Genomic DNA, 56807 nt, shown 5'->3' with positions numbered 1-56807 from the left:
GCAAAGCCCATCATGATGCGCCCCACGTCCCGGCGCCGCTGGCGCTTGGAGCCCATGATCAGCAGGATACCCGCCAGAGCGATCAGGGGAGAGAAGTTCTCCGGCTTCAGCAGGTTCACAAAGACGTTCTCACTCTCGATGCCGGTGAGAGACAGAATCCACGCCGTCAGGGTGGTGCCGATGTTGGAGCCCATGATGATGCCGATGGTCTGTCTCAACTCCATGACGCCGGAGTTCACCAGGCCCACCAGCATCACCGTCATGGCGGAGGAGGACTGGATGGCGATGGTGATGCCCGCGCCCAGCAGCAAGCTCTTGAAGGGGCTGGAGGTCATGCGCTTGAGCATCCGCTCCAGCTTGCCGCCGGCCATCTTTTCCAGGCTCTTGGACATGACGGTCATGCCGTACAAGAAGAACGCCAGGCCGCCGCAGAGGGTAAAGACGGAGAAAATGTCCATAACTGCGCTTTCCTTTCCCAGTATTCCAGACCGTCTGGCACGGCCGGTCCGATTCTGTCATGTATACTGCGCTCCAACATTATATATGCAAAGCGGCACGCTGGAAAGAGGATTTCTAAGATTTTGTAAAATTTGCGTAAAAATATGGTAAAACGCAAAAAGCAGTACGGATTTCTTGTGCAAAACCACTTCCGCCAAGAGGAAACCGCCGCCCACTGAAAGATGGGCGGCGGTCTGCTGCTATTCCGGTGTCCCAGCGGAAGGTGTCTCCCGCGTCCAGAAGTCCCGCACCGCCTCCGCAGCCCGGCGGCCGGCGAAGAAGCCGTCCTGCCACAGGGCCAGGATCTTCTGCCGGTCCCGCTCCGTGCGGGAGAAGCCCCGGGTGTTCGCCGGCGCGATCACCAACACCCGGCCCTCCTGCTCCAGAGCAAACAGCTCCTCCCGGCATTGGTTATAGCGCTCCGCCCGGGTCCGCAGTCCTTCCAGAAAGACGGGGTATTTGCGGTACACCCGCCGGAACAGGGGCATCAGCTGCTCCGGCTCCTTCCGATAGCTCCGCTCCCGGGTCAGGACAACCACCACCCGGTCGCAGCCCACCGCCAGCGCCCGCTTCCAGGGAATGGCGTCGGAGCAGCCCCCGTCCAGATAGGGGGCGCCGTCATCCAGCCGGATGGGCTGGAACAGCACGGGCATGGCGCATGTGGCCTGGAGCAGGAGGAAGCTGGCGTCCCGCCGGGGGACCTCCCGGTACTCGGCCCGGCCGGTCTGCAGGTTGGTGACCACCGCCTCCACCTGACCGGGATACGCCTCGAAGGTGTCGTAATCAAAGGGCACCAGCTCGTTGGGGATGGTGTCGTAGGCGAACTTCAGCCCGAAGTAGCTGCGATTCCGGGGATCAAAGAAATTCCCCCAGCCCATGTACCGCCGGTCATTGGCGTAGTGCATCAGCAGCTGGAGATTCCGCCGCTTCTGCCGGGAGAGGTAGCTGACGCCGTAGGCAATCCCGGCCGAGACGCCGATGGTGTAGTCCGGCATGGGCAGTTTCTCGTTCAAAAAAGCGTCGCACACGCCGGAGGAGAAGATCGTCCGCAGCGCGCCGCCCTCCAGCACCAGACCTGTTTTCATGGAGCAGTCCTTCCTTTCTGTGTATTCATGATCTTCCAGCAGTTTTTCATCCGGGGCCGTCGCGCCGCCCCGGTTTTCCGTGCGGCCACGCCGTCCGCTTCCGGGCGGAGACCAGCAGCATCATGGGGCGGCGGAGCTCGTCCCGCATTCCCGGCTGGCCCAGCATCCGCGCCGGCGGCTGAGGCTCCACCACCCGCAGCAGCTGGAATCCGCCGGTAAGCAGGCCGTCCAGATAGGTGGTGAGGGTGCGGTGGTACTTGGTCACATCCTCCCCCAGAAAGCGGGCGGTGCGCCGTCCCTCCTCGAAATACCGGTCCACAGGGAAGTGGAGGGGGGTGCCGTCCGGGCCGTAGTACCACTCCTGGGGACCGGCAGCAGTGAAAATGGGGTGCTCCACAGAGAAGACAAAGTCGCCGCCGGGTGACAGGCACTGCCGCACCCGCTCCAAAAAGTCTGTAAAGGAAGGCAGATAGTGGATGGCCAGGGAACTGAGGACCACGTCAAAGCTCTCCGGCGGGAATGGGGTCTCCGCCATATCCCCCCGGATATAGGTCACCTGCGGAGCCGTGGTCTTTTCCCGGGCCACGGCCAGCATTTTCTCCGACAGGTCCACGCCGGTGACAGCCGCCGCGCCGTGTTCCGCCGCATAGATGCAGTGCCAGCCGTAGCCGCAGCCCAGATCCAGCACCCGCTTCCCGGCGAAGTCCGGCAGCAGGGGCTCCAAGGACTCCCACTCCCCGGCGCCCGCCAGTCCCAGGCGGGAGCGGTCCATCTGGCTGTATTTTTCAAAAAACCGCTCTCTGTCGTAAGGACTCTTCTTCATCCTGCGCACTCCTGTGAAGGTGATATGGTACAGCATAGCACAGTTCGGGAAAAAAGGGAATCACCGCTCCGCTTATAAAGATTTTGTAAATTTCTGCTTTTTCGTCACTGTGGGCGGCCTATTTATGTTATTATAATCATATCTATATAAATTGTATGAATTTTGGAGAGGTGATGAGATTGCCGTGGAAGAGACGAGAGCAATGGCAGGAACGATTGGGGCGGAATAAAACCATCCTCTGGGAAAAGCTCCGGGAAGCCTTGGCCTCCGTGGTCCCCATTACGGTGATCGTGCTGATCCTCAGCTTTACTGTTGCGCCCATCCCCACCGAGACGCTGCTGGCCTTTCTGATCGGCGCGGTGATGGTGATTCTGGGCATCGGCCTGTTTTCCCTGGGCGCTGACACCGCCATGACCCCCATCGGAGAACGGGTGGGCGCCGCCATGACCCGCTCCAGAAAGCTCTGGGTTGTGGCGGCTGTCGGCTTTCTGATCGGCGTCATCGTCACCGTGTCGGAGCCGGATCTCCAGGTGCTGGCCCAGCAGGTGCCCGGTGTGCCCAACGCCACGCTGGTGGGCGCTGTGGCCGTGGGCGTGGGCGTTTTTCTGGTGATCGCCATGCTGCGCATCCTGTTCCGCATTCCCCTGAACCGGATGCTGATCGTGTTCTACATCCTCGTGTTTGCGCTGGCCCTCTTTGTACCGGAGGACTTCCTGGCCATCGCCTTCGACTCCGGCGGCGTCACCACGGGTCCCATGACCGTGCCCTTTATCATGGCCCTGGGCGTGGGCGTGGCCTCCATCCGCAGCGACGAGAATGCCGCCCAGGACAGCTTCGGCTTGGTGGCTCTCTGTTCTGTCGGCCCCATCCTGGCGGTGATGGTGCTGGCCCTGATCTACCCGGGCGCGGGCGTCTACACCCCGGTGGAAATCCCCTCCGTGACAGACAGCCGGGCTCTGTGGCACCTGTTTCAGGTGGAACTTCCGGCGTATCTCAGCGAAGTGGCGGTGTGTCTGGCCCCCATCGCACTGTTCTTCGCCGTTTTTCAGGCGGTTTCCCTGAAATTAAAGAAGAAAAAAGTATTGAAAATTGTCATCGGCATCCTGTATACTTATGTGGGTTTGGTCCTGTTTCTTACGGGCGCCAACGTGGGCTTCATGCCGGCGGCCAGCTACCTCAGCCGCCAGATCGCCGGCCTGTCCTTCAACTGGATCCTGATTCCCATCGGAATGCTGATGGGCTGGTTCATCGTCCAGGCGGAGCCTGCGGTCCATGTTCTGAACAAGCAGGTGGAGGAGATCACCTCCGGCGCCATTCCCGGCAAGGCCATGAGCACCAGCCTCTCCATCGGCGTGGCGGTTTCCATCGGTCTGGCCATGATGCGGGTGATGACCGGGATTTCCATTTTCTGGCTGGTGGTGCCGGGGTATCTGGCCGCCATTGTCATGTCCTTTTTCGTCCCCAAGATCTTTACTGCCATTGCCTTTGACTCCGGCGGCGTGGCCTCCGGGCCTATGACGGCCACCTTCCTGCTGCCCTTTGCTCAGGGCGCCTGCGAGGCCTTGGGCGGCAATGTGGTGACGGACGCCTTCGGCGTGGTGGCTATGGTGGCTATGACGCCGCTGCTGACCATCCAGATGCTGGGCCTTTTGTATCAGCTCAAGATGAAGAGAGCCGCTCAGGAGACGCCTCCCGCCCCGGTGGACGAGGAGATCATCGAGCTGTGAGCAGTCCGTCCGACATCGTAAAGAGAGGAGAGACCGCCATGCAGGGCGTCGATTTGTTCATCACCATCACTGACCGCAGCCGGGCAGAGCAGTTCGCCGCCTGGTTCCGGACCCACGGGATCTCGCTGGTGCTGACAGCTCTGGGTCAGGGCACCGCCACCACGGAGGTGCTGGACTTTCTGGGCCTGGAGGCCACGGAGAAGGCCGTGCTGTTCTGCGTGTCCCCCCGGTCCCCCCGGCTGGTGCGCCAGGCGGCCCGTGACCTGTGGCTGGATGTGCCCGGCCAGGGCGTTTTGATGACTGTGCCGGTGAACAGCATCGGCGGATCCACCGCCAAGGAATATCTGCTGCATGAACAGGAGGGAGAAACTGCTATGGAACGGGAGATTGCCCACGATCTGATCGTGGTCATTGCCAACCAGGGGTCCACCGACCTGGTGATGGACGCCGCCCGGGAGGCAGGCGCCACCGGCGGCACGGTGATCCACGCCAAGGGCACCGGCACAGACCTGGTGCGGAAGTTTTTCGGCGTGTCCATCGCGTCGGAGCAGGAGATGGTCTTCATCCTGGCCCGGAGCGAGGCGAAGAAGCCCATTATGAAGGCCATCATGGCCAAGGCGGGCATCCAGAGCGCCGCTCAGTCCCTGGTGTTCTCCCTGCCGGTGGGTGACATCGCCGGCCTGCGGGAGCTGGAGCAGCCCGAAACCTGACTTGAATTCCGGAGCGGTCCGCGCCTGACGCGGACCGCTTTTTTTTGCCATTTCCATTTTTTCCGGCAAAAGGCCCTGGATTTTTTTCGTTTTTTCGGAAATTCCTGCTATTTTGTGTTGGTTTTTGAATTTTTTGCAAAACCTTGGGTATCTCGACAGATTCAGACAGAATTTCGCCCGGCCTTTGTGTATGATAAGGGCAGTCCCCAGATCTTGTGGCGGTTTAGAAAGGATGAATACCAAATGCAGAAGGTCTCCAAGGAATATCTGTTGCTCTTCAACGCCATCACCGATGCGGAGGAATCCCTGCGCCGGCTCCAGGCCCGGCTGATCGATGCGCAGCAGAAGGCGGAGGAACTTTTCATCACAGACGATGAAGCCGATCCGCTCTCCCGAAACATATAAGGCCCCCGCCGGACGGGGCCGCCGCTTTACCAGCGTCCGGCAGTGTCTCAGCGGGGTCACCGGTTTCGGCCGGCAGACCCCGCTTTTTGTTGCTTTTGCCCGTGCATAGGCAGTGTCCATGTGGTATGATAAAATATAATCTCCTTCCGCCTTCCGGCGGATGCAGAGCAGTACAGACCGAGAGAAGGAGGCGCGGCCATGCTGTATATCGGCTGCCATCTGTCCTCCTCCAAGGGCTTTGCGGCCATGGGCCGCCAGGCGCTGGAGCTGGGGGCCAACACCTTTCAATTTTTCACCCGCAATCCCAGGGGCAGCCGGGCCAAGGACCTGGACCCGGCGGACGCTGCAGCCCTGCGGGACCTGCTGGCCCGGCACGGCTTTGGCCCCATTGTCGCCCACGCTCCCTATACTTTGAACCTCTGCGGCGCGGAGGAGAAGAACCGGATATTCGCCCGGGAGACCATGGCGGACGACCTGGCTAGGCTGGAGCATGTGCCAGGACAGTATTACAACTTCCATCCCGGCAGCCATGTGGGGCAGGGAAGCGAGACCGGCATCGCTCTCATTGCCGACGGACTCAACGCCATCCTGCGGCCCGATCAGGCCACCACCGTTCTGCTGGAGACCATGGCAGGCAAGGGCAGCGAAGTAGGCGGCCGTTTTGAGGAGCTGCGGGCCATTCTGGACCGGGTGGAGCTCTCCGGCAAGGTGGGCGTCTGCCTGGACACCTGCCACGTGTCCGACGGAGGATACGACATCGTCCACGACCTGGACGGCGTGCTGACAGAATTTGACAGCATCATCGGCCTCCGGCGGCTGAAGGCGATTCATTTGAACGACAGCAAGAATCCCCCCGGCAGCCGCAAGGACCGCCACGCCTGTCTGGGGGAGGGGACCATCGGTCTGGAGGCGCTGGGGCGGATCGTCCGCCACCCGGCGCTGAAGGATCTTCCCTTCTGTCTGGAGACCCCCAACGACCTGCCCGGCTATGCCCGGGAGATCGCCCTGATGCGGGAGATGGCGGAGGCGTGACGGGATTGGAGGATGCTGCCATGGAGTATCGTGTGGACGACCGGAGCCTTTCCGGAGAGACCTTCCTCGACTTTGTCCAGCAGGTCTGGCCGGGAGCGTACAATCTGGAGCAGACCCGCGCCGCGCTGTCAAAAACGATGAACTTCACTGCCTGGGACGGCGGCCAGCTGGCGGGCTGCCTGCGAGTCCTCACAGACGGCTGCTTTTTCGGCACCATCACGGAGCTGCTGGTGTTGCCGGCATATCAGCGGCAGGGCATCGGAAGCCGGCTGCTGCGGCTGGCTGCGGCCCATACCCCCACGCTGCTGTATTTCGGCGCCCAGCCGGGGGCGGAAGCGTTTTATGAGAAAAACGGCTGCCAGCGGAGCCTGCCGTCTTATCTGATCGAGCCCAAGAAAGACGGCGCTTCATAAAAAAGCAGAAGTCCCGGCCCTAAAAAGGGCCGGGACTTTTTTGCATACAGCCACTCACTCCGCCATTCCCAGGCGACGGCGCAGGTCCGTCCGCACCGCGTCCAGATCCGGGTCGCACAGCAGCGGCACGGCCTCCGCCAACTCCGCCGGGGGCAGGTCCCACCACCGCCATGCCAGGAGCAACTGGACCAGATCCTCTGGGAACCGCTGCTTCAGCACGCGGACCGGATTGCCGCCCGCCACGGTATAGGCGGGCACATCCTTCGCCACTACGGAGCGGGCCGCAATGATGGCGCCGTCGCCGATGTGGACCCCCGGCAGGATCACGCTCTCCCGGCCGATCCACACGTCGTTGCCCACCATGATGTCCCCCTTTCGGGGCAACTGGCCCAGGTGAGGCGGCGCTTGGTCAGCCCATGCCCCGCCGAACACCTGGAAGGGGTAGGTGCTGACGCTGCTGGTCCGGTGGTTGGCCGGGCCCATGATGAACTGGGTCCCGGCGGCGATGGAGCAGAACTTGCCGATAATGAGCCGGTCCCCGAACTCCGGATAGTTGAACAGGACGTTGTTCTGTTCAAACCCCGCAGGGTCCACCGGATCGTCGTAGTAGGTGTAATCCCCGATCTGGATGTTCGGGGCCGTCACCACATTTTTGATATAGCAGGATGTGCCGTATTCGTTTGGAAAAACCGCGTCGGGGTCCGGAAGCCCCATGCCGCGGATGGTCTGATTCACGATGTCTCCTCCTGTTTCCTTTTTACTGCATCAACCACTTCCTCTCCCGGCGGACTTCCACAGCCACCGCACGCTTCTTTCTGATCTCCCTCATGGCAGTCTCCTCTTTTCGCAGAACCTCTCTCCGGCCGGAAGACCGGTTGTTTCGCGGCCATTGTACCACGGCCGGGCCCGACTGACAAGAAAAACGGCGGCGGGTCCCCGGATGGGGACCCACCGGGAAGGGCGGATGCGGATGGCGTCTCAATCATACCGCAGCGCATCGATGGGGTTCAGCACCGCGGCCTTTTTGGCGGGGAGGTATCCGAAGGCGATGCCGATGCCCGCGGAGACACCGAAGGCCACCAGGATCGCCGCAATGCTGGGGCTGACGGTGATGGGGGTGTCCGGTATGACATTGGCGATGACCACCGTGGCCGCCGCGGATAGGCCGAAGCCCAGGGCGATCCCCAGTACGCCGCCCAGAGAGGAGGTGGTAGCCGCCTCGATGACGAACTGGCGCATGATGGCGCCCTCCCGGGCCCCAAGCGCCTTGCGGATGCCGATCTCTCTGGTCCGCTCCGTAACCGACACCAGCATGATGTTCATGATGCCGATGCCGCCCACCACCAGAGAGATGGCAGCGATGCCCGCCAGAATGTAGATCACCATGTTCACCATGGAGTTCATCTCCTCCACCATCTCCGCCATGCTGCCCACGGTATAGGCATCGTCGTCCTCAAAAATCTCATAGAGGGCGTTCTCCAGGGTGGTTTTGGCCTGGGAGATCTGGTCCGTGTCCTGGACAGTGATGGTGTAACTGGAGATGGTGCCGGTGAAGCTGAGGCGGGCGGCGGTGGAGTAGGGGAGGAACACGCAGTCGTCCGTGCCGCCCTCTTCCAGCTCTGTGCCCTCCATTCCCATAACACCTACGATGGTAAACGAGTTGCCATTGATCCGCAGCGTCTGACCCACGGCATTCCCGCCGTAATAGACCTGATTCAGATACTGCCCGACGATGCAGACCTTTTTCCGGCCGGTCATGTCCGTGTACTGGAGCCCCCGGCCCTGGGCGACCTCATACCCCTTCATGGAGAAGTAATCCTCGCTGACGCCGGTGACGGAGGTGGCGGAAAGAGTGCTGCTGCCGATCTTCACCGAGCCGCTCATGGTGACCGTGGGGGAGATCTGCTTGAACACATCGCTGTTGTCCGCCACCAGCTGGTACATCTCGCCCTCCGACACGCTGCGGGAGGAGCCGCGGCCCATCACCATCACTGTCAGAGAGTCGGTGCCCATGTCGGCAAAGCTGTCCTCAATATAGCCCTGCATCCCGTTGCCCAGGCCCACGATGACGATGACCGCGCACACGCCGATGATGATGCCCAGCATAGTGAGGAAGGTCCGCATCTTGCTGCTGAGAATATTCTGCACCGCCATCTGGAAGGTCTCGATCAGGCTCATCCCGCCATCCCCCTTCCGGCAAGATTGGGCGTCACTACCGCCTCAGGCGCACCGGCATCGCCGTCGTAGATCACGTGGCCGTCCTCCAGCCGGATGATCCGCTGGGCCTGGACAGCGATGGAGTTGTCGTGGGTGATGAGCACCACCGTGTTGCCCGCGGCATGGAGCTGCTGCAGCATGGTCAGCACCTCCCGCCCGGTGTGGGAGTCCAGGGCGCCGGTGGGCTCGTCGGCCAGGATCACCGCCGGGTCCCCTGCCAGAGCCCGGGCAATGGACGCCCGCTGCTGCTGGCCGCCGGAGAGCTGGCTGGGCTTATTGCGCAGCTTGTCGCCAAGACCCACCATCTCCAGCGCGATCCGGGATCGCTCGTGCCGCTCCGGCTTGGGGATGCCGGCGTACATCAGCGGCACCTCCACGTTCTCCTGGAGCGTCAGCTTGGGCAGCAGGTTGTACTGCTGGAAGATGAAGCCCAGCATCTTGTTCCGGATGGCGGCCAGCTGGTCCTTATCCATCTGACCCACATCCCTGCCGTCCAGCAGGTACGTGCCGGAGGTGGGCACGTCCAGGCAGCCGATGATGTTCATACAGGTGGACTTGCCGGAGCCGGACTGGCCCACGATGGCCACGAACTCCCCCTTCCGGATCTGGAAGGAGATGTGGTCCGCCGCCTTCACAGTGGTGTCGCCCATCTGGTAATACTTGCAGACCTCCCGAAATTCGATCAAAGTGCCCATCAGAAGCCTCCCGGCCCGCCGCTGGGCATTCCGCCGCCGGAGGGCATCCCGCTGGGCATGTCGCCCATCGGTATGGAGGACATGGCCCCGCTCGGCATGACGAACGTCATATCGCCGGAGCTGGCGGAGCCAGCCGCCTGGAGATAGGCCACTGTGTCCCCCTCCTGGAGGCCGGAGAGGACCTCAATGTAGCTGTTGTCGCTGACGCCGGTTTCCACCGGCACGTAGACGTAGCCCTCCGGGGCCTCCTGGTCCAGGGCATTCACAGCACTGGGAGAATTCGCGGTGACCAGCACCATGTCCCCGCGGCTCACGGCGGCGCTTGGGATGGCCAGCACGTCATCCGCCGAGGAGATCACGATCTCCGCGTCCACATTCATCCCAGGCAGCAGGCCGTCGGTCTCGTCGATGCGGACGGTGACGGGGTACGTGGTGATGCCGCCGGAGGTGGTGCCCGCCACGGACACCTCCGTCACCACGCCGGTGTAGGTCTTCCCCTCCACGGCATCGGCGGTGATCCGGACCTCCTGGCCCACCTCCACAGAGCTGATGTCCAACTCGTCGATGGACATGGTCATCTCCAGATAACTCAGGTCATAGATGACGCAGAGGGTGCTGCCGGAGCCGCCCTCAATGTTGTCCCCCGCCTTGGCGTTCTTGGTGACCACGGTGCCGGAGATGGGCGCGGTGACGGAGTAGTCCTCCAGATTGTCCCGGGCATTTTCCAGGCTGGTGGAGGCGTTGCTGACACTGATGCGGGCGCTTTCAATCTGGTTGTCCACGCTGTCACCGGTGATGGTGCAGATCCGGTCGCCGCTGGAGATGGTATCGCCCACCAGCCAGTTGAAACCTGCAACTTTGCCGGACGCCTCTGCCGTGATGACGCTGCTGGCCCCCACCTTGATGGACGCCTGGCCGTAGCTGGAGTAGCTGCCGATGACGGCGCTGGCGGTGTAGTCGGATGTCACAAGGCCCGGGTTGGCGAGCCGTACCCGGACGGTAGTCAGGGGTACGCCGGTGGAGACCGCCGCGGAGGAACTGGACACCGCGGCAACCGTTCCGGTGAGGGTCCCGGCAAAGCCGTCGATAAAGACCGTGGCGGTCTGGCCGATGTAGAAGTCGCCGCTGTCCGCGTAGGTGAAGTAGAAGTCGATGTAGATGTTCTCATCCGCCACGATCTTCAGAAGCTGTGTGCCTGCGCTGACGCTGTCCCCCTCGTTCACATACACCTCGCTGACGGTGCCGCTCAGGTCCGCCTGGGGATACTTGGCCTTCACCGCCTGCTCATAGGAGGTCTGGGCCTGGGAGTAGCTGTTCTGCGCCTGGGTCTGGCTGCTGGCCGCGTTGGAGGAATCAATGGTATAGAGCAGCTGGCCCTCCTCCACCTGGTCGCCCTTTTCAAAGGTATCGCTGAGGATCTCGCCGGAGACCAGCGTATTGACGGTGTAGGAGTCCGCTGGCTCCAGCGTGCCGCTGGAGGAGAGGGAATTGGTGATAGAGCGGCGCTCCACCGCCGCCTCCTGATACGTCGTCGCAGCGGAGGCCGTCTGTCCGCGGCCCCTCCAGATCACCACGCCGCCTGCAATGGCCACCACCAGAAGCAGCGCCAGCGCCTTTCGTTTCCGCCCCTTCCACAGCTTTTTCCAGCTGCTGCGGAGACGGCCCCCTTTGGGAGAGGAATCTGCTACGACGGGCTCCCGCTCCCCCACGGAGATTCCTTCCGTCTCCCGCTCCAGTCCTTTTTCGCTCATACCGTGCCAATCCTTTCCGTACCTCCCCCTCCGGGAAGGGTTCTGGTCCAAAGGTATCATGGAAAGCTAAAATCAACCTGAAAAAGCACTTTAAAAAATTTTGTTTTTATCATTTTTTTAGTATATTCAGCTCGTTTTAAACCTTAAAAATACCTGAAATCATTTTGTTCAGTCTGGTGATTCCAAATAGATCCCGCCATCGGAACCGCCGTTTTTCTGCGCAAAAACAACAGGAGGACAGCGGATAAAACCGCTGTCCCCCTGTTGTCTGCAAACTGGTCAATCTGCCTTTTCCGTACAGTAGATGCTCTTCAGGTCGAACATGTGATTCATGGGGCCGGAACCGCGTCCCAAGTCCAGCATGGCCCCCAGAGCGCCGGAGATGTAAGCCTTGGCCCGCTCCACCGCCGTGTCCAGGTCAAAGCCCTTCGCCAGATTGGAGGCGATGGCGCTGGACAGGGTGCAGCCGGTGCCGTGGGTGTTGGGGTTGTTGATCCGCTTTCCGTGGAACCACTTGCCGCTGCCGCAGCGCCACAGCAGGTCATCGGCGTCGTTGATCTGGTGGCCGCCCTTGCACAGCACGGCGCAGCCGTACTGCTCGCTGATGGCCCGGGCCGCCGCCTCCATGTCTGCGGCGCTGCGGATCGTCATGCCGGAGAGGATCTCCGCCTCAGGGATGTTGGGGGTCAGTACCGTGGCCAGGGGCAGCAGGAGCTCCTTCAGGGCGGAGACCGCGTCCTCCGTGATGAGCCGGTCCCCGGAGGTGGCCACCATCACCGGGTCCACCACCAGATTTTTGGCCCCATACTCCTTCAGCTTGGCCGCGATCACCCGGATCAGCGGAATGCTGGAGACCATGCCGGTCTTCACCGCGTCGGGGAAGATATCTGTGAACACGCAGTCCAGCTCCTCCGCCAGAAAGTCCGGCGTACACTCCACAATGCTCTTGACGCCGGTAGTGTCCTGGGCCACCAGAGCCGTCACCGCACAGGTGGCGAACACGCCGTTGGCGGTCATGGTCTTGATATCTGCCTGGATACCGGCGCCTCCGCTGGGATCGGTCCCAGCGATCGTCAATGCTGTCTTCATATCGATGCTTCCTTTCCTGATGCTTCTTTGCATTGAAGTTTTATCAAGCGGCGGAAGGTGGTGCCCCCGATCCGCCGCTGGAAGCGGCCCGCTGGCCGCGGTTCCCCGTCCCTTACGGGACCCAGTCGCCCAGGTCCCGCACGTACCAATCCGCCAGGGCTTTCAGCGCGGCCTGATCCTCTTCGGCAGAGGCGTCCCAGACGCCGCAGACCCGGAAGCCTGCCTCGTGGGCGGTCCTGGCAGCGTGAAGGGCATCCTCAAACACCACCGTCTCCGCCGGAGCGGTCCCCAGACGGCGGGCGGCCTCCAGATAGATGTCCGGCCGGGTCTTGCCGCCGTACTGAACACAGCTGACGGCGAAGCGGAAGTGCGGCCACAGTCCCAGCCGTTCCATGGCGGAGCGGGCCTGGAACGCCTCGCTGGCGGTGGCGATGCAGCAGGAGATGCCGGAATCCGCCAGCCGGGCCAGCAGCCGGTCCGCCCCGGGCTTCAAGGGCACCCGGGACCGGTACTCCTCCGTCACCAGATCGTTGAGGGTGTCCATCAGCTCCTCCGGCGTGGTGGAGAGGGAGAAGCGGCTTCGCAGGTACTCCGCCGCCTCCCGGCGGCCCATCTCCTTCAGGTCCCGGGCCAGATCCTCCGGCGGGTCACCGCCGTACCGGCGCATCAGATCCACCGGGGCCTTCTGCCAGATGTACATGGAGTCCGTCAGGGTCCCGTCCAGGTCAAAGATGGCGCCCCGGATGTTCATCGGGCGATCTCCTCCGAGAGCCGCAGCAGCTCCTCCGCCGCCGCCTTCACGTCGGCTTGGGCGAACAGGGCGGAGACCACCGCCACGCCGTCCAGGCCGCAGTTCTTCAACTCCAGAATATTGTCATGGCTGATGCCGCCGATGGCCACCACCGGGATGTCCACCGCCGCCGTGATGGCCCGGATGGTCTCCCGGGAGATGGGCTTGGCGTCCGTCTTGGTGCCGGTGACGAAAGCCGCGCCCACGCCCAGGTAGTCCGCCCCCGCCGCCTGGGCGGCCAGGGCCTCTTCCACGGAGTGGGCGGAAACGCCGATCAGCTTGTCCGGCCCCAGCAGCTCCCTAGTCCGGCCCGCCTCCAGATCCTCCTGGCCCACATGAACGCCGTCCGCCCCGGTCTGGGCGGCGATCTCCACATTGTCGTTGATGATGCTGACAGCGCCCTTTTCCCGGCACAGGGCCACGAACCGCTCCGCCTCCGCCAGGAAATCCGCCTGTCCCATGTGCTTTTCCCGCAGCTGGACGATGCCCGCCCCGCCGTCGACGGCTGCCGCCACCTGACGGAGCAGGCCCTCCGCGTCATGAGTCCAGGCCCGGTCCGTCACGGCATATAGCCGCAGCCGCTTGGGGTCGATCTTCATATCACTCCATCCTCTCTGTCAAAAAAACCGCGGACATACCAAGAACGGTCGTCCGCGGCTGTGCGCCTCATGATTTCCCTACGTTGGCATGATCCACATCAGGTAAAGGGTCAAGACCTGGCTGGCCTCCTCTCAGCCCGCGCCAGCGGGCTCCCCATTTTCTCGCCTCTTATCATACGCCTTTTTCCCGGGAAATGCAAGCAAAACCGCCTGCTGGGCTCCGGCTCTAGATAGTGGAATGATAGCGCACAACCCCGGCGAATTCACCTGCTGCCTTGCGCAAAACTTTTTTCTATTCTATAATGGTAAAAATGAGACATAGGCAATATAAAAGCAGCAGATTTATATTTGGGAGGCAGATAATACTGATGGCTATGAATAAAGAAAAAGCGTCGGGTATTATTGTTCTTGTTATAATATGTTGTGTTTTTATGGCACTCATTGAAACAATCATTGAACCGGCATATATTGTCAAATCCGCGCTTAAAGTCGCGGTATTTTTATTATTGCCATTGGTATATGCAAAAATAACCCATACAAAATTACTGGATGAATTCTTTAAAATCGACAAGAGGGGCATGATGAAATTATTTGTGCTGGGCTCTTTTATCTATGCGGTGATTCTGGGTGCGTATACTTTGACAAAAAACTTCTTCGACTATGCGTCGTTGGTTCAGTCGCTTTCAGCGGATCAAAAAGTCAACAGCGGCAGCTTTATTGGGGTGGCTCTCTATATTTCCTTTTGCAATTCCTTTCTGGAGGAATTTTTCTTTCGTTTCGTTGCATTTATCAGATTATCCAAATACACAGCCCGAAAAATAGCATATATATTCAGTTCAGGCATGTTTGCAGTTTATCATATTGCAATGATTGGAATGTCATTTCCGCCGTTGATGTTGCTTTTGGCTTTAATAGGATTGGCGATTGGCGGGCTGCTTTTTGACTATGTAGATAGCAAAAATGAAAATATCTATCATTCATGGGTTATCCATATGTTTGCGGATTTTGCAATCATGACGATATGGTATCTTTATATTTAAATCTGCACTTATTGGAATTCCCCGGCAAATCGTTTATCGATTTGCCGGGGATGCCTCTACCGACACAAACCTGGAACAGGGAGTCCATTTTTTCCGCCGGAGGCAGAATGCCGTTTCCTTTCCGCTGAAAATGTGGTATATAATGAGGGGTGAAAATCTGGGAGGGAACATACAATGACGCTTTCAACCGCACTGTTTATCTTTGCCGCGCAGCTGCTGGCCTATCTGGTCAAAGGGCTGATCGGCTTCGGCAACCCCCTGATCTCCGCGCCGATTTTGTCCATGGGCCTGGACAATGTGGTCATCACCCCGGGTACGCTGCTGCTGGACTGCCCGGTGAACGCCTGGATCACCTGGAAAAACCGGCACAGCTTCCAGTGGCGGAAGATCCTGCCGTTGCTGGCGGCCAACTTCTGCGGCGTGATCCCCGGCACGCTGCTGCTGCGCTTTTCCATGCCCTGGGTCATCAAAACCGTGCTGGGCGTCGTCGTGGTGCTTTTAGGGCTGGAGATGGCCACCCGCTCCCTGCGGCCGGTGAAGCCGGACCGGAAGGACCGGCCCTGGCTGCGGCTGGCGGTGTCCGCGTTCTCCGGCGTGTGCGCGGGCCTCTTCGGCATCAACATGTTCATCGTGGCCTACCTCCAGCGAACAGCCAGAGATTACAGCGAGTTCAAGGGGAGCATGTGCTTTCTCTTCTTTGGGGAGAATGCGGTGCGGGTAGTGACTTATCTAGTCACCGACCTGTTCACCGGCCCGGTGCTGCTGTTCGCCCTGGCGTCTGTTCCCGCGGCGGTGCTGGCCATGGGCCTGGCGGCGTGGCTGGGGCCCCGGCTGGAAGAGGAAAAGCTCCAAAAGGGCGCCATCGTCCTCTTCCTCCTGGGCGGCGTCAGCATCATCGTGAAGTCCGTGGTATTCCATACATAAGCTCAGGAAAAAGAGACGCCCCTGCGGGCGTCTCTTCATATCTGCATTTGTCAGTCCGCAATGTACTCCCGCACCCGGTAGGTGGCGCCGATCTCCTCCTCGCAGATCTTCCGGCAGTTCTCGATCTCCTCTTTCGGGATGGTGTCCACCACGGTCATCATCACGGTGGGCACATACTTGAGGACCTCTCTCGTGAAGTCCTTCATGGCCTGGTAGGCGTTTTCCTGCTGGGGGTGGCACAGGGCGTTGTACTTCTCCGCCGTGTCGGTGTTCAGGGAGACAGACACCATATCGAACCGGCCCGCGAACTCCGGGGCGATGTCCCGGCCGTTGATGAGGGAACCGGTGCCGTTGGTGTCCATCCGGGTGAAGATCTTGGTGCCGTGGGCCTTCATCTGGTCGATGACCCAGCAGATGTCGTCGAACCGGTAGGTAGGCTCACCGAAGCCCACGAACACCAGCTGCTTGTATTGGGAGAGGTCGTGGCTCTCGATGGAGGAAAGGATCTCCTCCTTCGTGGGCTCCCGCTTTAGCCACAGGTTATGGGTGTAGATGCTGCCGCCGGAACCCTGGTTGTGCCGCAGGCAGAACGCGCAGTTGAAGTTGCACCGGTTGGTGGGGTTCACATACAGGTTGTCCCCGTATTCATAGGTGATGGTAAAGCCCTTTTCCATAAATATCGCTCCTTGCGTAATCAGGATAAGCTGTTCAGATGAAAGTCCGACAGCGTGAAGATGCCGTTTTCATAGGAGATGGCAGCGGTAATCTCCGCCGCATACCAGTCATAGGGGATTTCCCTCCCCTCCAACATCGCAGAACCCGTAAAGAAAAGATCGCTGCCGTTCCCATCCGTACCGGATTGCACGGAAAAATTGGCCCATCTTCCGGTAGAGGTGTCCTCGATCATGGCCGGATTGAGGTCCGGAAACTGTGTCTGGATCTCGTCTGTGAGGTCCACCAGATCCGCGCCCAAGACGGTGTAGGTCCGGTCCCCGTCCGACACCACCGACAGCAGGCCGGAGAGGTCCTCCTGCCACAGTGACTCCGGAAAGCAGTAGTCCGTCAAGGTGCCGTCCCCGTCTTTTTTGACCACGTGAAGCTCCTCAATAGAAGTCCCGGTGCCGCTGTCCACATGATTGATGACAACGACCTCCTCCTGCCCGTCGGAGTCCACATCCCAGCACCAAAGCTGCGGCTCCACAATCAACGGGCCGCCGAAGGACCAGGAAAACTCCGCCAGACTGTCACCCCAGCGCAGCAGGGCTGAGCTGTCAAGCCACTTTGTCACGCCGTAGAGGGAGAGCTCCCGCTCCGGCAGTTCTGCCAAAAGGCCCACCGGGTCATGGTTCCAGCGGCTTTCACCGATCCAGTCCTTCAGCCCGATCACCTCCGTGGGCAAATCATAGGGTTCCTCCGGCGCCTGCCCCGCCGTTACCACGGCGGGGGCGGAGAGGGGTTCCGCCGGGGCGGTTGCCGGCGGGGATTCGGCAGGCGCGGTTGAAATAGGCTCCGGCGGGGATTCAGCAGCCGCTTCATTGGTTTCCGCCAGAGCGGAATCCGGCCAGGAGTCCGTTGGCGTCACTGTCTCTGACGGCGCGCCGCAGCCCGCCAGCAACAGGCAGGCCAGGACCATCAGAAACGCTTTTTTCATACCTTCCCCTCCAGCCCAAACAGCCGCAGGCCATTGTTCCAGGTGTGCGCCGCCATCTCCTCCGGGGAGATGCCCTTCCACTCCGCCAGTTTTTCCACAATGTAGGGGAGATTCCGGCTGTCGTTCCGCCTGCCCCGGTTGGGCACCGGGCTCATGTAGGGCGCGTCCGTCTCCACCACGATCCGGTCCAGGGGCGTGACGGCCACGACCTCCGGCGCCCGGCGAGCGTTTTTGTAGGTCACCGGACCGTCAAAGCCCAGATACCAGCCCCGCTTCAGCAGCTCCTCCGCCATTTCGGGACTGCCGGAGAAGCAGTGGAATACGCCCCGCACCCCGGGGAACTCCTTTACGATCTCCAGGCTGTCTCCGTGGGCCTCCCGGTCGTGGACGATCACCGGCAGCTCCAGCTCCAGCGCCAGCTCCAGCTGGCGGCGGAACACCATCTGCTGGAATTCCTTTGGCGGATTCTCCGCCCAGTAGTAGTCCAAGCCGATCTCTCCGATGGCGACCACTTTTTTCTCCCGGCACAGGTCCCGGATGGCGGAAAAATCCGCGGCCGTGCAGCCGGCGCAGTCCTCCGGATGGATGCCTGCGGCGGCGAACAGCCAGGGGCGGCTCTCCGCCAGGGCCAGGGCGGAGCGGGAGCTCTCCACGTCCACCCCGGGGATCACCACAGCCCCCACTCCGGCGTCCGGCAGGGCGTCCAGCAGCCCCTTCCGGTTCTGGTCAAAGGCGTCGTCGTTGTAGTGGGCGTGGGTGTCGAACAGCGGCATGGCAGTCACCTCTTCAGCGGAATTCTGATCCTACGGACGATTATAACACGCCCTGCGGAAAAGAAAAGGGCCAGAATCGGGAAAAGCCCCCTGGCCAGAAAACAAAAAAGGACATCCGAACGGATGTCCTTTTGGCCCGATATGATCAGCCGATCTTGTTGAGCTTCAGGGTCATGGCGCTCTTGCGATGAGCGGCCGTATTCTTGTGCAGAATGCCCTTGGCAACAGCCTGATCGACTTTCTTCACTGCAACCTTGTACGCGCCATCGGCCTCGGTGCGATTGCCTTCTGCGGCAGCAGCCTCGAACTTCTTGATGGCGGTCTTCAGTTCGGACTTCGCGGCCTTGTTGCGGGCGTTGCGCACTTCGGCGATCAGAACGCGCTTCTTGGCAGACTTGATATTCGGCAAACCAAACACCTCCTTAGGCAGAAAATTTGACTGTGGGAACCAGTTCCCACCATGCAGAATGATATTTTAACAGGGAACGGCGCAAAAAGCAAGCCTTTTTTTATATTTTTCGGGCTAAAATTGTATATCGTGCCGCCTACCGCAAAACCTAGTGAGCAGACCACTAGATTTTGTGTTTGGGAGGCGGTTCGCATTGTTCATAAAACGTACCGACCTGGCCCTGGAGGCCCGGGAGCTCTGGCAGGAGTCCGCGGAGCGGACCACCCGCCTCATGGGGGTGAAGGCGACCAAGAGCAAGCTGGAGGGATACCCAGTCACCCGGGTGGACATCCTGGACCACCGGGGCGAGGAGGCCCTGGGCAAGCCCCAGGGCAGCTATTTCACCATTGACCTCACCACCTTCTGGCAGCGGAAGGCGGACTTTTTCGAGCGGGCGGTCCGGGCCGTGGGCACGGAGCTGAAGGCCCTGCTGCCGGTGGAGGGCTCCGCCCTGGTGGTGGGCCTGGGCAACGCAGCCATGACGCCGGACGCCGTTGGCCCCCTGGCATTGGACAGCGTGCTGATCACCCGGCACCTGCTCTCCGCCATGCCGAAGCAGTTTGCCGGGTTCCGGCCGGTGTCGGCCTTCCGCACCGGCGTGCTGGGCACCACCGGCGTGGAGTCCGCGGAGGCGGTGCGGGGCCTGGTGGCGGAAGTCCAGCCCGCCATGGTCCTGGCCATCGACGCCCTGGCCTCCCGCCGGTGCGGGCGGGTGTGCGCCACGGTGCAGCTCAGCGACACGGGGATCATCCCCGGCTCCGGCGTGGGCAACCACCGGGCGGCGCTGAACCGGGAGACGCTGGGGGTGCCGGTGTTCGCCATCGGCGTGCCCACGGTGGTGGACTCCGCCACCCTGGCGGCGGACATTCTGGAGGAGTCCGGCGTGGAAAAGGTGGATGAGGAACGGCTGCGCGGGGAGCATGATGCCTTCATGGTCACTACCCGGGACATCGACCAGCAGGTGCGGGATCTGAGCAAGGTGGTGGGCTACGGCATCAACTGGGCCCTCCAGGATCTGGAGATCGAGGAGATGAACGCCCTGTTGAGCTGAAACAGGACCGGACCCAGCAGGTCCGGTCCTGTTTTCCGATGCAAAGCATCACAAACCTTTGAAATGTGCCGTTTCCCCGCACTCTTCAGGGCAGCCGGAAATGATGCAAAAAGACTTCATGTGCAGGATTTGCCGATGTTCGTGGCGCATCGAACGCGCGTGAAGTTTATACATCCAGATCCAGTACCACCGGGCAGTGGTCGCTGCCCAGCACCTCGCTCCAAATATCGGCGTTCCGGATTTTGTCCTTCAGCCGCTCCGACACGATGAAGTAGTCGATCCGCCACCCGGCGTTGTTCTTCCGGGCATTGAAGCGGTAGCTCCACCAGGAGTAGGCCCCGGTCTTGTCCGGGTACAGATACCGGAACGTGTCCACAAAGCCGCTGGAGAGGAGCTTCGTCATCTTCTCCCGCTCCTCGTCGGTAAAGCCGGGGTTGCGGCGGTTGGGACCGGGATTTTTGATATCGATCTCCTGGTGGGCCACGTTCAGGTCCCCGCAGTACACCACAGGCTTTTTGGCGTCCAGATCCAGCAGGTAGTCCCGGATGTCGTCCTCCCAGGCCATGCGGTAGTCCAGCCGGGCCAACTGATCCTTGGAGTTTGGAGTGTAGCAGCACACCAGGTAGAAGTCCGGGTACTCCGCCGTGATGACCCGCCCCTCGTGGCGGTGCTCATCGATACCGAAGTCATAGGTCACGGAGAGCGGCTGGCGCCGGGTGAACACCGCGGTGCCGGAATAGCCCGCCTTGTCGGCGCTGTTCCAGTAGCGGTGATAGCCGGGCAGATCAAATTCTGCCTGCTCCGGGCGCATCTTCGTCTCCTGCAGGCAGATGATGTCCGCGTCGGCCACGGCACAGAAGTCCAGAAATCCCTTGCCCAGGCAGGCCCGCAGGCCGTTGACGTTCCAGGATACCAGTTTCATGGGCGCATCCTCCCTTGTGAAAATCATACAGCGTTCCTATTGTATCGGAATTTTGCGAAAAATACAATCCCCACGAGGAGAGGCGGCTTGTGTGACGGCCCGTTTTTCGCATCTTCCCTTGTATTTTTTGGATTTTCAAACTATAATAATAATTCAGGCAAATACCGGCGCTCTTCCATTCGGAGCTGCCGTTTTAAAGGAGAGAATCCCATGGAAAAGAAAAAATTCTATATCACAACGCCCATCTACTATCCCTCGGACAAGCTCCACATCGGCCACACCTACTGTACGGTGGCCACGGACACGCTGGCCCGGTATCACCGCCTGCGGGGCGAGGACGTCATGTTCCTCACCGGCACGGACGAGCACGGCCAGAAGATCGAGACCAAGGCCAGGGAGGCCGGCGTCACTCCCAAGGAGTTCGTGGACAACATCGTAGAGGGAGACCGGGGCGTGAAGGACCTGTGGAAGCTGATGAACATCTCCAACGACCGGTTCATCCGCACCACCGACGACTACCATGTGGAGAGCGTCCAGAAGATTTTCAAGAAGATGTACGACAAGGGCGACATCTACAAGGGCACCTACAAGGGCAAATACTGCACCCCCTGCGAGTCCTTCTGGACCGAGAGCCAGCTGGTGGACGGCAAGTGCCCCGACTGCGGCCGGGAGGTGCAGGACGCGGAGGAGGAGGCCTACTTTTTCCGCCTGAGCAAGTACGCCGACCAGGTCCGGGATCTGCTGGAGAACACCGACTTCCTCCAGCCCCGCAGCCGCGTCCACGAGATGGTGAAGAACTTCCTGGACCCCGGCCTGGAGGATCTGTGCGTCTCCCGCACCAGCTTCTCCTGGGGCATTCCGGTGGACTTCGATCCCAAGCACGTAGTCTATGTGTGGGTGGACGCCCTCAGCAACTATATCACCGCCCTGGGCTATGACAACGACCGCTACCACGACTACGACAAGGGCTGGTGGCCCGGCGTCAACATCGTGGGCAAGGAGATCGTCCGGTTCCACTCCATCATCTGGCCCGCCATGCTGATGAGCCTGGGCGAGCCGGTGCCCAAGCACGTGTTCGGCCACGGCTGGCTGCTGCTGGACGGCGGCAAGATGTCCAAGTCCAAGGGCAACGTGGTGGACCCGTATATCCTGGCGGAGAAGTTCGGCGTGGACGCCCTGCGGTTCTTCCTGATGCGGACGTTCCCCTTCGGCTCCGACGGCAACTTCTCCAACGAACTGCTGATCCAGACCATCAACACCGACCTGGCCAACGACCTGGGCAACCTGGTCTCCCGCACCACCGCCATGGTGGGCAAGTACTTTGGCGGAGCGCTGCCTGCCGGGTGCGGCGCCACGGAGATGGAGAAAGAGACCGCCAGGTCTGCCGCAAGCCGGGCATCCACGATGTGCTTCGGATCTGACGATCCCAACGATCCGGTCCTCTTTGACCTGGACCTAGTGAGCAAGGCCGCGGGGCTCCGGTTCGACTATGAGGAGGACATGGAGACCTTCGCCCCCCACAAGGCTCTGGACGAGATCTTCAAGGTCATCCAGCGGGCCAACAAGTATATCGACGAGAACGCCCCCTGGGCCCTGGCAAAGGATATGGAGACCAACGGCAAGCGGCTGGCCCATGTGCTGTACAACCTGCTGGAGGCCACCCGCATCTGCGGCATCCTACTGACGCCCTTCATGCCGGAGAGCTGTGAAAAGCTCTTTGCCCAGATCGGCGCCCCTGCGGAGAGTCGGACCTGGGACGCCGCGGCGGAGTGGGGCGCTCTGCCTGAGACCGCTGCCGTCACCAAGGGCGAGAACCTGTTCCCCCGGCTGGACATGGACAAGGCCCTGGAGGAGCTGGAGGCCGCGGAGGCTGCGGCCAAAAAGGCCGCCCTGCCCGCCGTCGAGGTGGAGCCCCAGCTGACGGAGAAGGTGGATTTTGACACCTTCTGCAAGTCCGATTTCCGGGCGGTGAAGGTGAAGGCCTGCGATGCCGTGAAGAAGAGTGAGAAGCTGCTGAGATTCACTCTGGATGACGGCACCGGTGTGGACCGGCAGATCCTCTCCGGCATCCACAAGTGGTATGAGCCGGAGGATCTGGTGGGCAAGACCCTGATCGCCATTGTGAACCTGCCGCCCCGGAAGATGATGGGCCTGGAGAGCAACGGCATGCTGATCTCCGCCGTCCACACCGAGCACGGTGAGGAGTGCCTGCACCTCATCATGGTGGATGATTCCATCCCGGCGGGCGCGAAGCTGTGCTGAGGGCTTCGAGGGGGAGCAGGCTGACACCGTTGCGGCATTGCAATTCCCGGCCCTGTTCGGGCCGCCAATCGCGCCGCTGCCTCGAAACAGACTCACTTTTTCCGCCGCTGGCGGCATTTCGGCTGTTTCCCCTCGACCTCCCCCACCACCAGTCTGCGGACTGGTGTGTGCGCCCAGGGCGCACGGGTCAAGGGATTTTTGCCACGTACACGCCGCGGCGAAAATGATTGAAATTTCTTCGTTCGCCAACGGCGAACGAACTGGGGAAAACCTTAGGTTTTCCCCTAGACCCCCTTTCCGCTGCAAAAACAGCCGGCACCTAACGGTGCCGGCTGTTTTTTAACGCAGGGATTTGTGGGAGAGTTCTGTGTAGATCCGTTTGCCGTCAATCTGGTCTGACCGCAGGAGGGAGATCTGCCGGACCACCATGCTCGCGTGGGGGACGGTCACCTGCGGGACCTCGCCCCGCCAGCGGCGGACCAGGGTGATGTGGGGCAGCCAGGGGCGGTCCTCCTGGCAGAAGCCCCGGGAGCGGAGGTCCGCCTGCAGGGACACGGCCAGCTCCTCCAGGGCCGGATCTGCTCGAACACCGGCCCACCACAGGTCGCCGAAATGCCCCGGCGGGCCGCCCACCGCCAAGGAGAAAGGTCGGCAGGATACCTCCGACAGGGCGGCCCGGGCCCTGGCCGGGTCCTCTGCCTCCCCCAGGAAGGCCAGGGTCAGGTGCAGGTTCTCCGGCGGCGGGAAAGAGCCCCTGCCCTGGCGGCGCAGGGCGTCCTGAGCGGTCAGCAGTGCTTCCCGCACCGCGGGGGACAGCTGGATGGCCAGAAAGAGACGCATGAATTTTTCCTCCTTTTCACGGGGTTTTCATTGCGCTTTTGCCTGCTCCGGTGGTACAATAGGGACCATCGGCAACAGACGAAAGGAGTTCCCATGAGACTGCAAAGCGCGATTTTTGATATGGACGGCACCCTGCTGGACTCCATGCCTATCTGGCGGGACCTGGGTACCAGCGTCCTGCGGGGCCTTGGCATCGAGCCCGAGCCGGAGACCGACGAGATGCTGAAGACCCTCTCCCTCCGGCACGGGATCGCCTACTGCAAGGAGCACTACCACCTCCCCCAGACGGAGGAGGAGCTGATCGGCCGGGTAGTGGACCGGGTCGCGGATTTCTATCAGCATGAGGTCCAGGCAAAGCCCGGCGTGGACAAGTTTCTGTCCCTTCTGAAGATGGAGGGCGTGTGGATGTATGTGGCCACTGCCACGGACCGCCCTCTGGCGGAAGCAGCCCTCCGCCATGCAGGGATCGACCACTACTTCCGGGGACTTATCACTGTGGCGGAGGTGGGGGTCGGCAAAAAGGAGAGCGCCGAGATCTACGAGCGGGCTATGCGCCGCCTTCAGTCCAACAAGAAGGACACGGTGGTGTTTGAGGACGCCTTCCACGCCATCCAGACCGCCAAGGCCGCCGGGTTCCGGGTGGCGGCGGTGTACGACGCGTCCGAGGAGGCACACCAGGAGGAGATCCGCGGGCTGGCGGACTACTATATCCGTTCCTTTGAGGAGATGTTTGAGACCCGGGAGCTGGAGTGATCGCCTGCCTCGCAAAACAGAAGGCCCGTCCGGTCCGTCAGGACCGGGCGGGCTTCTTTGTCAGAGAGTCAGGATCTCCGCCTCGCGGGCGGCGTCAGATGCCGTCAGCGTATTGGCGGCGTCCAGCAGCGCCGTGCGGAAACTGCCGCTGCCCCGGTCTGCGGCCAGGTGCTCCGCCCGGCGGGCGCAGATCTTCCAGAAGGCGGAGGCCAGGGCAGCCGCCGCGGCGGCGTCCGGCTCCACGGCGGCGAACACACCGCACAGCACCGACAGCATACAGCCCGTGCCGGTGACGAGAGACATCCGGCCGCTGCCGCCGGTGACGCACCAGACCCGCGCCCCATCGGTGATGAGATCCTCCGGACCGGAGAGCAGCACCGCCGTTCCGCGGCGCCGGGCCAGGTCCATGGCGGTGTCCCTCCGGGCTTCCCGGCTGGCGGGCAGCGGGCTGTCCACCCCTTGTTCCTGCCCATCCGACCCCAGCAGGGCCCGGGCCTCCCCCAGATTCACTCGCAGGATGGACGGGGTGAACAGGTCCAGCAGCGCCCGGACCTGTCCCAGCCGCCAGGGACTTGCGCCCACCCCTACCGGGTCTAGCACCACCGGATGACGGGCGGAGACGGCGCAGATCCGGCAGGCCCGGAATTTCTCCGCATCCGGGGTGCCGGTGTTCAGCACCGTGGCGTCGCTGACGGCGGAGATGGCTTCCATCTCTTCCGGTGCCTGGGCCATCATGGGACTGGCGCCAACGGCCAGGGCCAGATTGGCGCAGTCGTTGGCGGTGACGATATTGCTGACGCAGTGGATCAGGGGCCGCTGGCGGCGGACTTTGTCCAGACGGGTGAAATCAAGCATGGAAGGACCCTTTCTCAGTTGGGATCAATGCTCCAATGCGGCCCGCATGGATTTGAGGGCGCCGCTCTTCTGGAGGGTGAATACCAGGATGCCGGCCAGAATGGAGCCGCCCACGGTGGAGACCAGGAAGGGCACCACATAGGCGTAAAAGGCGATGGAGCCGGCCACTACGCCCATAAAGGCCACCGCCACAGGATAGGACAGCAGGCCGCCGATGATGCCGGTGCCGAACACCTCGCCCGCCAGGGTCGCGGGCAGATTCCTGGTCTTCCAGTAGACCAGGCCGCACAGCAGGGCGCCGCACATACTGCCTGGGAAGGCCAGGAGGCTGCCTAAGCCGAAGATGTTGCGCAGCAGGCTGGCCAGGAAGGCCACGGCCACGCCGTAGCCCGGGCCCAGGAACACGGCGCAGATGACATTGACCATGTGCTGCACTGGCGCGCACTGGCTGCCGAATACGGGAAACTGAAGCATACTGCCCACCACGGCCACGGCGCACAGCACGCCTGCCAGGGCCAGCTTCTTGGAATTGGTTTTCATAGAGATCGCTCCTTTGATCCATCAGAATTTGCAGGGAGAAAACAGCGTGCGAAACAGCGTTTTCCCCTTGCCATGCAAGGTCGGCAGGCGGGCATCCGCCTGCTGTGGAAAATCGGTCGAGGCTTTCTGGCCTCCTCTCACGCCGGAACACGGCTTCCCATCGCTGTTTTGCCGGCCCAGGCCCAGGGCGCTCCCCCTCAGCCCGCTCCCGGTGGTCCCCGGGGCGCCGGATGTTGTTTTCGCCGATGCACATCCCTTCCGTCTCAAAGTAAAAAACAGCGGGCGCCTGAGAGGGTGCCCGCCGTGCCGGATGCTCATACATAACTTCCTACGGTGGCATTACCCACATCAGGTAAAGGGTCGAAGCGGTCCGCTTCCTCTCAGCCCGTGAGGGCTCCCCTGTTTTTGTCGCATTTATTATGACACCGCCCGCGGGAATTTGTCAAGCAGTATCTTGTGTAAAGATTTGCCCCCCTATAGAGCCGGGAGAAAAATTCCTTGACATTTCCAGAAATTCCGATATAATAATATGGCTTGCAGTCTGCAGGCATATCCTTGCTCCCATCCCGAATGGGGGCCATTTGTCCAGAAGGAGGTGCAAATATGGCAAAGGTTTCTGCCAATTATGAGGTCGTGTATATCATCGACCCTGCACAGGGTGAGGAGAACACCGCCGCGCTGGTGGCCAAGTTCAAGACCCTGGCTGAGCAGAATGGTTCCGCTGTGGAAGTGGAAGAGTGGGGCAGCCGCAAGCTGGCTTATCCCATCAACTACAAGACCGAGGGTTATTACGTCCTGATGACCTTCACCAGCGAGCCTTCTTTCCCGAAGGAGCTGGACCGTGTTCTGCGGATCACGGACGGCATCATGCGTTCCCTGATCGTCTGCAAGGGCGAGTAAGGGGGCATTGATATGCTCAACAAGATCATCATCATGGGTCGTCTGACCCGGGACCCCGAGCTGCGCCGCACCGGAAGCGGCACCGCCGTCACGTCCTTCTCCCTGGCTGTGGACCGGGACTTTAAGTCCCAGAGCGGCGAAAAGGAGACCGATTTTATCGACGTGGTGGCCTGGCGCAGCACCGCGGAGTTTGTCAGCAAATACTTCACCAAGGGCCGCATGGCCGTGGTGGAGGGCCGGCTGCAGATCCGCGATTGGACGGACAAGGACGGCGGCAAGCGCAGAAGCGCCGAGATCGTCGCCGACAATGTCTACTTCGGGGATTCCAAACGGGACGGCGCCGGCGATTTCGGCGGCGCACCCGCTTCTTACAGCGCCCCCATGGGCGGCCGCAACGCCGCACCGATGGGCGGACAATCCGATTTCGCCGAGATCGGCGAAGAGGACGGCGAACTGCCGTTCTGACTTTTGATAAAGGAGGAACCATTTCATGGCTTTTGATCGTGAAGCGAGACCCGCTCGCCCCAACCGCGGCAAGCGCCGCAAGGTCTGCCAGTTCTGCGCGGACAAATGCGAGTATATCGATTACAAAGACGCCGCCAAGCTGCGCCGCTTTGTCTCTGAGCGTTCCAAGATCCTGCCCCGCCGGACCACCGGCACCTGCGCCATGCATCAGCGTCAGCTGACCGAGGCCATCAAGCGCGCCCGGCAGATCGCCCTGCTGCCCTACGTCACCGACTGAGGCAGACCGTGACTGAACAAAGGCTCCCCCATCCGCTGGATGGGGGAGCCTTTTTACTGCAGTCCCAGTTTTTTTACGCTATATAAACTTTCTGGTTGTTTTTCCTCTTTTGGCGTGGTACGATTAAACTCGCACCTGTGTGTAGATGGAGGAACGTTTTCATGGTATTGATGCTGCTTGAACAGATCGTACAGCTTTTTCTGTGTATCGTCCTGGGCTGGCTCCTGGTCCGCCTGCATCTGCTGAAGCCGGAGGACAGCCGGGTTCTGTCCAAAGTCTGTCTGTATCTGGTCACTCCCTGCGTCATCATCAACGCCTTCCAGCTCCAGCGTACGCCGGAGCTGCTTCAGGGTCTGGCCCTCTCCCTTGGGGCCGCCATTGGCATCCACGCTCTGTTTTTCATTGCCACGGCCTTACTGCACCGCCCCCTGCGTCTGACGCCGGTGGAACAGGCCTCCCTGATTTACACCAATTCCGGTAACCTCATCATCCCCCTGGTGACTGCGGTCCTGGGGCCGGAGTGGGTCATCTATTGCAGCATGTTTCAGTTGGTGCAGCAGTTTCCCATGTGGAGTCACTGCCGGATTATTCTGAGTGGTGACCGGAATGTCTCGCTGAAAAAAATTCTCCTGAATGTCAACATCATTTCCGTGTTTGTGGGTGTGCTGCTGTTTCTGCTGAACCTGCCCCTGCCTACGGTAATCGCCGGTACCATGAAGTCCATTGCCTCCACCATCGGCCCCCTCAGCATGTTTGTCGCCGGCATGCTCATGGGAGAGCAGAACCTGCTGGCGGTCCTGCGCATCCGCAGCATCTGGAAGGTGGCCTTCCTGCGGCTGATCGCCCTGCCGCTGGTGGTCCTGTGTATTTTCAAATACTCTGGCCTTGCGGCCCTGGTGCCGGACGGCCAGTCCATCCTGATGATCAGCCTGCTGGCAGCAAGTGCCCCTGCGGCGGCTAACGTCACTCAGATCGCTCAAGTTTACGGTCATGAAGGAGACTACGCCGGCGCCATTAATGTAATCACCACGCTTCTCTGTATCGGGACCATGCCGCTGATGGTTCTTCTGTACCAAATGTAAGCAGAACCACAGCTTTTCCGGAAAACGCACAAAGCGGGCCACCCTTTTGGGTGGCCCGCTTTCTTGCTTTAGCGGTTATTCCTCCACGTCTTTCAGACGGTCCACATAGGGGCTGGCGGTGCTGCTGACCTCCGCGGCCTCCTTCTTGAACTTCTCAACATTCAGGGTGCTCTCCCGCACGGGGGTGATGGTGCCGGCGCCGGCCACGCAGCCGCCGGGGCAGCCCATGCCCTCCAGCAGATAGCCGTTGCGCTTTCCGGCCTTGGCCATCATCAGCATCTTCTTGCACTCCCGCAGGCCGTCGCCGTACTCGATCTGTACCTCCCGGGTGGGGTCGATGTGCTTGATGGCCTCTACCACGGCCGCGGCCACGCCGCCGCCCACCGCGAAGCCGCGGCCCATGGAGGTGCCCTCGTTCAGGCCGTCCTCCGGGTCCGCCTCCAGGGTGGTGAAGTCGATGTTCTTGGCATCGAACATGCCCTGCAGCTCCTCAAAGGTCAGCACGTAGTCCACATCCGACCGGACAGATTTCCGGTTGGCCTCCAGCTTCTTGGCTGCGCAGGGCCCAATGAAGCAGATCCGGGCATCCGGATGGTCCTTCTTCACCATGCGGGCGGTGATCACCATGGGGGTGAGGGCCATGGAGATGCAGTCCTTGAACTCCGGGAACAGCTTCTTGGCCATGACGGACCAGGCGGGGCAGCAGCTGGTGCCCATGAAGGGCAGCTTCTCCGGCACCTCCGCCAGGAAATCCTTGGCCTCCTCCACGGTGCACAGGTCCGCGCCGATGGCCACCTCCACCACATCGTCAAAGCCCAGGATCCGCATGGCGGCCTTCAGCTTGGCAGGCGTGGCGGCCTTGCCGAACTGGCCCACAAAGGCGGGGGCCACGCAGGCGATGACCTTGGATCCGCGGTTCATGGCGTTGATGACCTGGAAGATCTGGCTCTTGTCCGCGATGGCGGCAAAGGGGCAGTTCACCAGGCACATGCCGCAGGAGACGCACTTGTCGTAGTTGATCTTGGCCCGGCCCAGCTCGTCGGATTCGATGGCGTCCATGCCGCAGGCTGCGGCGCAGGGGCGCTCAATCTTGCTGATGGCGTGGTAGGGGCACTGGTTGAAGCACCGGCCGCATTTGATGCACTTGTCCTGGTCAATGTGGCAATGCTTGTCCTTGTCCAGATAAATGGCATCCTTGGGGCACACATTCATGCAGGGATGGGACAGGCAGCCCTGGCAGCTGTCCGTAATCCGGATCTGCTTGGGGGGGCAGGCATTGCAGGCAAAGGAGATGATATTGACCAGGGGCTCCTCAAAATATTTGTCGTCGGCCGCGGCCGCCTCCTGGATACCGGCGCTGACGGGCGTCTGCTCGCCAGCGGGCTGCAGGCTCATGCCAAGGGCCAGCCGCACCCGCTCCTGGACAATGGCCCGCTCCAGAAACACGTCGTGGCGGTGGCGGGCCACCTCTCCGGGAACGATGGTGTAGGGGATCATGTCCACCCGCTTCAAATCCCCGCCCTCATAGGCCAGGCGGGCCACTTCGGTGAAGACATTGCGGCGGATCTCATCCACCGCGCTGTGTACGCCTCTCATTCTTTTTTCCTCCATTGTTCACCGGGCAGTCGCATTCTGAACCCGGCTACTTAGAATTGCGGAATCATTATATCGGAAACACCGGCTGTTTGCAAGAACAAGTCGGCGGAAAGTCCTGGACCGGCCGGATCTTTCCATCTTTTTCGCCCTTTTCGCGCAAGACAGCGTGCGGCGGAGGACGCCTGGTCATGGACGCCCTCCGCCGCACGCAGAGAGAAAGGAAATGAAAAATGAAAAAAGAGAGGGGGGATCAGTTATCCTTTTTGGAGGATGTCTGTATCATACCCCCAAAATCTAAAAACAACCTTTAAAAAGTTTGAACAGTTTATGAAGTTCTGTTCATTCTTTCAGATAGTTTTCAGTTTCTTTTTTTATACTGTGAAAGCTGACTGGGGCGGGCCCTGCCCGTCTCCATTCCTGAAGGAGGTTATTTGTGTGATCGAGGTCAAAAACCTTGTGAAGCGTTATGGCGACCACTATGCGGTGAACCATCTGAGCTTCACGGTGGAGGACGGCCAGATCTTCGGCTTCTTGGGGCCGAACGGCGCCGGAAAATCCACCACAATGAATATCATGACCGGCTATCTGGCGGCCACGGAGGGACAGGTCCTGGTGGAGGGCCACGATATTCTGGAGGAGCCGGAGGCCGCCCGTGCCTGCATCGGCTATCTCCCCGAGATCCCGCCGCTGTATCCTGATATGACGGTGGAGGAGTACCTGCGCTTCTGCGCGGAGCTGAAGAAGATCCCCAAGGAGCAGCGGACGGACCAGCTGACGAAGGTCCTGGCCCTGACCCATCTGGAGGATATGAGCGCCCGGCTGATCCGGAACCTGTCCAAGGGCTACCGCCAGCGGGTCGGCCTGGCCCAGGCCATCCTGGGCTTCCCCAAGATTATCATTCTGGACGAGCCCACCGTGGGCCTGGATCCCAAGCAGGTGGTGGAGATCCGGGATCTCATTCGGCATCTAGCAAAGGACCACACCGTGATCCTCAGCTCCCATATCCTCTCTGAGATCCGGGCGGTATGCGACCGGGTCCTCATCATCCGCAAGGGCCGGTTTGTGGTGTGCGACACCCCGGAGGACCTGGAGGAGAAGCTCTCCGCCGGAGGCTCCCTGGAACTGACGGCAAAGGCCGCGCCGGAGGCGGCGGGGGCCGTGCTGGACCGGGTGGCGGGCATCACCGGCCGGACCCTGCTGGGGCGGACGGAGGACACAGCCCGATTTGCCATCCACATGGAGAGGGACATCCGGGAGGCGCTGTTCTTCGCCTTTGCAGAGGCGGGGCTGCCCCTGCTGGAGCTGCGGCCCCGGACGGCCTCTCTGGAGGAGGTCTTCCTGGATCTGACGGACGATAACGATACGGTGGCCGCCCGGGCGGCGGCGCTGTTCCAGACCTCTGTGGAAACTGCGGAAAAGGAGGCGGTCGGCGATGAAAGCGATTTATAAGCGGGAGGTCAGCTCCTATTTCAACTCCATGATCGGCTGGATCTTCGTGGCGGTTCTGACGGTCTTCATCGGCATCTATTTCTTTGCCTACAACCTGTTTCAGGGATACCCCTATTTCTCCCTCTCTCTGGGCTCCTCTCTCTTCATTTTCATGGTGGTGGTCCCCATTCTCACCATGCGCTCCATGGCGGATGAGCGCCACACCAAGACAGACCAGCTGCTGCTGACGGCGCCGGTATCCGTCACCGCCGTGGTGCTGGGGAAGTACTTCGCCATGCTGACGGTGTTCGCCGTGCCGGTGGCCATTGCCTGCCTGTGCCCCCTCATCATCGCGCTGAACGGCACGGCCTTCCTGTTGGCGGACTACGGCGCCATTCTGGCCTTCTTCCTGCTGGGCGCGGTGGAGATCGCCGTGGGCATGCTGATCTCCTCTCTGACGGAGAGCCAGATCATCGCCGCAGTGGGCACCTTCGGCCTGCTGCTCCTGCTGTATCTGTGGGACGGCCTGGTGGGCTTTCTGCCCTCCACCGCCGTCGGGTCTCTGCTGGGCTTCTTCGTGGTGCTGATCCTGGTGTGCTTCCTCATCAACGCCCTGTCCAACAACTGGAAGGTCACAGCCGGCGTGCTGGTGGCCGGCGCCGCGGTGCTGATCGCCTTCTACCTGCGGGACTCCTCCGTCTTCGCCAACCTGCTGCCGGATGTGCTGGGCAAGTTCTCCCTGCTCTCCGCCTTCGACAGCTTTTCCACGGACCACGTCTTCGACGTTCCCGGGATCCTGCTGTACCTGTCCATCAGCGCGCTGCTGGTCTTTCTGACCGTCCAGGTCATCCAGAAGCGCCGGTGGAACTGAGAGGAGGCGTGTGAATATGGAACATCGTGATTGGAAAAACAGCCTGCAGGAGACCGCGGGGCGCCACGCCTCCCGCAGGGGCGCCTTCTCCGCCGGACTGACGGCCCTGGCCGTGGCGGCAGTGCTGGTGTTCAACCTGCTGGCGGCACAGCTGCCGGAGCAGTGGGCCCAGATCGACCTGACGGGCAGCGGGATCTACAACATCAGCGAGACCTCTCAGGACTACCTGGCGGGGCTGGAGGATGACGTGGTGATCCACGTGCTCACCGACAAGGACACACTGGATACCCGGATCGTCCGCTTTCTGGACATCTACGCAGATCTCAGCGACCACCTGACCCTGGAATACACCGACCCCACGGTCTATCCCTCCGCCCTGTCCCAGTACGGTGTGGGGGCGGATACCATCGTGGTCACCTGCGAGGCCACCGGCCGGCAGGAGTCCTTTGACATCAGCGACATAATCGGGTATGATATGATGTCGTATTACTATTACGGCACCTATACGGAGACGGACTTCGACGGGGAGAGCCTGCTGACCTCCGCCATCGACAGCGTGCTCACCGGCGTGACCCGGATGGTGTACGAGACCACAGGCCACAACGAGACCGCCGTCCCCATCAGCGTGAAGGAGCGGTTCACGCGGCTCCACATGTCCGTGGAGCGGGTGAACCTGCTCACCGACGGCGGCATCCCTGAGGACTGCTCCCTGCTGATCCTCAACGAGCCGGACCAGGATCTGGCGGACGATGAGCTGGATATGATCCTGAACTATCTGGCGGAGGGCGGCCAGGTGATCTACAACATGGCCGGTGAGCTGGTGGACCTGCCCAACTTCAACGCCCTGTGCGCCGCCTATGGAATGCAGGTGGCGGACGGCATGATCGCGGACACCTCCCAGGGCTATCAGAACAACCCCTATCTGTTCTTCGCGCAGGCGGACACCTCTGTGGATGCGGCCAGCAGCCTCACAAGTGATTCCATGGTCCTGTTTTATGCCTCCCGGGGCTTCACCCTGGCGGATCCCACCCGGGACACCATCACCGTCCAGCCCTTCCTAACCACCACGGAGAACGGCTATGCCGTGCTGGACGCGGACAACATGACCCAGGGGACCTATGTGGTGGGTGCCGTGGCCACGGAGGAGATCAGCGAGGACACCACCGCCCGGCTGACGGTCTACGGCGCGGACACGCTGATCAACACCGATGTGACCAACAGCTTTACCAATGTTGACAACGTGGATCTCTTCATCCACTCCGCCACTGTGGGCTTTGACGATGTATCCGCCATCTCTGTGGAGCCGGTGAGCCTGTTGACGCCCACCAATACCATCACGACCGGCGGCATCTGGGGCCTGCTGTTTATCCTGGTGATCCCCGCGGCGCTGCTGATCTACGGCTTTGTCCGCTGGATGCACCGCCGGAAACTGTGACGAAGGAGCATACAAGCATGAATCGAACACAGAAGAAGACGCTGGTTCTCCTGCTGGGGATCCTGGTGGGCCTGGGCATCCTGCTGGCGGTGGTCTCCGCCGTCAAGCGGTCCAGCGCCCAGCGGGAAGCTGAGGAGGCCGCCGCCCAGGACGCCGCCAGCGTCATCACGGAGACGGAGGCCGCCTATTCGTCCCTCACCTATGACAACGGCAGCGCCACGCTGTCCTTCCATCTGGACGAGGCGGGCAAGTGGGTCTGGTCCGACGACCCGGAGTTTCCCCTGGACGACTCCACCATCCAGTCGATCCTGACCCTTCTCACCAACCTCAAACCCCAGCAGACCATTACAGAGGGCGATACGCTGGAGGCCTATGGCCTGGACCAACCCTTCGCCACCCTGACCGCAGCCAAGCCGGACGGCGGGACGCTAACCATCTCCCTGGGCAACACCACTACGGACGGCAACAGCTACTATATGCTGATGAACGAACAGGAGAGTCCGGTGTATATCATCTCCAACTCCCTGTACACCGAGATGTCCAAGACCATCTATGACATGTGCGACCTGCCGGAGCTGCCCCAGCTGACGGAGGAAAACCTCCAGTCCGTCACCGTTGAGGGCGCCGCCAGCACCCTGTTGCGGCCCATCGACAAGGAGACCTCCACCGACGAGGAGACCGGGGAGGAGACGGTCACCGTCACCTGGGCTGCCAGCGGCGAGGACGTCACCGGCAACGCGGACACCGCCTCTCTGCTGGCGGAGCTGGGGGCGCTGACCTTCACCAAATGCGTGGACTACAAGCCCACAGACGAGGCCGCTGCCCTGTGCGGCTTTGATGCACCCCAGGCCACGGTTACCATTCTCTACCTGAACGACACCGGTACCGAGGGGACGCTGACCCTGACCTTCGGCAGCGAGAACCTGGACCAGACCGGCTACTACGTCCGCATGGAGGGGGATTCCACCATCTACCAGATGGACACCGCTTCGGTGGACACCATTCTCTCTGTGGCGGAGAATGGCCTGACTGCGGCGGACGCCACGGGCGAATAAACTCGATCTCGTTTCCCATCCGTCTCATCTGACCAGGGGGGAGCCCCCGGGCTCCCCCCTGTGTGGCGCTGCCGGCAGAAACGGCGCGCGATCCTGCAAACGGAGGTGATTTCATGCGCGTACTGGTGGTGGAGGATGAGGTCCGCCTGGCCGCCACCCTCCAGGACCTGTTGGAGCTGAACGGCTATACGGTGGACGTCTGCCACGACGGCGAGGCGGGGCTGGACAACGCCCTGACCTCCATTTATGACGTGATCCTGCTGGACGTGATGCTGCCCAAGCTGGACGGCTTCACCGTGCTGCGCCGCCTGCGGGCGGAGGGCAGCACCACGCCGGTGCTGATGCTCACGGCCCGGTCCGAGCTGACGGACCGGGTGAACGGGCTGGACTCCGGTGCGGACTACTATCTCACCAAGCCCTTTGAGCCCAAGGAGCTGCTGGCCTGCATCCGGGCCCTGACCCGCCGCCAGCCGGAGCTGCGGCAGACTGATGCCCTGAAATACGGAGACCTGCGGCTGGAGAAGACCTCCTTCACCCTCTCCTGCGGCGAGCGCTCCGTGCGGCTCAGCCGGAAGGAGTTCGACATGATGGAGATGCTGATGCTGAACCAGAAGCTGGTCATCACCAAGGAGAAGCTGCTGCTGAAGGTCTGGGGCTATGAGTCCGACGCAGAGGACAACAATGTGGAGGTCTACATCTCCTTCCTGCGGAAGAAGCTGGACCATCTCCACTCCCAGGTGAAGATCCGCACGATCCGCATGGTGGGCTACTGCCTGGAAGCGCCTGAGGAGGCGTAGTTTTCCACAAAGTCCACATTTTTCCACTTTTCCACAGAGTTTTCGACAGGAAGGGGGCGATCCTCCCATGATCCGAAAATTGCAGATCAAATTCGTGGCCATGTGCATGATTCTGGTGACCGCGGTACTGGGCGTGGTATTCACGGCTGTGTTTTTCTCCGCCAAGCAGAACATCGAGGTCATCAGCCATCAGGTGCTCCAGCGGGTCATGGAGGACGACACTCCCAGCGGCCGGCCGGATCTGGGGCTCAACCGGGGCGGGGAAGACGTTCTGCTGCCCTATTTCACGGTGAATCTCTGGGACCGCAGCGGAATCTACGAGGCCTTTGTCACAGGCGGGACCTATTCCAATCTGCAGGACACACAGGAGCTGCAGACCATTCTTACCGACTGTCTCCAGCAGAACCGGCCCGAGGGCACTATCCACAGCTACGGCCTGCGGTATCTGCGCCGGGACTATGGACTATACGAGCGCATCGCCTTTGTGGACATGTCCATGGAGCAGGCCACATTGCAGGAGATCATGGGCTCCTATCTGCAAATCGGTCTGGCGGCGCTGCTGCTGCTTCTGGGCGTCTCCATCCTGCTGGCCCGGTGGGCCACCCGCCCGGTGGCAAAAGCCTGGCAGCAGCAGCGGCAGTTCCTTTCCGACGCCTCTCACGAGCTGAAGACGCCGCTGACCGTGATCCTCTCCAATGCGGAACTGCTGGAGGCGGCGCCGCTGGAGGACCGCCCGGCCCGGTGGGCGGACAACATCCGCTCCGAGGCCGGACAGATGAAGTCCCTGGTGGAGGAGATGCTGACCCTGGCCCGGGCGGACAATGCGGTTCCCACGGCGGTGATGGGGGAGGTCTCGCTCTCCGACCTGGCCACGGACTGCGTACTGGCCTTTGAGCCGGTGGCCTTTGAGGCGGGAAAGCCCCTGGAGAGCGACATCACCCCCGACGTGACCGTCACCGGCGACGCCGACAAACTGCGCCAGCTGATCGGCGTCCTGCTGGACAACGCCATCAAGTATGGGCAGGCGGGGGGTACCATCAGCCTGACCCTGCGGCGCACAGACCGGCAGGCCCGTCTGCTGGTATCCAACCCCGGCGATCCCATCCCACCGGACCAGCTGGGCCGCCTGTTCGAGCGATTCTACCGGGCGGACGCCTCCCGGGGGGAGCAGTCCGGCTTCGGCCTGGGGCTGCCCATCGCCGCCTCCATTGCGACGGAGCACAAGGGAACTCTGAAGGCCGAGAGCGACCAGGCCTCCACCCGGTTCCTCTTCTCCATGCCGCTGAAAAAGTGAGCCATTGAAAAGAAGGGCTTTCCTTCCCGGGAGGGCCCTTTTTTTGTGCCGCTTGAAACCGTAAGAAATCTGTAAGAAATTTCTCCGGGTGTTTGTAAGAATTCCCTGGTATGCTACAATCAGCTCAAGGAGGGATCGAGATGAACGCGTGCATTCTGGTGGTAGACGACGATCCGGAGATCGTGGGGGCCATCGCCATCACCCTGGAGCGGGAGGGCTACCGGGTCCTGCGGGCCTATGACGGCATGGAGGCTCTGGATCTGGCCCTGGACCCGGCGGTGCGGCTGATCCTCATCGACGTGATGATGCCCAAGCTGGACGGGCTGTCCGCTCTGCTGCGGATCCGGGAAAAGCGGAACCTGCCGGTGATCGTCCTCTCCGCCAAAAGTGAGGACACGGACAAGATCCTGGGCCTCTCCATGGGGGCGGACGACTATGTGACCAAGCCCTTCAACCCCCAGGAGCTGGCGGCCAGAGTCCGGAGCCAGCTGCGGCGGTACACCCTGCTGGGGGACGTCCACGCGGAGGAGCGGCAGGGCCTCATCGTCAACGGGCGCCTCACCTACGACCCGGACCGCCGGGAACTGCGGGCGGATGGGGAAGCGGTGAAGCTCACCGCCACGGAGACAAAGATCGTGGACCTGCTGATGCGTAACCCCGGCCGCATCTTCCCGGCGGAGGAGATCTACCGCCGGGTGTGGGACGGGGAGGCGGCCTACGCCTGCGAAAACACGGTGATGGTCCACATCCGGCGCATTCGGGAAAAAATCGAGCTCAATCCCAAGGAGCCAGATTACATCAAGGTGGTGTGGGGCATTGGATACAAAATGGAACAGCACGGGACCTGACGAAGGTCTGGAACAACTTGTGGCCGGGGAGGTCCGGGAGGCTCTGAAGGGGGTGGAGGACGCCCCGGGCGTGGCGAAGGTCCGCGTCTCCGGAAAGACCTGCGGCAGGCTGCGGGCGGCGGCCGGACTGGCGGCCCTGGTACTGGGCGTGAGCCTGGTGCTGGGGAGCCTGGGACAGACGGCGGGCCGCCTGGCCAGCGGGGTCGACAGCGGCTCCTTCGGCAGCGGATGGTGGAGTACAGACTGGCAGGAGACCCCAGCCTTCCGGCAGGAGGTGGCCCAACGGCTGCGGGCCTTTCTGGCTATGGCCACTGGCAGCGACCTGGAGTGGTGGGATACTGCTTCCGGGGATACCTACGTCGTGTCCAGTGCTAGCATCACCTGGTACGAGTGGGGATCCACGGACACTGCCACAGAAGATATAGCAACCCCGAAAGAGGAGGCGCCAGACGCCTCCTATGCAGAGGACAAGAATCTCCTCTACCGGGTCCAGGGATCGGGGGAGGACTCCTATTACAGCAATGCTCCAGCGAATATGATCCTCTCCTCCAGCTGGGCCGTGCCGGAGGGCTACAACTTTCTGCTGACCTTCCAGAACGGTACAGTCACCATCACCAAGGATGGAGAGCCAGTGGACGTTTACGGCGATGGATTTTTTACAGAGGATTCCCTGTGGGACGTCCCCGGCTATGAGAATTTCACGGCCGGGGAGGACGCGGCGGATGTGACCGTCTACATGGCCGTCCGGGAGGAGCCGGTGCCTTATCTCCAGCCGAACAGCGGCGGGGCGTCCCGCCCCGCTAACGATCTCTACAGCCTGTATCAGCGCATCCAGGGGATGCAGAAGTTCTACCTGCTGCGGGCAGTGCTGTGTGTGCTCGGCATTGCGTATCTGGTGAGTACCCGTCTCCTGCGGGCGGAACGGCGGAAGGCGGAGAAAAAGCTGGCCGCTCTCACTCGCCGCGTGCCCGGGGAGATCTGGTGGCTGGCGGCTGCCCTGGCAGTCCTCTCCATGGTGTTCTCCACAGGATTCGGCGGCTACTCTCCCTTTGAATTCTGGTATTACGGCTGGGTGGGTCCGACCGTGACGGACGCCCTGCGGCTGGCGGCGCTGCTGCCCGCCAATGCCCCGGCGCTGCTGGCGCTGGTGTGGGCGCTGTGGCTGCGGCACATCACCCGGAAAAACACGGAAAGGGAGCAGCGGCGGAGTCTGTTGAGGGGGCTGAAAAACGCATTCTTGGCAAGAGACTTGAAGCTGCCGGTGCAGAAGCGGCTCCGGCGGCGGTCTCTGGTGCGGAACCTTGCACTGTGGGCCATTATGCTTACAGCTGTTCTCTGCTGTGTCCCTGTGTATGAAATGCTTTGGAACTCTTTTCTGACTGTGATCTGCGTTTTTGTTCCCGCCTTTGCGCTGATAGGGGGCCTGGAAATCTTCTGGATCCGGCGGGACTGGACCCTGGTCCGGGATATCGGCCTGCTGGCGGACCAAGTGACGGCCATCCGGGACGGGGATCTGGAAACGCCCCTGGACCTGCCGGCGGACGCAGACCTGCATCAGACCGCGGAGCAGCTGAACGACATCCAGGCGGGCCTGCACCGGGCCCTGGCAGAGCAGACCCGCAGCGAACGGATGAAGGTAGAGCTGATCTCCAACGTGTCCCACGACCTGAAAACGCCCCTGACCTCTGTGCTCTCCTATGCGGAACTGCTGCGGCAGGAGCCCCTGGAGGGGGCCGCAGCGGACTACGCCCGGATCATCGACGAGAAGGCCCGACGGCTGGCAGTGATGGTCCAGGATGTGTTCGAGGTCAGCAAGGCCGCCTCCGGCCAGCTGCCGGTCCACTTGGAGCGGCTGGATTTTGCCAAGCTCCTGCGGCAGACCCTGGCGGACCTGGAGGGGCCCATCTCCCAAAGCGGGCTGACCTTCCGGATGGAGCTGCCGGAGATACCGGTGATGATCACGGCTGACGGCCGGCGGCTGTACCGGGTGTTTCAGAACCTCATCGACAACGCCCTGAAATATGCCCTGGCGGGAAGCCGGGTCTACCTCTCCTTAAAGACCGAGGTGGGCAGGGCGGAGGCCAGCCTGCGCAACACCTCCCGGGAGGAGCTGCCCACAGGCGTGGACCTGACGGCCCGGTTCGTCCGGGGCGACGCCAGCCGTACCGATGGCGGCAGCGGCTTGGGCCTTTCCATCGCCAGCTCCTTTACCGAGGCCTGCGGCGGAGATTTCCACGTGGAGACGCTGGCGGACTTGTTCACCGCTGTGGTGTCCTTCCCCCTGGCGGAGGAGTCCTGAGCCTTCAAAGCAAAAAGCCCCGTCCGAACGGACGGGGCTTTTGCCGTCGGACCGGGGCCGGATGGCCTGCTCTCCGCAGGACCGCCTCTGTCACTTGCCCAGATCAATGAGATAGTCCGCCATCTGCTGGGCGAACAGGCGGCCCGCCAGGGCGGCCTCCTCCGGAGAGTTGCCGGCGGCCCCTACCTCTACCAGCAAGGAGCCGGTGGTGGCGTGCTGGTTATAGCGGGAATTCCGCAGCAGGATCGGCCGCATCAGGGTGGGATAGCTTTGCAAGATATTGTCCTGAAGGGCCACCGCCAGTTTCAGATTCTCCATCCAGTGCTCATGAGCCAGGCCGCTGCCGTCGCTGCCCATCACCAGAGTCATCTGGGCGGAGGTGCCCACCCCGTCGATCTCCGAGATCACCTTGTACTGATTGCCCTCCGCGTCGCCGATGGCGTCCCGGTGGACATCCAGGATGAAGCGGATGGAGGGGTATTCCGCCAGATAGGTCTCAATGGCCGCCAGGGCGTTGTTATAGGCGTCGTTGTACGACGAGTAGTCGTACAGTGTCCGGTCATGGAGGACGGAGATCCCGGCGGCGGTGAACACCTCCGCCATCTCGTCTCCCACCCCCACCACGTTGTAGCGGGAGTCCGTAGTGCGGTAGTTGCCGGACCAGACGATGTCCGTGCCCGGGGGTGGGGTGTAGGCCTCGCTGCCGTGGGTGTGGAGGATCAGAATCTGAGGCTCCCCATCGGCGAGCCGGGCGTCAAAGGGCTCCGACAGCTCCGTGACGGTGAGGGCGTGGTCCGTGCTGTTGGAGATGTAGGACCGGCCGCAGACCGTATAGCCGCTGGGGTCCGTAGGCACCAGTGTTCTGGCCGGAACGCCGTTGTCCGTCTCTCCCGTGGTCTCCAGCGGCGTCTCCTCCACCGGCTCCGTGACAGTCTCCTCCCGGCCGTCCGCACCGGATTCCTCCGTCCGCTCGGTGGACCACAGCTCCGCCACAGCCGCCCGGGCGGACAACAGCAGGGGAGACTCTCCCAACGTCATCACCGCGGCGGGGGAGAGGTCATCGTCCGCCCACAGGTCCCCCAGCTCCCATTTCAGCGCCGCCAGCGGAGACGCCGCCCGCAGGGCCGCCCAGGCTGCAGACGCGCTGTCGCTTCCGGCGGTGACCACAACCGCCCAAAGGGTCCCGGCCGCCAGCCCGGCTGCGCCCAGCCGCCGGAGCCCTCTTCTAAACGGGCCTGGAAAAACCGGCCTCTTCATATCGCCTCACCTCTGGGACAACCTTATGCGGCGGCGGGCGGAGATATGACAGCCCGGTTTTCCACAGTATTTGGGAAAAAAGGGAGAGGGGTTCGCCCTCTCCCGCATCTCTCTTATTTCTGCTCAGCGCCCGCCTTCTGGTCCATCAGCGCCTTGTCTACGCAGAAGAAGGTGAATTCCCCCGTGGCCAGCAGCCTGCCGCCCTCTCCAGTGATGTCTACAGCGGTGAGCACCGTGGACTTTCCACGGTGCCGGACCCAAGCAGAGGCCCGCACCGTCCCTGTGGCCTGGTTGCGCAGGAAGTGGAGCGCGCTGGTCTGTGTGACGTAATACCGCCCGTCGCTGTGGGCCGCCGCGCCGGTGGCGTTGTCCGCCAGGGTGTAGATGGCGCCGCCATGAATCAGCCCATAGGGGTTGCAGCTCTCCGGGCGGATGTCCAGCTTGAAGACCGCCCGGTCTTTTTCCACGCGTTCCAGCTCGATATAGTTATGGAGCATGAAGGCATTCTTCCTCATTCGTGTCTCCGCGCTCTCCCGGATATGTTCTAGAGATTCTTCCATCGTGTGCTTCCTTTCCGTTTTCAAACAATTTTTCTTCTATTTTAATGGGAGGGGGGAGAATCTGTCAAGAACTGCGAAAGTTCATGCTGCCTGTCCGTGTTTATCTGTATACGCATAGAAAGACCAGAGCGCCGGCTGTATAGCCGTCGCCCTGGTCCGCTTTCCACATACTGTTAAAAATGCACTGACTCCAGTGTCTCCAGTTCTGCCTGCCACAGTGCCGCGGAAGCATCGCTCGGCATCCGCCAGTCGCCGCGGGGGGAGAGTGCCGCAGAGCCTACCTTGGGGCCGTCCGGCAGACAGCTGCGCTTGAACTGCTGAGAGAAGAAGCGGCGGTAGAAGGTCTTCAGCCACTTCAGGATCACATCCGGGGTGTAGGTCTTCCCCAGGGCATACAGCGCCAGACGGTAGATCTTCCGGGGCGGGAAGCCCCAGCGGAGCATGTAGTACAGGAAGAAGTCGTGTAGCTCATAGGGCCCCACCAGATCCTCGGTCCGCTGGCTGATCTCCCCTTGGACAGCGGGCAGCAGCTCCGGGGAGACAGGGGTGTCCAGAATATCCTCCAGCACGTCATGGAGGGCCTCGTCCTTCTCCGCGTTGTCCCGGGCCAGATAGGCCACCAAATGCCGCACCAGGGTCTTGGGGATGGAGCAGTTGACGGCGTAGTTGCTCATGTGGTCGCCATTGTAGGTGCACCAGCCCAGGGCCAACTCACTGAGATCTCCCGTGCCGATCACCAGGCCGCCGGTCTGGTTTGCAATGTCCATCAGGACCTGGGTCCGCTCCCGGGCCTGGCCGTTTTCAAAGGTGACGTCATGGTTCTCCATGCTCTGTCCGATGTCGGTAAAATGTCGCCGCACCGCCTGGGAGATGTCAATGATCTTCAGCGTGGCACCCATCCGCTCCGCCAGCAGCTCCGCATTGGACTTCGTCCGGGCAGTGGTGCCGAAGCAGGGCATGGTGACGGCCACGATGTCGCTGGCGGGCCGGTTCAGCATCCCCATGGCCAGGGCCGTGACCAGCAGGGCCAGGGTGGAGTCCAGCCCGCCGGAGAGGCCCACCACCGCCGTCTTGGCGCCGGTGTGCTCCAGCCGCTTCTTCAGACCCAGGGAGGCGATCCGCAGGATCTCCTCACACCGCTCCGCCCGGCCCGCGGCATCCTCCGGCACGAAAGGAGATGGGGAGACGTACCGGGTGAGCCGGGTCTCCTCCACCGGCAGCGTGAAGCCGCACCGCCAGATCTCCGGCGGCTCCTTGCCGAAGGTGAAGGTGTTGGTCCGGCGGCGGTCATGGATCAGCCGGTCCACATCGATCTCGCTGACGGTGAGTCCGGTGGCGAACCGCCGCTCCGCCAGCAGGGTACCGTTTTCCGCGATCATATTGTGGCCGGTGAACACCACATCGGTGGTGGACTCTCCCTCTCCGGCATCCGCGTACACATAACCGCACATCAGCCGGGCGGACTGGCCTGTCACTAGGGAGCGGCGGTAGTCCGCCTTGCCCACCAGCTCATTGGATGCGGAGAGGTTCAGAATCACGGTGGCGCCCTTCCGGGCCAGCTCCACGGAGGGCGGCGCCGGGGCCCACAGATCCTCGCAGATCTCCACGCCGATCACCAAGTTGGGCATGGTGTCGCAGGCAAAGGTCTGGTTCGTACAGAGACTCACATGCTGCCCGCACAGCTCAATCCCGTGCTCCACGCCGCTGCCGGATGCAAACCACCGCTGCTCATAAAACTCCCCATAATTGGGCAGATAGACCTTGGGAATCAGCCCCAAAATCTCTCCTTTTTGTATAATAGCCGCACAGTTATACAATTTGTTGTCCCATTTGTCCCACACGGGCAGGCCAAGGGCCGTCACGATCTCCAGATTTCTTGTAGCCTCCAGGATGGTCTGAAGGCCCTCCTCGGCGCCCCGGAGCAGCGTGTCCTGCAGGAACAGATCTCCGCAGGTGTAGCCGGTGAGGCACAGTTCCGGAAGAGCCAGCACCTTCACCCCCTGCTTGTCCGCCTCCCGCATCAGGGTAAAAATTTGTTCCGCGTTATAGCGGCAGTCCGCCACCCGGATTTTGGGGGTGCCTGCGGCCACGGAGATAAAACCGTCTCTCATGTTGAAAAGCCTCCTTGAAGGAAAAACCTGTATGTTGGATATTCTACACCCGACGGCCCGGATTTACAAGAAAGGGCCTTGTTTTTTTGGCGGCATTCTGATATTCTGAATGCAATCAAACCTCCCGCGCCCTTTTGCCGGATGGGAATGCCGATGGGCCTGGAGACTGCTCCGCAGGTATTGCGAGGAGCGGTCCCCGGGCTTTTCTTCTCTGCATCCGGGTGGAACAGCGGCACCATCTTTCAAAGGAGGAACGCCATTATGCCGTTTCAGCTGCGCCCCTATTTTCCGCCGGTCTTTTCCACACCCGCACTGGAAAACGCACCGGACGCCGTCTTTCGCCCGGCGCCCCGGGACGGCGTGGCGCCGGAGAATTTCCACGCCATGAGCATCTTTCCGGAATACTTCAAAATCGCAGGGCAGTGGCATCTGGCCCGGGAGAGCCGGATGGACTGCGTGGCCGTGTGGGATCGGGGCCGCATCGACGTCCGGGAATTCCGCCGCCTGCGGCAGGGAGATCTGGTGGCCGTCGGCCGCACAGAACAGGGAGAGGAGGGGATCCTCGTCCACCCGGACGGCTTCCGGGAGCGCCGGGTTGCCAGAGATGTGTTTGCCTTCCGGCAGGGCCGCTCCCGGGAGACCGCCTTTTCCCGGGACTATGACGAGCTCTATGAACTGCTGCGCCACGAACGGGACCACGGCAAGGTAGTCTGGGTGATGGGGCCCGCCTTCGCCTTTGACCACGACGCACGCAACGCCTTCTCCCGGCTCATCGCAGGCGGCTTTGTCCATGCCGTGCTGGCGGGCAACGCGCTGGCCACCCATGATCTGGAGGCAGCCTACCTCAACACTGCTCTGGGGCAGAACATCTACACGCAGGAAAGTCAGCCCAACGGGCACTACAACCATCTGGACACCATCAACCGGGTGCGGCTCCACGGATCGATTCCCGCCTTTCTGAAAGCGGAGCAGATCGAAAACGGCATTCTGCACACCTGCGAACGGCACGGCGTCCCGTACATACTGGCGGGCTCCATCCGGGACGACGGGCCTCTGCCGCCGGTGCTGGCAGACGTCTATGCCGCTCAGGACGCCATGCGGGCAGAGATCCGCTCCGCCACCACGGTGATCTGCATGGCCACTGCCCTTCACACCATCGCCGCCGGAAACATGACCCCCTCCTACCGGGTGCTGGCAGACGGAACCGTGCGGCAGGTGTATTTCTACTGCGTGGATATCTCAGAATTTGCCGTGAACAAACTCAGTGACCGGGGAAGCCTCTCCGCCCGGGGCATCGTCACCAATGTGCAGGACTTCATCGTCCATCTCAGCAAGGAGCTGATCCAGCCGTAAACACACAAAGGACCGCCATGTGGCGGTCCTTTGTGCTGTGTGTGTTTTTAGGAGGGAGAAAACGCATCGGGTTTGGGAGGACCCTTTGCTTGATTATAAAGATATCCGAAAATTTTTTCTAAATTATGTTTTTCTTATGAACAGATTGTGAATGTTTTTTTCTGTTTTCGTAAACAGCGGAAAAATTTAGAAAAACTTGTCTTTTTTTGGAAGATAGGTCTGTTTCTCTCACTTTTTCTCCCCATGAGAAGGAAGCGGGGGCTATCAGGATCTCCGGCCGCCACCAGCTCATCACAGTGGTTGCTGTATGCGCTCTCCGCATGGTCCCTCGCCCGGCAGAGCCGGTGGGGGACCTATTTTTTTGATTTGCCCGGCGAGAGGAAATTCCGACTCCGCCGTGGCTTTGCCGTCGTCGAACCGCTTGTACGGCGCCTGCCCCGTTCTGCGGGGTACAGAAGACATACTACTTGTATTTCTGGCTCTCCGCCACCGCCAGCTCATCACAGCGGTTGTTGTACGCATTCTCCGCGTGGCCCTTGACCCAATGGTAACGGATGGAATGAACCTCTGTCAGGGACAGCAGCCTGTCCCAGAGATCCGGATTCAGGGCGGGCTTCTTGTCAGCTTTTTTCCAGCCCCTAGCCTTCCAGCCTTTGGCCCAGCCCTTCTCCAGCCCATCGATCACATATTTGGAATCGGACCAGAGGTCCACGATGCAGGGCTCCTTCAGCAGGGACAGTGCTTGGATCACGGCGGTGAGCTCCATGCGGTTGTTGGTGGTGGCGGCCTCTCCGCCGGAGAGCTCCCGGCTGTGGGGGCCGTACATCAAAATCGCGCCCCAGCCGCCGGGGCCCGGATTGCCGGAGCAGGCGCCGTCGGTGTAGATGGTGACTGTTTTCATCATGAAATCCTTTTGGAAGATGGTTTTGAATGGGGGAGCCGTCTCCTCGGGAACAGCTCCCCCTGTGTTCTGATAAACATTCCGGCAGAAGCGTTTTCGCCCCGGCTCCGGACGGCCTTATTCCTCGGCCTCGGCGCTGCCCTCCTCATGGTCTGTGAGCGCCAGGGAGATCACGTGATCCCCCTCCTCCTTGAACCGCATGACGATGACGCCCTGAGTGGCCCGGCCCGCGGTGCGGATGCTGTCCACCGGGGTGCGGATCAGGATGCCTGCCTGGGTCACCAACAACAGGTCCTCCGTGCCGTCCACCACCTTGATGCCCACCACGGGGCCGGTCTTGTCCGTCACCATGTAGTTCTTGATGCCGAGGCCGCCCCGGTTGGTGATCCGATAGTCCTCCACCGGCGTCTGCTTGCCGTAGCCGTTTTCCGTGATGGCCAGCACCGCATGATTGACCTTGGCACGGGCGGCGCCCACCACGTAATCGCCCTGGCGCAGGCGGATACCCCGCACACCCACGGCGTCCCGGCCCATGGGCCGCACATCGTTCTCGTCAAAGCAGACTGCCATACCGTCATGGGTGGCGATGAGGATCTTCTGGCTGCCGTCAGTCTCCCGGACAGCGATCAGCTGGTCACCCTCCTCCATCCGCAGGGCACGGATGCCGTTATTCCGCAGATTCTTCAGAGTATTGGCCGGCAGGCGCTTCACCGTGCCGTTCCGGGTAACCATGAAGAGGAAGCGGCCGTCGTCCTCAATGGACCGGGTATGGATCATGGCTTGGATCCGCTCGCCCTGCTCCACCTGAAGGATGTTGACGATGTTGGTCCCCTTGGCAGCCTTGCCGGACTCGGGGATTTGATACCCCTTCTTCCGGTAGACCTTGCCGGTGTCGGTGAAGAAGAGGATATAGTCGTGGGTGGAGGCAGTAAACACATCCACCACGTAGTCCTCCTCCCGGGTGGTGATGCCCTTCTTGCCCATGCCGCCCTTGGACTGGGCGGTGTACTCGCTGGCAGGTGTCCGCTTGATGTAGCCCGCCTGGGTCAGGGTGAAGACACACTGCTCCTCCTCGATCAGGTCCTCGATGTCGATCTCATCCTCCACATCCTGGATCTCCGTGACCCGGTCATCGCCGAATTTGTCGGAGATGGCCTGGAGCTCCTCCTTCAGCACCTTGCGCAGCAGCTCGTCGGAGGAGAGCAGCTGGTTGAAGTAGGCGATCTTTTCCTCCAGCTCCTTGTACTCCGCCTCCAGCTTCTCCCGGTCCAGGCCCTGAAGGGCTTTCAGCCGCATATCCAGAATGGCCTGGGCCTGGACATCGTCCAGACCGAAGCGGGACATCAGGTTCTCCTTGGCGTTGTCGTAGCTGCTGCGGATGATTTTGATAACCTCGTCGATGTTGTCCTGAGCCACCAGCAGACCCTCCAGCAGGTGGGCCCGCTCCTGGGCCTTGCGCAGGTCGTACTTGGTGCGGCGGATAATGACCTCCTCCTGGAAGGCCAGATACTCGTCAATGATGTGGCGCAGGGAGAGGATCTTGGGCTGAGACTGGTTATTCACCAGGGCCAGCATGTTGATGGCAAAGCTGGTCTGCAGCTGGGTCTGGGCGAACAGGCGGTTCAGCACCACCTGGGGATTGGCGTCCCGCTTCAGCTCGATGACGATGCGCATTCCGTCCCGGTCGGACTCGTCCCGGATGTCGGAGATGCCGTCCAGACGCTTGTCTTCCACCTGGTCGGCCATGCTCTTGATGAGCATACGCTTGTTGACCTGGTAGGGGATCTCGGTGATGACAATGCGCGTGCGGTCCTTGCCGAACTCCTCAAACTCATGCCGGGCCCGGATCACCACCCGGCCCCGGCCGGTGGCATAGGCCTGCCGGATGCCGCTGCGACCCATGATGATGCCCCGGGTGGGGAAGTCCGGCCCCTTGACGTACTGCATCAGATCACTGAGCTGAGCCTCCGGATTGTCCAGCACGCAGATGCAGGCGCCGATCACCTCCCGCAGGTTGTGGGGCGGGATATTGGTGGCCATGCCCACCGCGATGCCGCTGGAGCCGTTCACCAGCAGATTGGGAAACCGGGAGGGCAGGACACGGGGCTCCTTGCGGGTCTCGTCGAAGTTGGGGTCCCAGTCCACAGTGTCCTTTTCAATATCCCGCAGCATCTCGTCGGAGAGCCGGGACATCCGGGCCTCCGTGTACCGGTAGGCCGCCGGGGGATCGCCATCCACGGACCCGAAGTTGCCGTGGCCGTCCACCAGGGGATAGCGCATGGAGAAATCCTGAGCCAGGCGGACCAGAGCGTCATAGACGCTGGCGTCGCCGTGGGGATGGTACCGGCCCAGCACGTCGCCCACGCAGGTGGCGGACTTTTTGAAGGGTTTGTCCACCGTGAGGCCATCCTCGTACATGGCGTAGAGGATCCGGCGATGGACGGGCTTCAGGCCATCCCGCACGTCAGGGAGAGCCCGGCCCACGATGACGCTCATGGCGTACTCAATGTAGGATTTCTCCATCTCGGGGACCAGCGGTGACTCCACGATCTTCTGTTCGGGGTACCGGATCTCCTCAGGATCGTATTGGGGCTTTTTGCTCATGTATCGTATCTCCTTTTTGTAGGGGCCGGCGCCCTCGCCGGCCCGCAAAGGCATATCTGATCGGACGGGCGGCCGAGGGCAGCCGCCCTACGGATCAATAGTCAAGATTGACCGCGTATTGGGCGTTGCGCTCGATAAATTCCTTCCGGGGCTCCACCTTCTCGCCCATCAGGATGGTAAAGGTCTCGTCCGCGGCCACGGCGTCATCCAGCGTGATACGCCGGAGCGTCCGGGTGGTGGGGTCCATGGTGGTCTCCCACAGCTCATGGGGGTTCATCTCACCCAGCCCCTTGAACCGGGAGATGTCGATCTTGGCGTTGGGGTTGTCGCCCCGCATCTCGGCGGCGATCTTCTCCCGCTGGATGTCGTCAAAGGCCACTCGGGTGGTCTTGCCACGGGTCAGCTTATACAGGGGCGGAACGGCGGAGTAGACATAGCCCTCCTCGATCAGGGGCCGCATGAAGCGGAAGAAGAAGGTCAGCAGCAGAGTACGGATATGGGCGCCGTCCACATCGGCATCGGCCATGATGATGACCTTGTGATACCGGAGCCTGTTCAGATCGAACTCATCCCCGATGCCCGCGCCCAGGGCCGTGATGACGGGCTGGAGCTTGTCGTTGCCGTAGACCTTGTCTGCCCGGGCCTTCTCCACGTTCAGCATCTTGCCCCACAGGGGGAGAATGGCCTGGAACCGGGAATCCCGCCCCTGGGTGGCGGAGCCGCCTGCGGAGTCTCCCTCGACGATATAGAGCTCCGTCAGCTCCGGATTGTTCTCATTGCAGTCCCGCAGCTTATCCGGCATGGCGGCGCCGCCGAGAGCCGTCTTGCGGCGGATGGATTCCCGGGCCTTTTTGGCGGCCTCTCTCGCCCGATTGGCAGTGAGAGCCTTATCCAGGATCATCCGGCCCACCTGGGGGTTCTCCTCCAGGAAGATCTCCAGCTTTTCGGAGACGATGTTATTCACCAGGGTCCGGATCTCACTGTTGCCCAACTTCGACTTGGTCTGGCCCTCAAACTGGGCCTCTGTCAGCTTGACGGAAATGACGCAGGTGAGGCCCTCCCGGCAGTCCTCGCCGGAGACCTTCTCGTCATCCTTCAGCAGCTTGATCTTCCGGCCGTAGGCGTTCAGCACATTGGTGAGAGCCCGCTTGAAGCCCTCCTCGTGCATGCCGCCCTCCGGCGTGTGGACGTTGTTGGCGAAGGAGAGGATCGTCTCGTTATAGCCGTCGTTATACTGCATGGCCACTTCCGCCACGGAGTCCTCTCGGGCTCCGGACATGTAAATCACGTCGTTGTGAAGCACATCCTTGCTCTTGTTCAGCCAGGTAACAAACTCCCGGATGCCGCCCTCGAAGCACATGTTGTCCTCCTGCTCCCGTCCGGGGCGGGCGTCCACAGTGCGGATGCACAGGCCAGCGTTCAGGAACGCCTCCTCCCGCATCCGGGTGTGGAGGGTATCGTAATTGTACTCCGTATCCTCGAACATCTCCGGGTCCGGCTTGAAGGTGACAGTGGTGCCGGTGTGGTCTGTATCTCCCACAATGGTCATGGGCTGGGTCACATTGCCCCTGGAGAACTTCATCTCATAGATATGTCCGTCCCGGTGGACCTGGACCGTCAGCCATTCGGAAAGGGCGTTCACCACACTGGCGCCCACGCCGTGGAGACCGCCGGAGACCTTGTAGCCCCCACCGCCGAACTTGCCGCCGGCGTGGAGGACGGTGTACACTACCTCCAGGGCGGGCTTGCCGGTCTGGGCCTGGATGTCCACGGGGATGCCACGGCCATTGTCCACCACGGTGATGGTGTCCCCCTCGTTGATTCGCACCAGGATGTCGGTGCAGTAGCCGGCCAGTGCCTCGTCGATGGCGTTGTCCACGATCTCATAGACCAGATGGTGCAGGCCGGAGGTGGACGTGGAGCCGATATACATGCCGGGCCGCTTCCGGACGGCTTCCAGGCCTTCCAGCACCTGAATTTCCGATGCGTCGTACTCGTTGGCCGTGTCCACCGCAGTGGAGTTCAACAGTTCATTTTCTGCCATGCAGGTTCTCCTTTCAGGATATTCATATCCGTTCCAAGGCAAGAAGAGCCGGGCCGGAGCCGCCTCCGGCCCGTTTCTCCTTGCCCTGAACCATGTAAGTTGGAATCAAATGCGTAATTTCTTTAAAATGGGATATATCAGCAGAGCCAGGAGGGCGGCGAACAGCGCCACCCAGGCAAAATACAGCAGCAGAAGGAACACGCTGTACACCAGAAGCAGAGGGCTAGACCAGCCGTCTCCGGCGCCTGCTGTAATTTTGCAGCAGGACCAGCTGCACCGTGAACACTGCCGCCAGAAAGAGCACCAGAGCTCCTGCCTCCAGGGATGTGAACAAGGATAAAAAGTGGGGAAGGTTTACCAGTGTCGTATATGCCGCCATGGGATCCCCCCCTGGCTCATTCCAGGTTTCCGCTCTCCGCCCGCTTCTGGAGGGTGGTGGAATTCAGCTGGCTGAGGTACACGATCTGCCGGTGATAGGGGTGATCGCACACCACGAAGGACTTGGGGATCTCGCCGGACACGTCCAGCACCACGCCCTCTTTCTCCGCGGCCGCCAGATACTCCCGGGTCCGCTTGCCGTAACTGCATTTGTCCAGATCAAAAATGCCGATGACCCGGCGGTCGGGAAGAATTTCGTTTTGGCCGATATGCAGGTACATCGTTCATGTCTCCTCTGGAACCTGGAGTAAATCGTAAAACCACAGGCGCTGCCGGACTATCTTTTGGAACGTTCCTTCATAATTTTCATAAATGACCACGGACAATTTTTCCTCTGGATCTCCGCTGTAAACGGTGACTGTCTTTTGAAGGTCCCCGGTACTTAGCTTTTCTGTAATGATCCTGATGCCCTCTTCCCGGTCGAAAATATCATAGTACAAAGTGCCGATTTCGCCGAACTGCGCGATGGTGCCGACCTCGGAAAACTGATACTGCCCTTCCTCCAGAAATTCTGACAAAATCTTCTGGACATCCGCGTGTTCCGCCGGAACCAAGCCGTTAATTGTGACTTTATCCCCTTCGCCGATGGCTGCCTGAACAGAAGAACTCGCCTCCAGGGCGGAGAGAATCTTCCGGTCCGTATCCATAATGGCCAGCTCCGGGATCTCGGACAGCGCATTCTCCCCGCTGATGACTTCCTCCACCATGGTGTAATTGGCCGCCCGCATCTCGTGCAAGATCAGTACGCCGAAGCCGACAGCCAGCGCCGCGCCGGAGCACAGCGCCATTCCCCGGCATATCCACTTTTTCCAGCGGAGATCCCCTGTGGTCCGCAACTGGGAAATGCTCCATCCAAAGAGGAGCGCACATCCATAAGCTGCCCAGAACCCCAGCAGGAAGGACAGCGAAAGGGAGAACTGTGCCAGCAGACAGAGAGCCAGTCCCAATGCGCCCGCCAGCACCGGAAGAGACAGCAGCCAGCGGTTTTTCCGGCAGAGCAGCCCCACCAGCAGCTCCCACAGAAATCCAATGAGCGGGACGCCAAAGACAATGAGGGGCAGCGCATGATACCAAATCCAGTCCATTCTGCCTTTCCCTGCTTTCACTCTGTTTTCTGCTGTCAAAAAGAGAAAATCCACTTCCCGCAGACAGCTGATGTACTGCAGGGCTCCTGCGCTCACGCTTGGTCGCGGTGTTCTTCACCCGATGGCGCCCTGTTTCACATGGAACACCTTCCCGCCCAGAAGGACCGGCAGCCGATCATCTTCGCAGCAGGTAATGAACACCTGTCCCCCCGCGATGCGGTTGAGAACGAACTCCTGCCGGCGGGGATCCAGCTCACTGAGAACGTCATCCAGCAACAGCACCGGGTATTCGCCGGTGGCGTTCTGGTAGATTTCCCGCTCCGCCAGCTTCAGCGCCAGAGCCGCGGTGCGGGTCTGACCCTGGGAAGAGTAGAATTTGGCCTCCCGGCCGTCGATGGTGATGACCAGATCGTCCTTGTGGGGGCCGGAGAGGCACATCCGGGAGGCCCGCTCCGCCCCCTGGTGGGATTCCATGTGGGCCCGGAGCTGCTCCGTGAGGACCTCCACCTCCGCCGCCGGGTCCGTGACGGAGGAAACAGTCTGATAGGTGATCTCCAGGCGCTCCCTTCCGCCGGAGCACTCCCGATGGTGGCGGGCGGCATAGCGGTTCAGCGCCTCCGCGAACTGCCGGCGATAGTGGACCAGCACTGCGCCGAAACGGACCATCCGCTCGTTGAAGTCCGGCAGCAGCTCCAGGAGATCCGGCCGCTCCTCACTGTCCCGCAGAATGCGGGTCTTGTGGTCATAGAGCCGGTGGTACTCCGCCAGAGCGGCCGCGTATCTCGGCCGCAACTGGCAGAGTGCTGTGTCCATGAAGCGCCGCCGGGCGGCGGCCCCCTCCCGGATCAGATACAGGTCGTCCGGGCAGAAGAATACAGTGTGGTACACCTGACTCAAAGCGGCGCTGTTTTTGGCAGGCACCTGATTCACCCACATCTTCCGCCGCCGGTCCCGGTACAGCTCCACCCGAGTACGGAACTCCCGGTCTCGGGCGGAGATCCCGGCTTCCAGCACAGCGGCGGGCGCATCGAAGGCAATCATCTCCCGGTCCGTCCTGGCCCGGGGGGATTTCCCGCAGGAGAGGTAGACGATGGCCTCCAGCAGATTGGTCTTGCCCTGGGCGTTCTCCCCAAAGATCACATTGCAGTCCGGGTCAAAGGATACCCGCTGGCCGGAGTAGTTGCGGAAATGCTGCAGCTCCAGCTCAAGAATCCGCATAGGCCACCGTGTAATGGGCGCCCTGGAAGGCCACATCGTCTCCGGGGCGGATCTTTTTGCCCCGCATGGTGCAGATCTCGCCGTTGACGGTGACCTCGCCGCCCTGGATCCGCTCCTTTGCCTCGCCGCCGGAGGACACCAGATTGGCGAATTTCAGCAGGTCCTGGAGCTTGATGAACTCCGTGTGAATCGTGATCGTCTCCATCTGCTCACTCCGCGCTCTTCAGCCGCACCGGCAGGACCATATAGAGGAAGTTTTCCTCCCCCTCCGTGGGGACGATGATGGCGGGGGAGACGCCGGTATTCAGCTCGATCTTCACCGTGTCCGCCGGCGCGTACCGGAGAGCCTCCATCAAATAGCGGTTGTTGAACCCGATCTCCAGCCCGCCGCCGTCACCGGACAAGCGGCAGATATCCTTGGCCTCGCCGTTTCCGGTCTTGGCGGAGAGCAGCACCTTGTCGTGGTCAAACAGGCACCGGACCGGACTCTTCTGCTTTTCGGAGATCACCACACTGACGCGGTCAATGCTCTCAATCAGGGCCTTGGTATCTGCGATGACGGAGATGGGATTCTTCCGTGGGATGGCATTCTTATAATCCAGGAACTCTCCCTCCAACCGGCGGCAGATCAACTCCGTGTCTCCTACCTCAAATAGAATATGACTTTTGCCCAGGGTCACGGCAGCCAGATCCTCCACGTCGGAACAGATATTTTTCACCTCGCCCAGGGCGCTGCCCGGCGCCACAAAGGAAAAGGCGCCGCCGTCGATCTTTTCCAGCGGCTCCCGCCGGATGGCCAGACGGAATCCGTCCACCGCCACCATAGTCAGGCCCTGGTCCGTGATCTCGAACAGGGCACCGGTATGGATGGGGCGGCTCTCATTGGTGGAGACAGCGAAGGCCGTCTCCTCGATCATGGCACGCAGCAGCTTCTGTTGGATGGAGACGGAAAAATCATCCTCCACCATGGGCAGCTCCGGGTAATCCGCCGCGGAGAGGCCCAGGATATCAAAGTCCGCATCGCCGCAGGAGAGATGGACCAGCTGTTTGTCATCCGCGGTGAAAACCACCACATCGTCGGGCATCCGGCGAATGATGTCGCCGAAGAGGCGGGCGTTTAAAACAATCTCGCCAGGTTCCGTTACATCGGCGGAGACCTTCGTACGGATGCCGGTCTGCAGGTTGTAGCCGGAAATGGTCAGCCGGCTGTCCGCGTGGAGCAGCAGCCCTTCCAGCGCGGGAATGGAGCTCTTCTGGGCCACGGCGCGGCTGGTGACGGCGATGGCGCTTTGCAGAAGGGCCTTTTCACAGGAGAATTTCATGCATGCACTTCCTCTCTAGTCGGGGTTTGAAGATATGGGTCGGAATCGCTCTTTTGAAAAAGAAAGAAATGTATTTTTTAGAAAAAGCAGCCGTAGGGAAAAAAGCTGTGGAAAAGGCGGGGAAAGGCTTGCGCTGTCGGATTTTGAGGCTCCACAGGGGATGTGGAAGGATCCGGGGATTTTTCCACGGACTTTTTTGAAAGACCATTTTCCACAGGGAAGTTTTTCTTTTCCACGGAAGATGTGGAGAAATCTGGTCACCGCTTGGAGTTGATATTCGTCTTGATCTCCTTCACCATTTCGGCAAACGCAGCGTCCTTCTTCATCTTCTTTTCGATTTGCTGGATGGAGTAGAGGACGGTGGAGTGGTCCCGGTTGTCAAAGACCTTGCCGATCTCATCCAGACTGAGGTTCGTCATGGAGCGGATCAGGTACATGGCAATCTGCCGGGCGGAGACCGCGTCCCGCACCCGCTGCTGGCCCCGGATCACGGACTCGTCCAGACTGTAATATTTGGAGATATACTCAAGGATGGCCTCCGGCGTGGGGACATACTCGTTGCTGCGGCGCAGCATGTCCTGGATGGCCCGGGTGACGGTTTCTTCGTCGGTGTCGTTGCCCAGCAGATCCTTGTAGGCCAGGATCTTGTTGATGGTGCCCTCCAGCTGGCGGACGTTGGCGGTGACGTTTTCGGCGATGTAGGCGGAGATTTTGTCCGGCAGCTCCATGCCCAGCAGGGCGGCCTTGTTTTTCACGATGGCAAGACGCGTCTCAAAATCCGGCGGCGCTACGTCCACCAGCAGTCCCCACTCAAATCGGGTGCGGAGGCGGTCCTCCAGCTGGGTCATCTCAGAGGGTGGACGGTCAGAGGTCAGGACGATCTGCCGGCCGGACTCGTACAGGGTGTTGAAGGTATGGAAGAACTCCTCCTGCGTCTGCTTTTTGCCGGCGATGAACTGCACGTCGTCCACCAGCAGCAGGTCCGCCTGGCGGTACTTCTCCCGCATCTCCGCAGTCTTACCCTCCCGGATAGCATCCACCAGCTCGTTGGTCAGGTCGTCGCCCTTCACGTAAGCGATCTTGGACCGGGGATCGTTCCGGCGGATGACGTTGGCGATGGCATAGATCAGATGGGTCTTGCCCAGGCCGGAGTCCCCGTAGATCAGCAGGGGGTTGTAGTTCTGAGCAGGATGCTCCGCCACGGAGACGGAGGCGGCATAAGCCAGCTTGTTGGAAGGGCCCACCACGAAGGTCTCGAATGTGAACTCCGCGGAAGTGAACCGCTCGCTCTGGCGGTGCGGGCGGTTATCCTTGAGCTCTGCGTAATCCAGGTCGTCCAGAATCTTCACTTCAAAATCCGTGGAGAAAATGTCGTGAAGGGAGGCCTTGATGTTTTTCATGAACAGGGACTCGATATAGCCTTTTTTAAAGTCGTTGGAACAGTGGAGGATAAACGTATTGCCCTGGATGTCCACAGCCTCCAATTCGTCGAACCAGGTGGCGATGGTGGTCTCCGAGAGCTCGCCCTTCAGCTGGGATAGTACATTGTCCCACACGTCGGCGACGGAATTCAAAAGGAAACACCTCTCTCTAGTAAAAAATAGACATGGCAGTACGCTTTATTATACCAAAGACAGCCGGAAATTACAACACTTATTCTAATAATAAGAACCA

55 protein-coding genes and 1 riboswitch (1 of these 56 running past the window's edge) are annotated in these 56807 nt (G+C 61.3%); of the genes, 23 read left to right on the top strand and 32 right to left on the bottom strand.

The features are described from left to right. From DN611_RS00270 to DN611_RS00260, 3 genes are all read right to left on the bottom strand, one after another. Positions 1 to 458: the start of a Na/Pi cotransporter family protein gene (locus tag DN611_RS00270; RefSeq protein WP_021751015.1), read on the bottom strand. Its footprint begins 1291 nt before the window's first position; 458 of the gene's 1749 nt are visible here — the first part of the coding sequence; its start codon is at positions 456 to 458; its stop codon lies beyond the left edge, outside the window. 240 nt (positions 459 to 698) lie between these two features. Then, on the bottom strand, positions 699 to 1583 hold the full coding sequence (locus DN611_RS00265; protein WP_021751017.1) for a patatin-like phospholipase family protein: 885 nt from the start codon (positions 1581 to 1583) through the stop codon (positions 699 to 701). Positions 1584 to 1629: 46 nt separating this feature from the next. Next, positions 1630 to 2406: a class I SAM-dependent methyltransferase gene (locus DN611_RS00260; protein ID WP_119310380.1), complete on the bottom strand. Its 777-nt coding sequence runs from the start codon at positions 2404 to 2406 to the stop codon at positions 1630 to 1632. Between the two features lie 173 nt (positions 2407 to 2579). Here DN611_RS00260 and DN611_RS00255 point away from each other — a divergent pair, with 173 nt between their 5' ends. From DN611_RS00255 to DN611_RS00240, 5 genes are all read left to right on the top strand, one after another. Continuing rightward, a complete protein-coding gene (locus DN611_RS00255; RefSeq protein ID WP_119310379.1) occupies positions 2580 to 4133 on the top strand; it encodes a DUF1538 domain-containing protein in 1554 nt (517 codons plus the stop codon). Beyond that, a complete protein-coding gene (locus tag DN611_RS00250) occupies positions 4130 to 4843 on the top strand; it encodes a P-II family nitrogen regulator (RefSeq protein ID WP_021751021.1) in 714 nt (237 codons plus the stop codon). The genes DN611_RS00255 and DN611_RS00250 overlap by 4 nt, the downstream gene beginning before the upstream one ends. Positions 4844 to 5086: 243 nt before the next feature. Beyond that, positions 5087 to 5248, top strand: coding sequence for a hypothetical protein (locus DN611_RS16605; RefSeq protein WP_156909670.1), 162 nt, complete (start codon positions 5087 to 5089; stop codon positions 5246 to 5248). Between the two features lie 198 nt (positions 5249 to 5446). Further along, positions 5447 to 6280, top strand: a complete 834-nt coding sequence (locus DN611_RS00245; protein WP_021751023.1) for a deoxyribonuclease IV — start codon at positions 5447 to 5449, stop codon at positions 6278 to 6280. Positions 6281 to 6300: 20 nt separating this feature from the next. Further along, a complete protein-coding gene (locus tag DN611_RS00240; RefSeq protein ID WP_036631186.1) occupies positions 6301 to 6693 on the top strand; it encodes a GNAT family N-acetyltransferase in 393 nt (130 codons plus the stop codon). Between the two features lie 54 nt (positions 6694 to 6747). Here the strand turns inward: DN611_RS00240 and DN611_RS00235 are convergent, their stop codons facing one another. The 7 genes from DN611_RS00235 to thiE form a co-directional block, all read right to left on the bottom strand. After that, positions 6748 to 7407, bottom strand: coding sequence for a CatB-related O-acetyltransferase (locus DN611_RS00235; protein ID WP_119311865.1), 660 nt, complete (start codon positions 7405 to 7407; stop codon positions 6748 to 6750). A 264-nt stretch (positions 7408 to 7671) separates the two neighbouring features. Then, the gene (locus DN611_RS00230) at positions 7672 to 8871 is read right to left on the bottom strand and encodes an ABC transporter permease (protein ID WP_025544591.1); all 1200 of its coding nucleotides are present in this window, start codon (positions 8869 to 8871) and stop codon (positions 7672 to 7674) included. Beyond that, positions 8868 to 9605 carry an ABC transporter ATP-binding protein gene (locus DN611_RS00225; RefSeq protein WP_021751028.1) on the bottom strand — a complete coding sequence of 246 codons (738 nt, stop codon included), beginning with the start codon at positions 9603 to 9605 and terminating at the stop codon, positions 8868 to 8870. The genes DN611_RS00230 and DN611_RS00225 overlap by 4 nt, the downstream gene beginning before the upstream one ends. Then, positions 9605 to 11356 carry an HlyD family efflux transporter periplasmic adaptor subunit gene (locus tag DN611_RS00220; RefSeq protein ID WP_025544590.1) on the bottom strand — a complete coding sequence of 584 codons (1752 nt, stop codon included), beginning with the start codon at positions 11354 to 11356 and terminating at the stop codon, positions 9605 to 9607. Before DN611_RS00220 ends, DN611_RS00225 begins: the two co-directional genes overlap by 1 nt. Before the next feature lie 279 nt (positions 11357 to 11635). Further along, positions 11636 to 12445, bottom strand: a complete 810-nt coding sequence (gene thiD, locus DN611_RS00215) for a bifunctional hydroxymethylpyrimidine kinase/phosphomethylpyrimidine kinase (RefSeq protein WP_119310378.1) — start codon at positions 12443 to 12445, stop codon at positions 11636 to 11638. Between the two features lie 112 nt (positions 12446 to 12557). Further along, on the bottom strand, positions 12558 to 13196 hold the full coding sequence (locus tag DN611_RS00210) for an HAD family hydrolase (RefSeq protein ID WP_025544588.1): 639 nt from the start codon (positions 13194 to 13196) through the stop codon (positions 12558 to 12560). Further along, positions 13193 to 13834 (bottom strand): thiamine phosphate synthase, encoded by a 642-nt coding sequence (gene thiE, locus DN611_RS00205; protein ID WP_025544587.1) that lies wholly within the window; start codon positions 13832 to 13834, stop codon positions 13193 to 13195. Before thiE ends, DN611_RS00210 begins: the two co-directional genes overlap by 4 nt. A 368-nt stretch (positions 13835 to 14202) precedes the next feature. Between thiE and DN611_RS00200 the strand changes: the two genes are divergently transcribed. Together DN611_RS00200 and DN611_RS00195 are read left to right on the top strand one after the other, a co-directional pair. Continuing rightward, positions 14203 to 14874, top strand: a complete 672-nt coding sequence (locus DN611_RS00200) for a CPBP family intramembrane glutamic endopeptidase (RefSeq protein ID WP_051365607.1) — start codon at positions 14203 to 14205, stop codon at positions 14872 to 14874. Positions 14875 to 15048: 174 nt separating this feature from the next. Next, positions 15049 to 15798, top strand: coding sequence for a sulfite exporter TauE/SafE family protein (locus tag DN611_RS00195; RefSeq protein ID WP_119310377.1), 750 nt, complete (start codon positions 15049 to 15051; stop codon positions 15796 to 15798). A gap of 50 nt (positions 15799 to 15848) precedes the next feature. On the opposite strand, the gene DN611_RS00190 is transcribed toward DN611_RS00195, so the two are convergent. From DN611_RS00190 to rpsT, 4 genes are all read right to left on the bottom strand, one after another. After that, positions 15849 to 16472: a TatD family nuclease-associated radical SAM protein gene (locus tag DN611_RS00190; protein ID WP_119310376.1), complete on the bottom strand. Its 624-nt coding sequence runs from the start codon at positions 16470 to 16472 to the stop codon at positions 15849 to 15851. 20 nt (positions 16473 to 16492) lie between these two features. Further along, positions 16493 to 17449, bottom strand: a complete 957-nt coding sequence (locus DN611_RS00185; RefSeq protein WP_119310375.1) for a hypothetical protein — start codon at positions 17447 to 17449, stop codon at positions 16493 to 16495. Beyond that, positions 17446 to 18222: a TatD family hydrolase gene (locus DN611_RS00180; protein ID WP_119310374.1), complete on the bottom strand. Its 777-nt coding sequence runs from the start codon at positions 18220 to 18222 to the stop codon at positions 17446 to 17448. The genes DN611_RS00185 and DN611_RS00180 overlap by 4 nt, the downstream gene beginning before the upstream one ends. A 145-nt stretch (positions 18223 to 18367) precedes the next feature. Further along, complete coding sequence (rpsT, locus tag DN611_RS00175) at positions 18368 to 18631, bottom strand: 30S ribosomal protein S20 (RefSeq protein ID WP_025544580.1); 264 nt, start codon at positions 18629 to 18631, stop codon at positions 18368 to 18370. 193 nt (positions 18632 to 18824) lie between these two features. Here rpsT and gpr point away from each other — a divergent pair, with 193 nt between their 5' ends. Beyond that, a complete protein-coding gene (gene gpr / locus DN611_RS00170; RefSeq protein WP_036631190.1) occupies positions 18825 to 19721 on the top strand; it encodes a GPR endopeptidase in 897 nt (298 codons plus the stop codon). A 166-nt stretch (positions 19722 to 19887) separates the two neighbouring features. On the opposite strand, the gene DN611_RS00165 is transcribed toward gpr, so the two are convergent. After that, on the bottom strand, positions 19888 to 20643 hold the full coding sequence (locus tag DN611_RS00165) for an exodeoxyribonuclease III (RefSeq protein WP_119310373.1): 756 nt from the start codon (positions 20641 to 20643) through the stop codon (positions 19888 to 19890). Positions 20644 to 20853: 210 nt separating this feature from the next. Between DN611_RS00165 and metG the strand changes: the two genes are divergently transcribed. Beyond that, the gene (metG, locus tag DN611_RS00160) at positions 20854 to 22905 is read left to right on the top strand and encodes a methionine--tRNA ligase (RefSeq protein WP_119310372.1); all 2052 of its coding nucleotides are present in this window, start codon (positions 20854 to 20856) and stop codon (positions 22903 to 22905) included. Positions 22906 to 23244: 339 nt separating this feature from the next. Here the strand turns inward: metG and thpR are convergent, their stop codons facing one another. Continuing rightward, on the bottom strand, positions 23245 to 23745 hold the full coding sequence (thpR, locus tag DN611_RS00155; protein WP_119310371.1) for an RNA 2',3'-cyclic phosphodiesterase: 501 nt from the start codon (positions 23743 to 23745) through the stop codon (positions 23245 to 23247). A 93-nt stretch (positions 23746 to 23838) separates the two neighbouring features. Here thpR and DN611_RS00150 point away from each other — a divergent pair, with 93 nt between their 5' ends. Beyond that, positions 23839 to 24498: an HAD family hydrolase gene (locus DN611_RS00150; protein WP_021751038.1), complete on the top strand. Its 660-nt coding sequence runs from the start codon at positions 23839 to 23841 to the stop codon at positions 24496 to 24498. 60 nt (positions 24499 to 24558) lie between these two features. Here DN611_RS00150 and thiM read toward each other — a convergent pair whose 3' ends face one another. Continuing rightward, complete coding sequence (gene thiM / locus DN611_RS00145; protein WP_021751037.1) at positions 24559 to 25353, bottom strand: hydroxyethylthiazole kinase; 795 nt, start codon at positions 25351 to 25353, stop codon at positions 24559 to 24561. A 24-nt stretch (positions 25354 to 25377) separates the two neighbouring features. After that, positions 25378 to 25893 (bottom strand): energy coupling factor transporter S component ThiW, encoded by a 516-nt coding sequence (thiW, locus tag DN611_RS00140; RefSeq protein ID WP_021751036.1) that lies wholly within the window; start codon positions 25891 to 25893, stop codon positions 25378 to 25380. 308 nt (positions 25894 to 26201) lie between these two features. Next, positions 26202 to 26304, bottom strand: a riboswitch (TPP riboswitch). A gap of 192 nt (positions 26305 to 26496) precedes the next feature. Here thiW and rpsF point away from each other — a divergent pair. The 4 genes from rpsF (at position 26497) to DN611_RS00120 (ending at position 28617) form a co-directional block, all read left to right on the top strand. Then, positions 26497 to 26793 (top strand): 30S ribosomal protein S6, encoded by a 297-nt coding sequence (rpsF, locus tag DN611_RS00135; protein ID WP_021751113.1) that lies wholly within the window; start codon positions 26497 to 26499, stop codon positions 26791 to 26793. A 12-nt stretch (positions 26794 to 26805) separates the two neighbouring features. Then, positions 26806 to 27258 carry a single-stranded DNA-binding protein gene (locus tag DN611_RS00130; RefSeq protein WP_021751114.1) on the top strand — a complete coding sequence of 151 codons (453 nt, stop codon included), beginning with the start codon at positions 26806 to 26808 and terminating at the stop codon, positions 27256 to 27258. 25 nt (positions 27259 to 27283) lie between these two features. Continuing rightward, complete coding sequence (gene rpsR, locus DN611_RS00125; RefSeq protein WP_021751115.1) at positions 27284 to 27535, top strand: 30S ribosomal protein S18; 252 nt, start codon at positions 27284 to 27286, stop codon at positions 27533 to 27535. A 161-nt stretch (positions 27536 to 27696) separates the two neighbouring features. Next, positions 27697 to 28617 (top strand): AEC family transporter, encoded by a 921-nt coding sequence (locus DN611_RS00120; protein WP_021751116.1) that lies wholly within the window; start codon positions 27697 to 27699, stop codon positions 28615 to 28617. Between the two features lie 75 nt (positions 28618 to 28692). Here the strand turns inward: DN611_RS00120 and DN611_RS00115 are convergent, their stop codons facing one another. Next, the gene (locus DN611_RS00115) at positions 28693 to 30213 is read right to left on the bottom strand and encodes a 4Fe-4S dicluster domain-containing protein (protein ID WP_025544710.1); all 1521 of its coding nucleotides are present in this window, start codon (positions 30211 to 30213) and stop codon (positions 28693 to 28695) included. 435 nt (positions 30214 to 30648) lie between these two features. On the opposite strand from DN611_RS00115, the gene DN611_RS00110 reads away from it, so the two are divergent. The 8 genes from DN611_RS00110 (at position 30649) to DN611_RS00075 (ending at position 40240) form a co-directional block, all read left to right on the top strand. After that, the gene (locus DN611_RS00110) at positions 30649 to 31662 is read left to right on the top strand and encodes an ABC transporter ATP-binding protein (protein ID WP_119310370.1); all 1014 of its coding nucleotides are present in this window, start codon (positions 30649 to 30651) and stop codon (positions 31660 to 31662) included. Further along, on the top strand, positions 31646 to 32512 hold the full coding sequence (locus DN611_RS00105) for an ABC transporter permease subunit (protein ID WP_021751120.1): 867 nt from the start codon (positions 31646 to 31648) through the stop codon (positions 32510 to 32512). Before DN611_RS00110 ends, DN611_RS00105 begins: the two co-directional genes overlap by 17 nt. Positions 32513 to 32528: 16 nt before the next feature. Then, entirely contained in the window at positions 32529 to 33947 is a 1419-nt protein-coding gene (locus tag DN611_RS00100; protein WP_025544707.1) for a Gldg family protein, read from the top strand. Between the two features lie 17 nt (positions 33948 to 33964). Next, entirely contained in the window at positions 33965 to 35002 is a 1038-nt protein-coding gene (locus DN611_RS00095; RefSeq protein WP_119310369.1) for a DUF4340 domain-containing protein, read from the top strand. A gap of 113 nt (positions 35003 to 35115) precedes the next feature. Continuing rightward, positions 35116 to 35799, top strand: a complete 684-nt coding sequence (locus tag DN611_RS00090; protein ID WP_021751123.1) for a response regulator transcription factor — start codon at positions 35116 to 35118, stop codon at positions 35797 to 35799. Between the two features lie 67 nt (positions 35800 to 35866). Further along, a complete protein-coding gene (locus tag DN611_RS00085; RefSeq protein ID WP_021751124.1) occupies positions 35867 to 37093 on the top strand; it encodes a sensor histidine kinase in 1227 nt (408 codons plus the stop codon). 140 nt (positions 37094 to 37233) lie between these two features. Next, positions 37234 to 37941 (top strand): response regulator transcription factor, encoded by a 708-nt coding sequence (locus DN611_RS00080; protein ID WP_025544704.1) that lies wholly within the window; start codon positions 37234 to 37236, stop codon positions 37939 to 37941. Beyond that, a complete protein-coding gene (locus DN611_RS00075; protein ID WP_145985036.1) occupies positions 37910 to 40240 on the top strand; it encodes a sensor histidine kinase in 2331 nt (776 codons plus the stop codon). Before DN611_RS00080 ends, DN611_RS00075 begins: the two co-directional genes overlap by 32 nt. Before the next feature lie 90 nt (positions 40241 to 40330). On the opposite strand, the gene spoIIP is transcribed toward DN611_RS00075, so the two are convergent. The 3 genes from spoIIP to DN611_RS00060 form a co-directional block, all read right to left on the bottom strand. Next, complete coding sequence (gene spoIIP, locus DN611_RS00070) at positions 40331 to 41497, bottom strand: stage II sporulation protein P (protein ID WP_021751991.1); 1167 nt, start codon at positions 41495 to 41497, stop codon at positions 40331 to 40333. A gap of 113 nt (positions 41498 to 41610) precedes the next feature. Further along, positions 41611 to 42057 (bottom strand): PaaI family thioesterase, encoded by a 447-nt coding sequence (locus tag DN611_RS00065; protein ID WP_119310367.1) that lies wholly within the window; start codon positions 42055 to 42057, stop codon positions 41611 to 41613. A 173-nt stretch (positions 42058 to 42230) separates the two neighbouring features. Continuing rightward, positions 42231 to 44168, bottom strand: a complete 1938-nt coding sequence (locus DN611_RS00060) for an NAD(+) synthase (protein ID WP_119310366.1) — start codon at positions 44166 to 44168, stop codon at positions 42231 to 42233. Positions 44169 to 44429: 261 nt separating this feature from the next. On the opposite strand from DN611_RS00060, the gene DN611_RS00055 reads away from it, so the two are divergent. Further along, positions 44430 to 45521: an ornithine cyclodeaminase family domain gene (locus DN611_RS00055; RefSeq protein ID WP_119310365.1), complete on the top strand. Its 1092-nt coding sequence runs from the start codon at positions 44430 to 44432 to the stop codon at positions 45519 to 45521. 463 nt (positions 45522 to 45984) lie between these two features. Here DN611_RS00055 and rnhA read toward each other — a convergent pair whose 3' ends face one another. The 10 genes from rnhA to dnaA form a co-directional block, all read right to left on the bottom strand. After that, the gene (gene rnhA / locus DN611_RS00050) at positions 45985 to 46422 is read right to left on the bottom strand and encodes a ribonuclease HI (protein WP_036631207.1); all 438 of its coding nucleotides are present in this window, start codon (positions 46420 to 46422) and stop codon (positions 45985 to 45987) included. Positions 46423 to 46539: 117 nt separating this feature from the next. Then, positions 46540 to 49026 carry a DNA gyrase subunit A gene (gene gyrA / locus DN611_RS00045; protein ID WP_119310364.1) on the bottom strand — a complete coding sequence of 829 codons (2487 nt, stop codon included), beginning with the start codon at positions 49024 to 49026 and terminating at the stop codon, positions 46540 to 46542. A 94-nt stretch (positions 49027 to 49120) separates the two neighbouring features. Next, positions 49121 to 51070, bottom strand: a complete 1950-nt coding sequence (gyrB, locus tag DN611_RS00040; RefSeq protein ID WP_021751137.1) for a DNA topoisomerase (ATP-hydrolyzing) subunit B — start codon at positions 51068 to 51070, stop codon at positions 49121 to 49123. A gap of 223 nt (positions 51071 to 51293) precedes the next feature. After that, positions 51294 to 51449: a hypothetical protein gene (locus tag DN611_RS16600; protein WP_160117383.1), complete on the bottom strand. Its 156-nt coding sequence runs from the start codon at positions 51447 to 51449 to the stop codon at positions 51294 to 51296. 16 nt (positions 51450 to 51465) lie between these two features. After that, positions 51466 to 51729, bottom strand: coding sequence for an extracellular matrix regulator RemB (gene remB / locus DN611_RS00035; RefSeq protein ID WP_021751139.1), 264 nt, complete (start codon positions 51727 to 51729; stop codon positions 51466 to 51468). 3 nt (positions 51730 to 51732) lie between these two features. Next, positions 51733 to 52593, bottom strand: a complete 861-nt coding sequence (locus DN611_RS00030; RefSeq protein WP_119310363.1) for a hypothetical protein — start codon at positions 52591 to 52593, stop codon at positions 51733 to 51735. Between the two features lie 114 nt (positions 52594 to 52707). Further along, a complete protein-coding gene (recF, locus tag DN611_RS00025; RefSeq protein WP_119310362.1) occupies positions 52708 to 53811 on the bottom strand; it encodes a DNA replication/repair protein RecF in 1104 nt (367 codons plus the stop codon). Beyond that, positions 53798 to 54016 (bottom strand): RNA-binding S4 domain-containing protein, encoded by a 219-nt coding sequence (locus DN611_RS00020; protein WP_021751142.1) that lies wholly within the window; start codon positions 54014 to 54016, stop codon positions 53798 to 53800. The genes recF and DN611_RS00020 overlap by 14 nt, the downstream gene beginning before the upstream one ends. Before the next feature lie 4 nt (positions 54017 to 54020). Beyond that, positions 54021 to 55133 (bottom strand): DNA polymerase III subunit beta, encoded by a 1113-nt coding sequence (gene dnaN, locus DN611_RS00015; protein WP_119310361.1) that lies wholly within the window; start codon positions 55131 to 55133, stop codon positions 54021 to 54023. 257 nt (positions 55134 to 55390) lie between these two features. Continuing rightward, on the bottom strand, positions 55391 to 56707 hold the full coding sequence (dnaA, locus tag DN611_RS00005) for a chromosomal replication initiator protein DnaA (protein ID WP_021751145.1): 1317 nt from the start codon (positions 56705 to 56707) through the stop codon (positions 55391 to 55393). Positions 56708 to 56807 lie beyond the last annotated feature (100 nt).

It is taken from the genome of Oscillibacter sp. PEA192 (assembly GCF_003574015.1).
In the GTDB taxonomy this organism is placed as follows: Bacteria; Bacillota; Clostridia; order Oscillospirales; family Oscillospiraceae; genus Oscillibacter; species Oscillibacter welbionis.
Note: the sequence above shows the minus strand (reverse complement) of the source record. Positions and strands in the feature narration are given on the sequence as shown.

Bases quoted from the DNA above. Each gene is read 5' to 3' on its own strand.
- DN611_RS00265 (WP_021751017.1), bottom strand. From the start codon at position 1,583: ATGAAAACAGGTCTGGTGCTGGAGGGCGGCGCGCTGCGGACGATCTTC.
- DN611_RS00260 (WP_119310380.1), bottom strand. From the start codon at position 2,406: ATGAAGAAGAGTCCTTACGACAGAGAGCGGTTTTTTGAAAAATACAGC.
- DN611_RS00255 (WP_119310379.1), top strand. From the start codon at position 2,580: ATGAGATTGCCGTGGAAGAGACGAGAGCAATGGCAGGAACGATTGGGG.
- DN611_RS16605 (WP_156909670.1), top strand. From the start codon at position 5,087: ATGCAGAAGGTCTCCAAGGAATATCTGTTGCTCTTCAACGCCATCACC.
- DN611_RS00245 (WP_021751023.1), top strand. From the start codon at position 5,447: ATGCTGTATATCGGCTGCCATCTGTCCTCCTCCAAGGGCTTTGCGGCC.
- DN611_RS00240 (WP_036631186.1), top strand. From the start codon at position 6,301: ATGGAGTATCGTGTGGACGACCGGAGCCTTTCCGGAGAGACCTTCCTC.
- DN611_RS00235 (WP_119311865.1), bottom strand. From the start codon at position 7,407: ATGGGGCTTCCGGACCCCGACGCGGTTTTTCCAAACGAATACGGCACA.
- DN611_RS00230 (WP_025544591.1), bottom strand. From the start codon at position 8,871: ATGAGCCTGATCGAGACCTTCCAGATGGCGGTGCAGAATATTCTCAGC.
- DN611_RS00225 (WP_021751028.1), bottom strand. From the start codon at position 9,605: ATGGGCACTTTGATCGAATTTCGGGAGGTCTGCAAGTATTACCAGATG.
- DN611_RS00220 (WP_025544590.1), bottom strand. From the start codon at position 11,356: ATGAGCGAAAAAGGACTGGAGCGGGAGACGGAAGGAATCTCCGTGGGG.
- thiD (WP_119310378.1), bottom strand. From the start codon at position 12,445: ATGAAGACAGCATTGACGATCGCTGGGACCGATCCCAGCGGAGGCGCC.
- DN611_RS00210 (WP_025544588.1), bottom strand. From the start codon at position 13,196: ATGAACATCCGGGGCGCCATCTTTGACCTGGACGGGACCCTGACGGAC.
- thiE (WP_025544587.1), bottom strand. From the start codon at position 13,834: ATGAAGATCGACCCCAAGCGGCTGCGGCTATATGCCGTGACGGACCGG.
- DN611_RS00200 (WP_051365607.1), top strand. From the start codon at position 14,203: ATGGCTATGAATAAAGAAAAAGCGTCGGGTATTATTGTTCTTGTTATA.
- DN611_RS00195 (WP_119310377.1), top strand. From the start codon at position 15,049: ATGACGCTTTCAACCGCACTGTTTATCTTTGCCGCGCAGCTGCTGGCC.
- DN611_RS00190 (WP_119310376.1), bottom strand. From the start codon at position 16,472: ATGGAAAAGGGCTTTACCATCACCTATGAATACGGGGACAACCTGTAT.
- DN611_RS00185 (WP_119310375.1), bottom strand. From the start codon at position 17,449: ATGAAAAAAGCGTTTCTGATGGTCCTGGCCTGCCTGTTGCTGGCGGGC.
- DN611_RS00180 (WP_119310374.1), bottom strand. From the start codon at position 18,222: ATGCCGCTGTTCGACACCCACGCCCACTACAACGACGACGCCTTTGAC.
- DN611_RS00165 (WP_119310373.1), bottom strand. From the start codon at position 20,643: ATGAAACTGGTATCCTGGAACGTCAACGGCCTGCGGGCCTGCCTGGGC.
- metG (WP_119310372.1), top strand. From the start codon at position 20,854: ATGGAAAAGAAAAAATTCTATATCACAACGCCCATCTACTATCCCTCG.
- thpR (WP_119310371.1), bottom strand. From the start codon at position 23,745: ATGCGTCTCTTTCTGGCCATCCAGCTGTCCCCCGCGGTGCGGGAAGCA.
- DN611_RS00150 (WP_021751038.1), top strand. From the start codon at position 23,839: ATGAGACTGCAAAGCGCGATTTTTGATATGGACGGCACCCTGCTGGAC.
- thiM (WP_021751037.1), bottom strand. From the start codon at position 25,353: ATGCTTGATTTCACCCGTCTGGACAAAGTCCGCCGCCAGCGGCCCCTG.
- thiW (WP_021751036.1), bottom strand. From the start codon at position 25,893: ATGAAAACCAATTCCAAGAAGCTGGCCCTGGCAGGCGTGCTGTGCGCC.
- rpsF (WP_021751113.1), top strand. From the start codon at position 26,497: ATGGCAAAGGTTTCTGCCAATTATGAGGTCGTGTATATCATCGACCCT.
- DN611_RS00130 (WP_021751114.1), top strand. From the start codon at position 26,806: ATGCTCAACAAGATCATCATCATGGGTCGTCTGACCCGGGACCCCGAG.
- rpsR (WP_021751115.1), top strand. From the start codon at position 27,284: ATGGCTTTTGATCGTGAAGCGAGACCCGCTCGCCCCAACCGCGGCAAG.
- DN611_RS00120 (WP_021751116.1), top strand. From the start codon at position 27,697: ATGGTATTGATGCTGCTTGAACAGATCGTACAGCTTTTTCTGTGTATC.
- DN611_RS00115 (WP_025544710.1), bottom strand. From the start codon at position 30,213: ATGAGAGGCGTACACAGCGCGGTGGATGAGATCCGCCGCAATGTCTTC.
- DN611_RS00105 (WP_021751120.1), top strand. From the start codon at position 31,646: ATGAAAGCGATTTATAAGCGGGAGGTCAGCTCCTATTTCAACTCCATG.
- DN611_RS00100 (WP_025544707.1), top strand. From the start codon at position 32,529: ATGGAACATCGTGATTGGAAAAACAGCCTGCAGGAGACCGCGGGGCGC.
- DN611_RS00095 (WP_119310369.1), top strand. From the start codon at position 33,965: ATGAATCGAACACAGAAGAAGACGCTGGTTCTCCTGCTGGGGATCCTG.
- DN611_RS00090 (WP_021751123.1), top strand. From the start codon at position 35,116: ATGCGCGTACTGGTGGTGGAGGATGAGGTCCGCCTGGCCGCCACCCTC.
- DN611_RS00085 (WP_021751124.1), top strand. From the start codon at position 35,867: ATGATCCGAAAATTGCAGATCAAATTCGTGGCCATGTGCATGATTCTG.
- DN611_RS00080 (WP_025544704.1), top strand. From the start codon at position 37,234: ATGAACGCGTGCATTCTGGTGGTAGACGACGATCCGGAGATCGTGGGG.
- spoIIP (WP_021751991.1), bottom strand. From the start codon at position 41,497: ATGAAGAGGCCGGTTTTTCCAGGCCCGTTTAGAAGAGGGCTCCGGCGG.
- DN611_RS00065 (WP_119310367.1), bottom strand. From the start codon at position 42,057: ATGGAAGAATCTCTAGAACATATCCGGGAGAGCGCGGAGACACGAATG.
- DN611_RS00060 (WP_119310366.1), bottom strand. From the start codon at position 44,168: ATGAGAGACGGTTTTATCTCCGTGGCCGCAGGCACCCCCAAAATCCGG.
- DN611_RS00055 (WP_119310365.1), top strand. From the start codon at position 44,430: ATGCCGTTTCAGCTGCGCCCCTATTTTCCGCCGGTCTTTTCCACACCC.
- rnhA (WP_036631207.1), bottom strand. From the start codon at position 46,422: ATGAAAACAGTCACCATCTACACCGACGGCGCCTGCTCCGGCAATCCG.
- gyrA (WP_119310364.1), bottom strand. From the start codon at position 49,026: ATGAGCAAAAAGCCCCAATACGATCCTGAGGAGATCCGGTACCCCGAA.
- gyrB (WP_021751137.1), bottom strand. From the start codon at position 51,070: ATGGCAGAAAATGAACTGTTGAACTCCACTGCGGTGGACACGGCCAAC.
- DN611_RS16600 (WP_160117383.1), bottom strand. From the start codon at position 51,449: ATGGCGGCATATACGACACTGGTAAACCTTCCCCACTTTTTATCCTTG.
- remB (WP_021751139.1), bottom strand. From the start codon at position 51,729: ATGTACCTGCATATCGGCCAAAACGAAATTCTTCCCGACCGCCGGGTC.
- DN611_RS00030 (WP_119310363.1), bottom strand. From the start codon at position 52,593: ATGGACTGGATTTGGTATCATGCGCTGCCCCTCATTGTCTTTGGCGTC.
- recF (WP_119310362.1), bottom strand. From the start codon at position 53,811: ATGCGGATTCTTGAGCTGGAGCTGCAGCATTTCCGCAACTACTCCGGC.
- DN611_RS00020 (WP_021751142.1), bottom strand. From the start codon at position 54,016: ATGGAGACGATCACGATTCACACGGAGTTCATCAAGCTCCAGGACCTG.
- dnaN (WP_119310361.1), bottom strand. From the start codon at position 55,133: ATGAAATTCTCCTGTGAAAAGGCCCTTCTGCAAAGCGCCATCGCCGTC.